Annotated in this window: 37 protein-coding genes and 1 riboswitch; of the genes, 19 read left to right on the top strand and 18 right to left on the bottom strand. The window is 53.2% G+C overall.

All coding sequences use genetic code 11. From position 1 onward, the window contains the following. Nucleotides 1–38 precede the first annotated feature (38 nt). Nucleotides 39–668, bottom strand: a complete 630-nt coding sequence (plsY, locus tag ACLBVC_RS22730; RefSeq protein ID WP_410151515.1) for a glycerol-3-phosphate 1-O-acyltransferase PlsY — start codon at nucleotides 666–668, stop codon at nucleotides 39–41. A gap of 107 nt (nucleotides 669–775) precedes the next feature. Here plsY and folB point away from each other — a divergent pair, with 107 nt between their 5' ends. Together folB and bacA are read left to right on the top strand one after the other, a co-directional pair. After that, nucleotides 776–1,132 (top strand): bifunctional dihydroneopterin aldolase/7,8-dihydroneopterin epimerase, encoded by a 357-nt coding sequence (gene folB / locus ACLBVC_RS22735; RefSeq protein WP_410151516.1) that lies wholly within the window; start codon nucleotides 776–778, stop codon nucleotides 1,130–1,132. Nucleotides 1,133–1,319: 187 nt separating this feature from the next. Continuing rightward, nucleotides 1,320–2,144: an undecaprenyl-diphosphate phosphatase gene (gene bacA, locus ACLBVC_RS22740; protein ID WP_410151542.1), complete on the top strand. Its 825-nt coding sequence runs from the start codon at nucleotides 1,320–1,322 to the stop codon at nucleotides 2,142–2,144. A 94-nt stretch (nucleotides 2,145–2,238) separates the two neighbouring features. On the opposite strand, the gene ACLBVC_RS22745 is transcribed toward bacA, so the two are convergent. Both ACLBVC_RS22745 and ACLBVC_RS22750 read right to left on the bottom strand, forming a co-directional pair. Then, nucleotides 2,239–3,474 carry a multifunctional CCA addition/repair protein gene (locus ACLBVC_RS22745; RefSeq protein WP_410151517.1) on the bottom strand — a complete coding sequence of 412 codons (1,236 nt, stop codon included), beginning with the start codon at nucleotides 3,472–3,474 and terminating at the stop codon, nucleotides 2,239–2,241. Between the two features lie 171 nt (nucleotides 3,475–3,645). Next, nucleotides 3,646–4,266 carry a TIGR04211 family SH3 domain-containing protein gene (locus ACLBVC_RS22750; RefSeq protein WP_410151518.1) on the bottom strand — a complete coding sequence of 207 codons (621 nt, stop codon included), beginning with the start codon at nucleotides 4,264–4,266 and terminating at the stop codon, nucleotides 3,646–3,648. 307 nt (nucleotides 4,267–4,573) lie between these two features. Between ACLBVC_RS22750 and ACLBVC_RS22755 the strand changes: the two genes are divergently transcribed. The 4 genes from ACLBVC_RS22755 (at nucleotide 4,574) to yjeH (ending at nucleotide 11,642) form a co-directional block, all read left to right on the top strand. Continuing rightward, a complete protein-coding gene (locus tag ACLBVC_RS22755; protein WP_410151519.1) occupies nucleotides 4,574–5,881 on the top strand; it encodes a CYTH domain-containing protein in 1,308 nt (435 codons plus the stop codon). A gap of 57 nt (nucleotides 5,882–5,938) precedes the next feature. Beyond that, the gene (gene glnE, locus ACLBVC_RS22760; protein WP_410151520.1) at nucleotides 5,939–8,776 is read left to right on the top strand and encodes a bifunctional [glutamate--ammonia ligase]-adenylyl-L-tyrosine phosphorylase/[glutamate--ammonia-ligase] adenylyltransferase; all 2,838 of its coding nucleotides are present in this window, start codon (nucleotides 5,939–5,941) and stop codon (nucleotides 8,774–8,776) included. 85 nt (nucleotides 8,777–8,861) lie between these two features. After that, nucleotides 8,862–10,289, top strand: a complete 1,428-nt coding sequence (gene hldE, locus ACLBVC_RS22765; RefSeq protein ID WP_410151521.1) for a bifunctional D-glycero-beta-D-manno-heptose-7-phosphate kinase/D-glycero-beta-D-manno-heptose 1-phosphate adenylyltransferase HldE — start codon at nucleotides 8,862–8,864, stop codon at nucleotides 10,287–10,289. A gap of 102 nt (nucleotides 10,290–10,391) precedes the next feature. Further along, nucleotides 10,392–11,642 carry an L-methionine/branched-chain amino acid transporter gene (gene yjeH / locus ACLBVC_RS22770; protein ID WP_410151522.1) on the top strand — a complete coding sequence of 417 codons (1,251 nt, stop codon included), beginning with the start codon at nucleotides 10,392–10,394 and terminating at the stop codon, nucleotides 11,640–11,642. A gap of 76 nt (nucleotides 11,643–11,718) precedes the next feature. Here yjeH and ubiK read toward each other — a convergent pair whose 3' ends face one another. After that, nucleotides 11,719–11,991, bottom strand: a complete 273-nt coding sequence (ubiK, locus tag ACLBVC_RS22775; protein ID WP_015695854.1) for a ubiquinone biosynthesis accessory factor UbiK — start codon at nucleotides 11,989–11,991, stop codon at nucleotides 11,719–11,721. A gap of 132 nt (nucleotides 11,992–12,123) precedes the next feature. Next, nucleotides 12,124–12,299, top strand: a riboswitch (FMN riboswitch). 133 nt (nucleotides 12,300–12,432) lie between these two features. Between ubiK and ribB the strand changes: the two genes are divergently transcribed. Both ribB and ygiD read left to right on the top strand, forming a co-directional pair. Then, a complete protein-coding gene (ribB, locus tag ACLBVC_RS22780; protein ID WP_410151523.1) occupies nucleotides 12,433–13,086 on the top strand; it encodes a 3,4-dihydroxy-2-butanone-4-phosphate synthase in 654 nt (217 codons plus the stop codon). 240 nt (nucleotides 13,087–13,326) lie between these two features. Next, nucleotides 13,327–14,115 carry a 4,5-DOPA-extradiol-dioxygenase gene (gene ygiD / locus ACLBVC_RS22785; RefSeq protein ID WP_410151543.1) on the top strand — a complete coding sequence of 263 codons (789 nt, stop codon included), beginning with the start codon at nucleotides 13,327–13,329 and terminating at the stop codon, nucleotides 14,113–14,115. A 52-nt stretch (nucleotides 14,116–14,167) separates the two neighbouring features. Here ygiD and ACLBVC_RS22790 read toward each other — a convergent pair whose 3' ends face one another. The 3 genes from ACLBVC_RS22790 to tolC form a co-directional block, all read right to left on the bottom strand. After that, nucleotides 14,168–15,328: a glutathionylspermidine synthase family protein gene (locus ACLBVC_RS22790; RefSeq protein ID WP_410151524.1), complete on the bottom strand. Its 1,161-nt coding sequence runs from the start codon at nucleotides 15,326–15,328 to the stop codon at nucleotides 14,168–14,170. Nucleotides 15,329–15,336: 8 nt separating this feature from the next. Next, nucleotides 15,337–16,005 carry a DUF1190 family protein gene (locus tag ACLBVC_RS22795; RefSeq protein ID WP_410151525.1) on the bottom strand — a complete coding sequence of 223 codons (669 nt, stop codon included), beginning with the start codon at nucleotides 16,003–16,005 and terminating at the stop codon, nucleotides 15,337–15,339. Between the two features lie 191 nt (nucleotides 16,006–16,196). Next, nucleotides 16,197–17,684, bottom strand: coding sequence for an outer membrane channel protein TolC (tolC, locus tag ACLBVC_RS22800; RefSeq protein WP_410151526.1), 1,488 nt, complete (start codon nucleotides 17,682–17,684; stop codon nucleotides 16,197–16,199). Nucleotides 17,685–17,915: 231 nt separating this feature from the next. On the opposite strand from tolC, the gene nudF reads away from it, so the two are divergent. From nudF to parE, 5 genes are all read left to right on the top strand, one after another. Continuing rightward, nucleotides 17,916–18,551 carry an ADP-ribose diphosphatase gene (nudF, locus tag ACLBVC_RS22805; RefSeq protein WP_410151527.1) on the top strand — a complete coding sequence of 212 codons (636 nt, stop codon included), beginning with the start codon at nucleotides 17,916–17,918 and terminating at the stop codon, nucleotides 18,549–18,551. Continuing rightward, nucleotides 18,548–18,973, top strand: a complete 426-nt coding sequence (locus tag ACLBVC_RS22810; protein WP_095923552.1) for a DUF1249 family protein — start codon at nucleotides 18,548–18,550, stop codon at nucleotides 18,971–18,973. The genes nudF and ACLBVC_RS22810 overlap by 4 nt, the downstream gene beginning before the upstream one ends. Before the next feature lie 27 nt (nucleotides 18,974–19,000). After that, nucleotides 19,001–19,831, top strand: coding sequence for a 3',5'-cyclic-AMP phosphodiesterase (gene cpdA / locus ACLBVC_RS22815; RefSeq protein ID WP_410151528.1), 831 nt, complete (start codon nucleotides 19,001–19,003; stop codon nucleotides 19,829–19,831). Then, on the top strand, nucleotides 19,828–20,409 hold the full coding sequence (gene yqiA / locus ACLBVC_RS22820; protein ID WP_195815643.1) for an esterase YqiA: 582 nt from the start codon (nucleotides 19,828–19,830) through the stop codon (nucleotides 20,407–20,409). The genes cpdA and yqiA overlap by 4 nt, the downstream gene beginning before the upstream one ends. A 115-nt stretch (nucleotides 20,410–20,524) precedes the next feature. Further along, nucleotides 20,525–22,420: a DNA topoisomerase IV subunit B gene (gene parE, locus ACLBVC_RS22825; RefSeq protein WP_195815644.1), complete on the top strand. Its 1,896-nt coding sequence runs from the start codon at nucleotides 20,525–20,527 to the stop codon at nucleotides 22,418–22,420. A gap of 75 nt (nucleotides 22,421–22,495) precedes the next feature. Here the strand turns inward: parE and ACLBVC_RS22830 are convergent, their stop codons facing one another. After that, nucleotides 22,496–22,801: a putative quinol monooxygenase gene (locus ACLBVC_RS22830; protein WP_101078426.1), complete on the bottom strand. Its 306-nt coding sequence runs from the start codon at nucleotides 22,799–22,801 to the stop codon at nucleotides 22,496–22,498. A gap of 30 nt (nucleotides 22,802–22,831) precedes the next feature. Then, nucleotides 22,832–23,419, bottom strand: a complete 588-nt coding sequence (locus tag ACLBVC_RS22835) for an NAD(P)H-dependent oxidoreductase (RefSeq protein ID WP_410151529.1) — start codon at nucleotides 23,417–23,419, stop codon at nucleotides 22,832–22,834. Between the two features lie 324 nt (nucleotides 23,420–23,743). Here ACLBVC_RS22835 and parC point away from each other — a divergent pair, with 324 nt between their 5' ends. The 3 genes from parC (at nucleotide 23,744) to ftsP (ending at nucleotide 28,532) form a co-directional block, all read left to right on the top strand. Further along, nucleotides 23,744–26,017, top strand: a complete 2,274-nt coding sequence (gene parC, locus ACLBVC_RS22840) for a DNA topoisomerase IV subunit A (protein ID WP_410151530.1) — start codon at nucleotides 23,744–23,746, stop codon at nucleotides 26,015–26,017. Between the two features lie 218 nt (nucleotides 26,018–26,235). Further along, on the top strand, nucleotides 26,236–26,973 hold the full coding sequence (locus tag ACLBVC_RS22845; RefSeq protein WP_410151531.1) for a 1-acylglycerol-3-phosphate O-acyltransferase: 738 nt from the start codon (nucleotides 26,236–26,238) through the stop codon (nucleotides 26,971–26,973). 143 nt (nucleotides 26,974–27,116) lie between these two features. Beyond that, nucleotides 27,117–28,532 carry a cell division protein FtsP gene (ftsP, locus tag ACLBVC_RS22850; RefSeq protein ID WP_410151532.1) on the top strand — a complete coding sequence of 472 codons (1,416 nt, stop codon included), beginning with the start codon at nucleotides 27,117–27,119 and terminating at the stop codon, nucleotides 28,530–28,532. A 69-nt stretch (nucleotides 28,533–28,601) separates the two neighbouring features. On the opposite strand, the gene dkgA is transcribed toward ftsP, so the two are convergent. Then, nucleotides 28,602–29,426: a 2,5-didehydrogluconate reductase DkgA gene (dkgA, locus tag ACLBVC_RS22855; protein ID WP_410151533.1), complete on the bottom strand. Its 825-nt coding sequence runs from the start codon at nucleotides 29,424–29,426 to the stop codon at nucleotides 28,602–28,604. Between the two features lie 135 nt (nucleotides 29,427–29,561). Continuing rightward, nucleotides 29,562–30,602, bottom strand: coding sequence for an NADPH-dependent aldehyde reductase Ahr (gene ahr, locus ACLBVC_RS22860; RefSeq protein WP_195815649.1), 1,041 nt, complete (start codon nucleotides 30,600–30,602; stop codon nucleotides 29,562–29,564). 294 nt (nucleotides 30,603–30,896) lie between these two features. On the opposite strand from ahr, the gene ACLBVC_RS22865 reads away from it, so the two are divergent. Beyond that, on the top strand, nucleotides 30,897–31,832 hold the full coding sequence (locus ACLBVC_RS22865) for an AraC family transcriptional regulator (RefSeq protein WP_410151534.1): 936 nt from the start codon (nucleotides 30,897–30,899) through the stop codon (nucleotides 31,830–31,832). A gap of 9 nt (nucleotides 31,833–31,841) precedes the next feature. Here the strand turns inward: ACLBVC_RS22865 and ACLBVC_RS22870 are convergent, their stop codons facing one another. From ACLBVC_RS22870 to ACLBVC_RS22890, 5 genes are all read right to left on the bottom strand, one after another. Then, nucleotides 31,842–32,501, bottom strand: a complete 660-nt coding sequence (locus ACLBVC_RS22870) for a DedA family protein (RefSeq protein WP_410151535.1) — start codon at nucleotides 32,499–32,501, stop codon at nucleotides 31,842–31,844. 179 nt (nucleotides 32,502–32,680) lie between these two features. Further along, nucleotides 32,681–33,910: a cystathionine beta-lyase gene (gene metC / locus ACLBVC_RS22875; RefSeq protein ID WP_410151536.1), complete on the bottom strand. Its 1,230-nt coding sequence runs from the start codon at nucleotides 33,908–33,910 to the stop codon at nucleotides 32,681–32,683. Nucleotides 33,911–34,077: 167 nt separating this feature from the next. Further along, the gene (locus tag ACLBVC_RS22880) at nucleotides 34,078–35,370 is read right to left on the bottom strand and encodes a TRAP transporter large permease (protein ID WP_410151537.1); all 1,293 of its coding nucleotides are present in this window, start codon (nucleotides 35,368–35,370) and stop codon (nucleotides 34,078–34,080) included. Nucleotides 35,371–35,383: 13 nt separating this feature from the next. Next, nucleotides 35,384–35,896 (bottom strand): TRAP transporter small permease, encoded by a 513-nt coding sequence (locus tag ACLBVC_RS22885; protein WP_410151538.1) that lies wholly within the window; start codon nucleotides 35,894–35,896, stop codon nucleotides 35,384–35,386. Nucleotides 35,897–35,953: 57 nt separating this feature from the next. Further along, the gene (locus ACLBVC_RS22890) at nucleotides 35,954–36,931 is read right to left on the bottom strand and encodes a TRAP transporter substrate-binding protein (protein WP_410151539.1); all 978 of its coding nucleotides are present in this window, start codon (nucleotides 36,929–36,931) and stop codon (nucleotides 35,954–35,956) included. Between the two features lie 524 nt (nucleotides 36,932–37,455). On the opposite strand from ACLBVC_RS22890, the gene exbB reads away from it, so the two are divergent. After that, nucleotides 37,456–38,361 carry a tol-pal system-associated acyl-CoA thioesterase gene (gene exbB, locus ACLBVC_RS22895; protein ID WP_410151544.1) on the top strand — a complete coding sequence of 302 codons (906 nt, stop codon included), beginning with the start codon at nucleotides 37,456–37,458 and terminating at the stop codon, nucleotides 38,359–38,361. Nucleotides 38,362–38,370: 9 nt separating this feature from the next. Continuing rightward, nucleotides 38,371–38,802 carry a TonB system transport protein ExbD gene (exbD, locus tag ACLBVC_RS22900; protein ID WP_104924428.1) on the top strand — a complete coding sequence of 144 codons (432 nt, stop codon included), beginning with the start codon at nucleotides 38,371–38,373 and terminating at the stop codon, nucleotides 38,800–38,802. A gap of 281 nt (nucleotides 38,803–39,083) precedes the next feature. Here exbD and ACLBVC_RS22905 read toward each other — a convergent pair whose 3' ends face one another. Together ACLBVC_RS22905 and ACLBVC_RS22910 are read right to left on the bottom strand one after the other, a co-directional pair. Next, nucleotides 39,084–39,350 (bottom strand): hypothetical protein, encoded by a 267-nt coding sequence (locus ACLBVC_RS22905; protein WP_410151540.1) that lies wholly within the window; start codon nucleotides 39,348–39,350, stop codon nucleotides 39,084–39,086. A 386-nt stretch (nucleotides 39,351–39,736) separates the two neighbouring features. Continuing rightward, a partial coding sequence (locus ACLBVC_RS22910) for an RHS repeat-associated core domain-containing protein (protein WP_410151541.1) occupies nucleotides 39,737–40,423 on the bottom strand: 687 nt, incomplete at its 5' end.

The raw sequence follows: 40,423 nt of genomic DNA on the forward strand, positions 1-40,423 counted from the left end.
CTTCAATGAGGTCGTTTTTTTATGTCTGAAATCTGACGTTATTCCGATTTTTCGTCTTTCGCTGCTTTACGCTTTTTTTTCAGCTTATCCCAGATTTTCCCTTCCTGACCGCGCCAGAGACGCTGAATATTATCGTGATGACGCAATAAAATCAGGCAGGAAAGCATGGCGACCGGGAATGTGAATTCAGGTTTGAACCACCAGACATAGAAAGGCGCAATGAGCGCACTGACAATCGCGCCAAGCGAAGAGTATCCGCTGAGCAGCACGGTCAGAAGCCACGTGCCGGTCATCAGGCCAGTTAAGTCCCAACCGATAGGGGCAATGGCACCGAAAGCGGTAGCCACGCCTTTGCCGCCTTTAAAGCGGAAGAAAACCGGGTAGATATGGCCGACGCACGCCGCAATGGCGGTCAGACCAAGATACATCGGAGGAATGTTCAGACGGTACGCCAGCCAGACGGGCAGCATGCCTTTAAGAACATCGAAAATCAGAACGGCCGCTGCGGCCGCGCGTCCACCCAGGCGCAAAACATTCGTGGCACCGGGATTGCCAGAGCCAGCAGTGCGCGGATCCGGTAAGCGGGCGACCCGGCAGACCAGAATCGCACTCGAAATCGAGCCGCAAAGGTAGGCGAAAATAATCATTCCAAGCGCGGTAGCACTCATAAAGCCGTTCCGTCTAATAAGGGTCGTTTTAATCGCAACATCCATGGATAATACGCATTTTCTGCTGGAAGTGGTATCCGGCTGGGCCAAAAACAGAGAATCGCGTGATGGATATCGTATTTATTGAGCAACTAAATGTAATCACCACTATCGGCGCTTACGACTGGGAACAGACCATTAAACAGAAACTGGTGTTCGATATCGAAATGGCCTGGGACAATCGAAAATCAGCCGCCAGTGACGATGTGAATGACTGTTTAAGCTACGCCGATGTCAGTGATGCGGTCATTGAACATGTCTCCTCACAGAATTTTGCGCTAGTTGAACGCGTTGCCGAAGAAGTGGCGGCGCTGCTGCTGGCGCGGTTTAACTCGCCGTGGGTACGCATTAAGCTCAGCAAACCCGGTGCGGTCGCGCAGGCGACGAACGTTGGCGTGCTGATTGAGCGCGGAAAACGCAGTTAAAATCTGCCCTGAACAAAATTCAGAACCCGGTCGTATTTTAATTGTCATAAAAAAGCGTTAAAAGAGCACTCGGGGTAACGGGTCTCCCTTTGCAGAAGCGGCGTAAATGATGCCGCTTTTTTATTGTTTGTTGCTTTAGCTGTTTTTTTCCGATAAGCGGATACTTAATAGGGTTGGGTCGATAATGATTGCTGAAAGTCATTCATTGCTTGTTGCGGCTATTTTGGGTGTTGTTGAAGGGCTGACGGAATTCCTGCCAGTCTCCTCGACCGGTCACCTGATTATTGTGGGTAATCTCCTTGGTTTTACGGGAGATACGTCGAAGTCCTTTGAGGTGGTCATTCAGCTGGGGTCGATTCTGGCTGTAGTTGTGATGTTCTGGCGTCGTTTGTTTGGCATGATTGGCCTGCATTTTGGCAAACCACCGGTTCATGAAGGCACCGGCACGCGCCGTCTCAATCTCGGGCATATTATTCTGGGGATGATCCCGGCGACTGTATTGGGCCTGCTTCTGCATTCACAGATTAAATCCCTTTTTGAGCCGAAATACGTCATGTACGCGCTGGTTATCGGCGGTGTTTTACTGATTGCTGCGGAATTGCTGAAGCCCAAAAAACCGCGCGCGGAAGGGCTGGATGACATTACCTACGTGCAGGCGTTTATGATTGGCGTCTTCCAGTGTCTGGCGCTTTGGCCGGGATTTTCCCGCTCCGGGGCGACCATCAGCGGGGGGATGTTAATGGGGATCAGCCGTTTTGCGGCGTCTGAATTCTCGTTCCTGCTGGCAGTCCCGATGATGATGGGCGCGACGGCTCTGGATTTGTACAAGAGTTACAGCTTCCTGACCCTGGCCGATTTGCCGATGTTTGCGACCGGTTTCATTGCCGCTTTCGTTGTGGCGCTGATTGCGATTAAAACCTTTCTGGCCGTGATTAAACGCATTTCGTTTATCCCGTTTGCGATTTATCGCTTCTTCGTCGCTCTGGCGGTGTACTTCGTCTTTATTGCCTGATTTTTCATTCAATCATGCAAGAAAAAGCCCCACCGGTCATTTTGCCGTGCGGGGCTTTATTTTTGTGCTTTTCAACGCGATCAGGCGCAGAAATTTAAACCGCGGTTTCCTGAGTTTGCTTCCAGTCAGCCAGTGCCTGCGTGCGCCGTTTTTTCAATTCATCGCGGATCGCCATTCCCTGAAAACCGGCATCCAGCACTTCTTTATTGGAAATACTGTTCGCCACCCTGAAGGCCTCACGCAAGTAATCGCCCTGCGGATAAGGGTTATTTTCGAACGTCGTACGCCCGCGCGCGTCAGCTTCGCTGGTCATGATCATCTGTTCGAGACGCTGCGGTTTACGCCAGACGTCGATGGTATCGAACAGTTTCAGCAAGGTTTCAGGGCGGAGCTTATTCACGGTGTGGATGAGGTCATGGAACTCGGCGACCAGTTTTGCCAGATCGCGTATATGTGTCGGCACTTTCAGGCGCTGGCAAATATTCTCTACCAGTTTAACGCCCGCCGGGCCGTGACCGTGATGATGTGGCCAGTATTGCGGCGGCGTCAGGCCCTTCCCTAAATCGTGGCACAGTGCAGAAAAACGCACGTCGACGTCAGGCGTCAGCGTGCTGGCGATTTTCAGTGTCATCAGCGTATGAATGCCGGTATCAATTTCCGGATGCCATTTCTCCGGCGCGGGCACGCCAAACAACGCATCGATTTCAGGGAATAACACTTTCAGGGCGTCGCAATCCCGAAGCACCTGAAAATACACCTGCGGATCCTGCGTTTGCAGCGCCTTTTCGGTTTCTTTCCACACGCGTTCTGCCGTCAGGGCTTCCAGCTCACCGCTTTCGGCCATCTGCTGCATCAGCGCCTGTGTTTCAGGAGCAACGGTAAAACCTAAATGGGCAAATCGCGCCGCGAAACGGGCTACGCGCAGAACGCGTAACGGATCTTCCCCGAATGCATCAGAAACGTGGCGCAGCAGGCGCAATTCGATGTCACGCTGGCCGTGATAAGGGTCGAAAAGTTCGCCGCTGTCACTTTTGGCGATTGCGTTAATAGTCAGGTCACGCCGCATCAGATCCTGTTCGAGCGTGACATCCGGCGCGGCATAACAGGTAAAGCCGTTATAGCCTGAACCCGATTTTCTTTCCGTCCGCGCCAGCGCGTATTCATCATGAGTTTTGGGATGCAGGAACACCGGGAAATCTTTGCCGACCTGCTGATAACCGTTTTCCAGCATATATTCAGGCGTTGCGCCGACCACCACCCAATCGTGTTCAGACACAGGCAGGTTTAATAAACTGTCTCGGACTGCGCCGCCGACCAGGTAAATCTCCACGCGATAACTCCTGAAATAAGTCAATTCCAACGCATTATGCTGCTGAAAGCCGAGCAGGGCGCTCTGCTTTTATCATAGCAAAGTTGTGTGATTGATTTGCGGATTGATGCAAACACGAAAAGGCACCGGAGTGCCTTCACGTTGAACGAAAAGTTGGAGCGGGTTAAGCGATCAGCTCATCCAGCGATCTTTTTTCCTGCGACGCGGAACCAAATGAGGCAATACCAGACCCAGCACCAGACCGACACCGGCAACGCCACCGCCGTACATAAACCATTGTAAAATAATGGTACGTTGCTTGTCGTCGAGCTGAACATTCACCGCGTCCACTTTCTTCTGCGCAACAATCAGCTGATTTTTCAGATCCTGATTTTCTTTCTTCAGGTTGTTGATGATGCTGTCGCTGGAGCCGACTTTCGTCTGCATTTCAGCGGTACGCTGGTTCCAGCTGGAATCGATATTCGTCAGCTTATCGGTCAGCGTTTTAACCTGCTGTTCCAGATCCGGAACGCGGGTACGCAGGCTTGGGAGGTTACTTAACTGGTCGAGAGGGATCCACGCGGTTTTCCCTTTTGAGTCAACAATTTCGCCGTATTTAGTGCTGTCGTTGACGCTGCGCAGGGTGACTTCATCACCGGCATTCAGGGTTCCAACGATACGATACTGGTTGCCAGGACCACTGTGGATATAGGTGATCAGGTCATCTGAGATATAGCGCTTCTCGTCGGCGTGGGCAGTCCATGTGATGCTTAAACCAAGCAAAGCGAAACCAATTAGGCGTAATTTCTGCATTATTTCATCGTTTCTTTGTGAATTTAGGGAACGTGAAGTGCGGATCCGTTTGATCGGGATACGTCTTCTGGCAACCGCCATTTTCAGGCCATTGCGGCAAATTATCCGGTCAGTGCAATAAAAGTTTGGTTATTGCGAAACTTTGGAAACCGATAGTAAGGGCAACAGTGTGACGACGCAATGTATAAACCGGAATGAGAACTATCTTACAATCCCGCAACATGCGGCTTGCGCGCTGTGCTTATGGTAGAATTGGAGCGACGCGTTAATCCCTTATTGGCAGCAAAGAATCGGTGTGAAGACTCCTATGACCGTAGAAATAGAATTAAAATTTATCGCCACCCCGGCCGCAATTGCCGAACTTCCTTCGCAGCTCGCGGTTTTCAACGCTGAGCACACCGCGCCATCGAAACTGACCAACATCTATTTTGAGACCGCGGATAACTATTTACGTTCGCATGATATTGGTCTGCGTATCCGTGGCTTTGACGATCAGTATGAAATGACCCTCAAAAGCGGCGGAAAAGTGGTGGGCGGGCTGCATCAGCGCCCGGAATATAATGTTGAACTGAAAAAGCCGATGCTGAAACTCAGCGCGTTCCCGAAAGATATCTGGCCGGAAGGGTGTAAGCCTGCCGCGCTGCAAAAAGAACTGGCACCGCTATTCCGCACAGATTTCACCCGCGAGAAGTGGGTGATCACTTACGGCGAAAGCGAGATAGAGCTGGGTCTGGATCAGGGCGAAGTGATCGCCGGTGAGTTGTCTGAGGCGCTGGCCGAAATTGAGCTTGAGCTGAAAAAAGGCAATACCGCTGATTTACTGAAACTGGCGGCAGAAATAGGTGCGCACGGCGGTTTACGTCAGGGCGGCTTCAGCAAGGCGGCTCGCGGTTATCATTTGGCGAAAGGCAATCCTGCGCGTGAAATTAAACCGCTGCCGGTCTTTAAAGCTAAGCCTAAAGCCACCGTTGAACAGGCGATGTCGGCGATGTTCGAACTGGCGCTGGATCACTGGCAGTATCATGAAGAACTCTGGGTGCGCGGTGATAAAACGGCGCGCCTGACCGTATTACAGGCGGTGGAAACCGTGCGCCAGGTTCTGGTTCTGTTCGGCGGGCTGGTGCCGCGTAAAGCGTCTTCCGAACTGCGCACGCTGCTTACCGATCTGGTGCCGGTGCTGGAACAGAAATCTGCCGATGCGCAGGACATTTGCTATAGCGCGACCTACCTGAAATGTAAATTAGTGCTCACATCCTGGCTTGCAACCTCTGGCTGGACGCCGTTTATCGATGATAAATCGGCTAAAAAACTGGAAGGCTCCTTCAAGCGTTTCGCAGATATTATGCTGGGCCGTACCGCAGCAGATCTGAAAGAGGCGTTCGCGCAGCCGTTGACCGAGGAAGGGTATCGTGACCAACTGGCCCGCCTGAAGCGCCAGATTATTACTTTCCATCTGTTGGCCGGCGCGTACCCGGACAAAGACGTTGCCGCGTATATTGCCGGTTGGGTCGAGTTGCAGCAGGCCATCGTTCAGCAACAACATGCGTGGGAGGATTCAGCCCGTTCTCACGCGGTGATGATGGATGCCTTCTGGTTAAATGGACAACCTCGTTAATTGACTGATAAGCCTGGGCAAAAAGCCCGGGCTTTTTTTTGCAAGGAACCCGATTTCATGCTGCCACTTTCTTCTGTTTTACACGACCACGCCCGGAATGTGCTTGAGCGCTGGCGTGAACATCCCGAAAAGCCCTCTCTTCCCGATGACGCCTCGCTTGCGGTACTGACGAGCAGTGAATTCGTGACGGACAGTTTGCTGGCGTTTCCGCAGTGGTGGCAGGAAATCGAGCAAAACCCGCCTCAGGCGCAGGAGTGGCAACTTTACCGGCAGTGGCTCGACGAATCGCTGGCGGAAGTGGCAGATGAAAACGGTCTAATGAAATCGCTGCGTCTGTTCCGCCGCCGCATTCTGACCCGCATCGCCTGGTCGCAGTCGGCGCAAACCAGCGAAGCCAAAGATACCCTGCAACAGCTGAGTGAACTGGCAGAATTGTTGATTGTCAGCGCCCGTGACTGGCTGTATGACGCCTGCTGTCGCGAATTCGGTACACCGGTGAATGCGGCGGGTGAAGCGCAAAGAATGCTGATCCTCGGGATGGGGAAACTGGGCGGCGGCGAGCTGAACTTCTCTTCCGATATCGACCTGATTTTTGCCTATCCTGAAAACGGCCAGACGCAGGGAGGCCGCCGTCAGCTGGATAATGCGCAGTTCTTCACCCGCCTCGGGCAGCGGCTGATTAAATCGCTGGATCAGCCGACGATTGACGGATTTGTCTATCGTGTGGACATGCGTTTGCGTCCGTTTGGCGACAGCGGTCCGTTGGTGATGAGTTTCCCGGCGCTGGAAGATTATTATCAGGAACAGGGCCGCGACTGGGAGCGTTATGCGATGGTCAAAGCGCGCCTGATGGGCGGCGCGGATGATGCCAGTAGTCAGGAACTGCGCAAGATGCTAATGCCGTTTGTATTCCGCCGGTATATCGATTTCAGCGTGATTCAGTCATTGCGCAATATGAAAGGGATGATTGCCCGTGAAGTAAGGCGCCGGGGCCTGAAAGACAACATCAAACTCGGGGCAGGCGGTATTCGCGAAATTGAATTTATCGTGCAGGTTTTCCAGCTGATCCGCGGCGGCCGCGAACCGGCATTGCAGCAACGGGCACTGTTACCGACCTTGCAGGCGCTGGAAAATCTGGGCTTATTACCGGTTGAACAAGTTCTGCAATTGCGCACCAGCTATCTGTTCCTGCGCCGCCTGGAAAATCTTCTGCAAGCCATCGCCGACGAACAGACGCAGACGCTGCCTTCCGATGAACTCAATCAGTCGCGTCTGGCGTGGGGCATGAATTTTGACGGCTGGCCGTCGCTTCTTGATACGCTGAACGCCCATATGCAGGCCGTGCGTTCGGTCTTTAACGATCTGATTGGCGACGACACGCCGGACGCCGAAGACGATCAGCAGCATTCTCAGTTCAGCAGTTTGTGGATTGATGCGCTTGAGCCTTCCGAACTCGCGCCGCTGGTGCCTCAGCTTGAGGAAAACGCCCAGCGCCATATCCTGCAACAGATTGCGGAATTCCGCCGTGATGTGGATAAACGTACCATCGGGCCGCGCGGTCGCGATCAGCTGGATTTGCTGATGCCGCGTTTGCTGGCACAGGTTTGCACCTATAAAAATGCCGACGTCACGCTGCAACGCCTGATGCAGTTGCTGCTCAACATCGTCACCCGCACAACCTACATCGAGCTGCTGGTTGAATACCCCGGCGCGCTCAAGCAACTGATTCGTCTGTGCGCGGCCTCGCCGATGGTCGCCAACCAGCTTGCGCGCCATCCATTATTACTCGACGAACTGCTCGATCCGCGCACCCTTTATCAGCCGATTGAGCTGGGTGCATACCGCGATGAGCTGCGTCAGTATCTGATGCGCGTGCCGACGGAAGATGAAGAACAGCAACTGGAAGCCGTGCGCCAGTTCAAGCAGGCGCAGCATCTGCGCATTGCCGCCGGAGATATTTCCGGTGCACTGCCGGTCATGAAAGTCAGCGACCATTTAACCTATCTGGCCGAAGCAATTCTTGAAGTTGTAGTGCAGCAGGCGTGGGATCAGATGGTCCTAAAATACGGTCAGCCAGCGCATCTTCAGCACCGTGAAGGGCGCGGTTTTGCGGTTATCGGTTATGGGAAATTAGGCGGCTGGGAGCTGGGTTACAGTTCTGATCTGGATCTGGTTTTCCTGCTTGATTGCGCGCGGGAGGTGATGACTGACGGCGAACGCGTGATTGACGGGCGTCAGTTCTATCTGCGTCTGGCGCAGCGAATTATGCACCTCTTCAGCACGCGCACCTCGTCGGGCATTTTGTATGAAGTGGATCCGCGTCTGCGGCCTTCCGGCGCTTCCGGCATGCTGGTCAGCACCATCGAAGCATTTGCGGATTATCAGGCCAACGAAGCCTGGACGTGGGAACATCAGGCGCTGGTGCGCGCTCGCGTCGTCTACGGCGACCCGATTCTCACGCAGCAGTTTGATGCCACGCGGCGCGACATCCTCTGCCGTCAGCGCGACGATGCGGAGCTGCGCAAAGAAGTCCGGGAAATGCGTGAGAAAATGTACCAGCATCTCGGCAGTAAAAAAGCCGGTGAGTTTGATCTGAAAGCCGATCCCGGTGGCATCACGGATATTGAATTCATTGCACAATATCTGGTCTTACGTTTCGCCCACGATCAGCCAAAGCTGACGCGCTGGTCTGATAACGTCAGGATTTTTGAGCTGATGGCGCAATACGACATCATGCCGGAAGACGAGGCCCGTAATCTGACCCATGCTTACGTGACGCTGCGCGATGAAATTCATCATCTGGCGTTACAGGAGCACAGCGGAAAAGTTGCCGCTGAAAGTTTTGCCAGCGAACGTGCGCAAATCCGCGCCAGCTGGGAAAAATGGTTGAGCTGAGGGTTTTTATTCGAGGGACAGGCGCTTGTGATATTATCCGGCGCACTATTTCTATGTTGAGTTTTGCCTGTTTTGGAGTCTTGGGATGAAAGTGACTTTGCCTGATTTTCACCGCGCGGGTGTGCTGGTGGTCGGTGACGTAATGTTAGACCGCTACTGGTATGGCCCGACCAACCGTATTTCACCGGAAGCTCCGGTACCGGTCGTGAAGGTGAATACCATCGAAGAACGCCCTGGCGGCGCGGCTAACGTGGCGATGAACATTTCGTCCCTCGGTGCCTCTTCCCGTCTGATCGGTCTGACCGGTGTGGACGATGCGGCGCGTGCGCTGAGCGAACGTCTGGCGGAAGTGAAGGTAAACTGCGATTTCGTGGCGCTGGCTTCTCATCCGACCATAACCAAACTGCGTATTCTTTCGCGCAACCAGCAGCTGATCCGCCTCGACTTCGAAGAAGGTTTCGAGGGCGTTGATCTGCAACCGATGCTGACCAAAATTGAACAGGCGTTACCGCAAAGCGGTGCGCTGGTGCTGTCGGATTACGCCAAAGGCGCGCTGACTGAAGTGCAGAAAATGATCCAACTGGCGAGAAAAGCCGGTGTGCCGGTGCTGGTGGATCCTAAAGGTTCTGACTTTGAACGCTACCGTGGCGCGACGCTGCTGACACCGAATCTTTCCGAGTTTGAAGCGGTAGTGGGCCGTTGTAAAAACGAAGACGAAATCGTGGTTCGCGGCATGCAGCTGATTGAAAACTTCGAGCTTTCTGCGCTGCTGGTGACCCGTTCAGAAAACGGTATGACATTGTTGCAGCCGGGCAAAGCCCCTTTCCATATGCCAACGCAGGCGCAGGAAGTGTATGACGTGACCGGTGCCGGTGACACGGTGATCGGTACGCTGGCGGCAGCGCTGGCGGCAGGCAATACGCTGGAAGAAGCCTGTTTCCTGGCAAATGCTGCGGCGGGAGTTGTGGTTGGCAAACTCGGGACATCAACCGTTTCTCCGGTCGAGCTGGAAAATGCCATCGGCGGGCGTTCAGACGTGGGTTTCGGCGTGATGACCGAAGAACAGCTTAAAGCTGCGGTCGCAATGGCGCGTCAGCGCGGCGAGAAAGTCGTCATGACCAACGGCATTTTTGACATCCTGCACGCGGGCCATGTGTCTTATCTGGCGAATGCCCGTAAGCTCGGCGATCGTCTGATTGTCGCGGTGAACAGCGATGCTTCCACCAAACGTCTGAAAGGGGAAACCCGCCCGGTGAATGCGCTGCAAAATCGTATGATTGTGCTGGGGGCGCTCGGCGCGGTGGACTGGGTTGTGTCGTTTGAAGAAGATACGCCACAGCGTCTGATCGCCGGGATCTTGCCAGATCTGCTGGTGAAAGGCGGCGACTACAAACCGGAGCAAATTGCCGGTAGTGTTGAAGTCTGGGCGAACGGTGGCGAAGTGCGCGTGCTGAATTTTGAAGATGGTTTATCTACCACCAAAATCATCAATCAGATCAAAGCGCAGGACTGATTTTCTGCGGTTGAATTTCTGATGTTCGCACCGAAGGGCTTATCTGATAAGCCCTTTTCTTTTTGATTTTCACTCAAAAAAACAAACGGAAGTGACTCTGTTGTGAGCGGATTAAAACAGGAATTAAGTCTGGCGCAGGGCGTCGGACTGCTCTCCACTTCATTATTGGGAACCGGCGTTTTCGCGGTGCCTGCGCTTGCCGCGCAGCTGGCGCAAAACGACAGTCTGTGGGCATGGCCAGTGCTGATCCTGCTGGTGTTCCCGATTGCGATTGGCTTTGCCGCGCTGGGCCGGCATTTCCCGAGTGCAGGCGGTGCCGCGCATTTCGTGGGAAAAGCGTTCGGGCCGCACATGGCGCGAGTGACTGGCTGGCTGTTTTTGTCGGTTATTCCGGTCGGATTGCCCGCAGCGCTGCATATTGCCGCCGGGTTCTGGCAGGCGGCTTTTGGCTGGAGCAGCGAAAATCTGCTGCTGGTTCAGTTGGGAACGCTGTTCGTTATCTGGTTTTTGGGCACGCGCAGCGCGGGATCCAGCGCGAATATCCAGACGCTGATCGCGCTTTTGGTCGTCGCCCTGGTCGTGGCAATCTGGTGGAAAGGAGATATCTCGTTGCCGGAAATCCCGCTGCCTGCGGTGCGTGATGTTTCGCCCTCCAGTCTGTTTGATGCGCTGGCCGTGATGTTCTGGTGCTTTGTCGGGCTGGAGGCGTTTGCGCATCTGGCGACAGAATTTCGTAATCCGGAACGTGATTTTCCGCGCGCGCTGCTGATAGGCATGCTGGTGGCCGGTGCGGTGTACTGGGGCTGTACGGTCGCGGTATTGAAATTTCATGCGTGGGGAGAAGGGCGGGAAGCGGGCGCGTCATTGCCGGGAATTGTGGTGCAGCTTTTCGGGCAAAAAGCGCTGTGGGTGGCCTGCATTATTGGTTACCTGGCCTGCTTTGCCAGCGTGAATATTTATACGCAAAGCTTCGCCCGGCTGGTGTGGTCACAGGCGCAGCTGAAACCCGAAAGCAAACTGGCACAACTTTCTGCTCAGCAGGTGCCAGTCGCGGCGCTTAATCTGGTGGTCGGCTGCTGTATATTGTTCACGTTACTGATTTACTGGCTGCATTTACCGCTCGGCGCACTGATTACCTACGCTAACGGGATCTTCATTCTGATCTATCTGTTGTGCATGATTTCCGGAGCAAAAATCCTCACAGGTCGGTCAAAATGGATGGCAACGCTGGGGGCGGTTCTGTGTTGCGGGCTGCTGGCGATGGTCGGCTGGAAATCACTGTATGCGCTGGTGGTGTTCGCGGCGCTATGGGTATTGCTGCCACGGGTAAAAACAGTGCTTCGCCCGCAATAGTGCCTGAGTTAAACACATAAGAAAGGCCTGCTCAGCAGGCCTTTTCTGTTTCCAGCGGGCTTGTGTCTACGGAAAGTCAGGCAGGATCTTGCGGTTTTTCCGCTTCGGTCAGTTTGCCTTCCAGCGCGGCCAGACGTTGCTCCAGCACGGCCAGTTTTTCGCGGGTACGCAGCAAAACCTGGGTCTGCACGTCAAATTCTTCGCGATTGACTAAATCCATACGGCTGAACTGCGCCTGTAATACCTGACGGATTTTCTTCTCGGCATCTTCACCAAACTCACGGATCCCTTTCGGCATCGATTCGTGAACCTGGCGGGCAATTTGTTCAATTTTTTTCGGGTCAATCATGTTATTTCCTTTTCTCGAAGGAGGTGCTTTTCCTTAGTGTAATCGCTGACGCTGTTTCTATAAACCTTCAGAGGCACTAAATGGCCAAACCACAGGATTGCTCTGCTCATTTATTGGCGTTATAGTTGCTTTGCTTATTCTCAGGGCGGGGTGAAAGTCCCCACCGGCGGTAAACCACAGAATACCGGAAGGATCATAATCCCTTCTATGTGGAAGCCCGCGAGCGCTCAATCCTTCGGGGTTAGAGGTCAGCAGATCCGGTGTAATTCCGGGGCCGACGGTTAAAGTCCGGATGGGAGAGAGTAACGATTCAAGCCGGGCAAAATTTTGCCCGCTGCGTTATTTTTTATAACTGTAGCACGCCCTCGGCTGCCGCAGCTAGCCTCCTCAAGACGCCCTGATTCTGGTAATCCACATACAGAACATGAGGTTATTTTTACCATGAATCAGACCCTACTTTCCGAATTCGGTACATCCACTGAACGTGTTGAACGTGCTCTCGACGCGATGCGTAATGGCGTGGGTGTGTTGGTACTGGATGACGAAGATCGTGAAAACGAAGGCGATTTAATCTTTGCCGCCGAAAACATGACCGTTGAACAAATGGCGCTGACTATTCGCCACGGCAGCGGCATCGTCTGCCTGACCATGAACGAAGACAGTCGTAAAAAGCTCGATTTGCCGATGATGGTTGAGAACAACTCCAGCCCGTTCCAGACACCTTTCACCGTGACAATTGAAGCTGTTGAAGGCGTGACGACCGGTGTTTCTGCGGCTGACCGCATTACTACCATTCGTGCAGCCATCAAAAATGGCGCGAAACCTTCTGACCTGAACCGCCCGGGGCATATCTTCCCGCTGCGTGCACAAGCAGGCGGCGTGCTGACCCGCGGTGGTCATACCGAAGCGTCAGTGGATCTGGCCATATTAGCCGGGCTCAAGCCGTTCGGCGTGCTGTGCGAACTGACCAACGATGACGGCAGCATGGCGCATGCGCCGGAAGTGATCGTCTTTGCCCGCGCACATAATATGCCCGTTGTGACGATTGCCGATCTGGTGGCATACCGCCAGGCGCAGACCCGTCAGGCAAGCTGATCTGCCGGTTATGCGCATTAAGAAAGGCCGCTTATGCGGCCTTTTTGCTATCTATTCCTGCATTTTGTCTGAACCGAAAATTCCCACTCATTGCTTTTGATTTGCCTCTTCAAATTTATTGAACATCTCCTTCACCGTTATCCGGCTGTAACCCTGAATGAAAAAGAGTACCGTATTTTCATTACGCGGCATGTTGCCCGGCAACGCTGCTCTCTTTCATTTTGCGGTAAGGAATTCATGATGACGACTCAACGTATGCCCGCACTCTTCTTAGGCCACGGCAGCCCGATGAATGTGCTGGAAGATAACGTTTATACCCGTGCCTGGCATACGCTGGGCGAATCTTTGCCACGTCCAAAAGCGATTCTGGCCGTATCTGCCCACTGGTTTACCCGCGGGACGGCGGTGACGGCGATGGAAAACCCGCGCACCATCCATGATTTTGGTGGTTTTCCGCAGGCGCTGTTTGATAAACGTTATCCGGCACCGGGTTCACCGGCACTGGCAAAACGCGTGCAGGAATTACTCAGCCCGGTCAGTGTGATTTCTGATACCAGCGAGTGGGGTTTTGACCACGGCACGTGGGGCGTATTGATCAAGATGTATCCGGACGCCGATATTCCGGTGATCCAGCTGAGCATCGACGGCACGCAGCCACCAGAATATCACTATGAACTGGGCAAAAAGCTGGCCACGCTGCGTGACGAAGGCGTGATGATTGTTGCCAGCGGTAACGTGGTGCATAACCTGCGGATGGTGAAGTGGGACGGTAAAGGGGAGCCATATCCGTGGGCGACCTCTTTCGAAACGTTCGTGAAAGATAATCTGGCCTGGAAGGGAGAAGCGAAAGATCACCCGCTGGTCAATTTCATGGAACATGAAGGCGGCGCGTTATCGAATCCGTCTCCGGATCACTATCTGCCGTTACTGTATGTATTGGGCGCGTGGGATGGTGCGGAACCGATCACTAAACCGACCGACGGGATCGTCATGGGATCGCTTTCAATGCTGTCCGTTCAGGTGGGTTGATCAGAAAGATAAAAGGATAATGAATGTCTTCATTATCCTTTTCTATGCATTTTTATCCGACGATGGTATGCGGATAGAAACGTGACAGATCCTGCGTGATCAGCGCCTTATCTTCGCGGATGCCAATCCCGCAAGGCTGATCGTTGACCAGCCAGCTGCCGATCAGCGTGTAGCTGCCTTCGAATACCGGCAACGGATGGAACTGTTGCACGATCATGCCTTCTGCACCATACGGGCCGTCAACGCGGGCCACTTCCTGGCCTTTTTCGATGACTTTGATGTTTGCGCCTTCGCGGGAGAACAGCGGTTTCACCACGTAATGTTCCAGTTCCGGATGTGCATCTTCAGCGAAATACGCCGGTAAGAGATTCGGGTGATCCGGGAACATTTCCCACAGCAACGGCAGCAGGGCTTTGTTCGACAAAATGGCTTTCCAGGCAGGTTCCAGCCAGCGAACACCGGCGTCTTCCAGCTTGGTGGCGAACACTTCGCGGAACATAAATTCCCACGGATACAGTTTGAACAGGTTGGAAATCACCTGATCCTGCGTATCGGTAAACTGCCCGCGTTCGCCCAGACCGATTTCTTCGATAAACAGGAATTCGCTGGCCAGTTCAGCTTCCAGCGCGCAGTCCTGTAAATACTGAACGGTGCCGCGATCTTCTTCGGTGTCCTGACAACAGGCAATGTGTAGCAACGAAAAACCGTGCTCGTTTTTCAGCTCGCTGAAACGTTCGATCAGCTTTTCCTGCAAACTGTTGTACTGATCGGCATCCGGCGGCAAGTTCCCCGCAGCGACTTGATCTTCGAGCCAGAGCCACTGAAAGAAAGCCGCTTCGTAAAGCGAGGTCGGCGTATCCGCGTTATTTTCCAAAAGCTTAGGCGGGTTAATTCCGTCATAGGCCAGATCCAAACGGGAATACAGAGACGGTTGCTGCGTGCGCCATGAACTGCGGACAAATTCCCAGACGTGTTTCGGGATCTGGAATTTCGCCATCAGTTTGTCGTCATTCACCACGCGCTCAACCACTTTTAAGCACATCTGATGGATGTCGGCAGTGGCGTCTTCAATCTCTTCAATCTGCGCCAGCGTGAACTGATAATAAGCATCTTCACACCAGTAGGGTTCGCCATACATGGTGTGAAAATTGAAGCCAAACTCCGTGGCTTTTTCGCGCCAGTCCGGGCGCTCATTAATCGCTAAACGTTTCATTATATCTCTTAGCCACCCATGCTGCGGCCAGGGCTGCGAGGTGCCGCAGAGGAGCTGCGTTGCATTGAGGTTTGTTTGGCAACGCTGTCGCCGAAGCCACCGCGTGTAATGGTATTTGTGACAGCCGGTTTCGGTGCCATGGCGGTTCTTGGGACGTTCATGGTGCGGCCGCCTGCGGTTGCCGGGCCATAGTTTTTGCCGGTGGCATCAACGAATTTGCCATTTGCCGGGCTGGCCGGGTTTTTAGAGCTGAAAAGAGGTTGCTGCGCGTAAGCGCCGCCGCTCATCATCCGGCCCATCATGTAGCCTGCCATCAAAGGCATCCACATGCTGCCACTGCTCTGGCCTTCGGCTGAAGCGACACCAGCCTGCGCGGGAGCCTGAGTACACTGGCCTTCGCCGAACTCAGCAATACAGTCTTCACGGCTGGCGTATTTAGGTGCCGTTTTTGCCGCTTCTGTTTTGGCTGCATTGTAGGCATCGACGCACTGCGTGCTGCCGGACGGATTGGCTTTCGTACAGTCGTCAGCATTCTGATACAAGGAAACCGTTTCGTCGGTTTTCTCACAGGCAGACAACATAAAGACGGCGCTGACCGCCAGTGCGACAGGTGTGATTCGAGAGCTACGCCATGATTTACGGAAGGTAGCCAGGTTTATGTGTTGTGTCCGTTTCATCGTTCTTATCCCATGTGTAGGGCTTTTTTGCCCTTTCCCAGTAGGGCCTAAGAATAGGGGAAAGCGGGTGATTGTTAAAGCAGCGAAGGCAATTGTTACGAGACTTTACAGAGGTGCGTGACGGAGGCAAAAAAAAAGCAGCCTTTTCAGGCTGCCTTGGTCGTTCCGATGAAAATAGAAATCCGCCAGATTTAGTTCTGGAAAGGATTACCGCTTTTCTTCGTGGTATGCGTTTGGGTCGTTGCGCTGGCTTTTTCAGTACGTGGCGCAGCCGCAGTGCTGTTGCCATAACCGTCCGCCGTGGCGTCCTGCTGCGGGGTTTCAGGTGCAACCTGATCCGGTGCCGTTGGCACAGGTTTACCCAAAGCACCGTTCAGTGCCAGCAGATCGCTTTCGTTCAGCGTACCCAGTGCTGACTTGATGTTCAGCTGGTTGATCAGGTACGTGTAACGTGCGCTGGAAAGCTGTTGTTTGGCGTTATACAGCGTGGTGGTCGCATCGAGAACATCAACGATTGTACGGGTACCAACCTGATAACCGGCTTCCATCGCATCCAAAGAACTCTGAGCAGAAACAACGGCTTGTTTATAGGCGTTGATGCTGCTGATAGAGGCAGAAATGTTGTTGAAGGAAGAACGTACGGTCTGAACAACGCTGCGGTGCGCGCTTTCAAGCTGCTCGCTGGCGCCCACAAAGTTGTACTGAGCCTGTTTCACCTGAGAGGTTACAGAACCGCCGCTGTACAGTGGCAGGGAGAAGCTCAGGCCGACTTTGTTCTGGCCCGCATCGGCGTCCTGATAGCTGGACGAACCGCCGGTTTTATCGCCGTGGTATTTGGTGTTGCTGATACCGGTAGACGCGGTCAGATCCACCGTTGGCATGTGGCCGGTTTCCGCATAACGGATTTGCTCACGTGCCAAATCTTGTGACAGACGCGCAGAGAGCAAGCTCAGGTTACGGCTTTCGGCTTCTTTCAACAGCGTGGCGACCGGTTGCGGACGCGTGGTGTTGAAGTTATCGACATTCAGGGACGACAGTTGCGGATAGTAAACGCCGGTAACCTGACGCAGTGCTTCGAGCGCGTTATCCAGATTATTACGTGCGGTCACTTCATTCGCTAATACGGTGTCGTATTGTGAACGGGCGTTTTGTACGTCGGTGATGGCAACCAGGCCGACATTAAAACGCTGCGTGGTTTGATCTAACTGACGGTAAATTGCCTGTTTCTGCGCTTCGGTATAGGAGAGTGAATCAATAGCACTCAATACGTTGAAATAAGCCGTCGCAGAATTCAGGATTAAAGATTGCTGGTCCGTCTGGTAAGACACATCCTGAATACCGGCAGTTTTTTCCTGCAAAGTCAGGGCGCGCCATTTTGACATATCAAAAAGGGTCTGCGTTAATTGCAGGCTGGCACTGCCTACATCGCTATTAACGCCATTCGCATCGCGGTAGCCATTGGTATAACCATAATCCGCACCCAAACCGAGTTGCGGTAATAAAGGACTGCGGCTTTCGTTGATTTTTTCGAATGCGGCATCCCGGTCAGCAGCGGATTTGCGCAGGTCCGGGTTACTCGTCCTGGCTTGCTGATAGACCTGCATCAGGTTTTCGGCCTGGCTTATCGTACTGAAGCCGCCCAGGCTGAGTCCGATGAGAAGGGGGAGCAGTTTCTTCATTTGCATTCCTTGTTGTGCAGCAATGTTGTTATGTATGGTGGCGCAGTCAAATAAACCAATAGACGCGGATTCTAGCAGAGTCAGGCTAGCGGGGAGGTTGGCTTAACGTGCCTTCCCCGCAGGATGTGCCTAAATCTATCACAAACAACCTTGATTATTATTAACGCATTTTCATCAAACTGACCTCAAAGGACGATAAATTGCCTTTATGAGGGAAGAGGAAAACAATCCATGTGTGCATTCAAAAGTTCACCGATTAGTTTCGGTAAAGATGATGTAGAAATTATTGCACGTGAGACGCGATATAAAGGTTTTTTTTCTATTATTGCATATCGGTTTCGTCATCGGCTGTTTAATGGGGAAATGAGCGGCGAAGTTGTGCGTGAAGTTTTCGAAAGGGGCCATGCGGCGGTGTTGCTGCCTTATGATCCGCAGCGCGATGAAGTCGTGCTGATTGAACAGATCCGCATCCCATGTATTGATTCCAGTGATACCCCATGGCTTCTGGAGATGGTCGCCGGTATCATTGAAGAGGGCGAGACAGTCGAAGATGTCGCCCGCCGTGAAGCACTCGAAGAAGCGAACATTGTGGTAAAACGCTGTAAACCGGCTCTGAATTACCTGGCCAGCCCGGGCGGAACCAGCGAGCGTCTTTCTATCATGGTCGGCGAAGTCGATGCGACAACGGCAGAAGGAATTCACGGTCTGAAAGCAGAAAATGAAGACATCCGGGTGCATGTTGTGAGCCGCGAACAGGCTTACCGCTGGGTGGAAGAGGGAGCGATAGATAATGCGGCATCAGTGATTGCCCTGCAATGGCTGCAGCTACACCATGAATCCCTGATAAAAGAGTGGGCCAACGAATGATTAAGCGCTATACCCCTGATTTCCCTGAAATGATGAGATTGTGCGAAACCAATTTCGCACAATTGCGCCGTTTGATGCCGCGTACCGATGAGCCCGGTGAAACAGTGACATATCAGGTGAGTAGCGCCACTTATTGCCTGACGATCCTCGAATCAACGCGCTATACGTCGCTGGTGGAAATCAAACAGACCGCACCGGCCGTCAGTTACTGGAGCCTGCCTTCGCTGACGGTTCGCCTGTATCACGACGCCATGGTGGCCGAAGTGTGTGCGAGTCAGCAGATCTTTCGCTTCAAAGCACGCTATGATTACCCTAATAAAAAGTTGCATCAGCGTGATGAAAAGCATCAAATTAACCAGTTCCTGGCGGACTGGCTGCGTTATTGCCTTGCGCACGGAGCGATGGCAATTCCGGTGTGTTAGACAGACTTCAACAACAAAGGAAACGATTTGGAAAGCCTGTTTAAACTGCCTTTGGTGAATGGGGCCAAAGTCAGAATTCTACAGATTACAGATACCCATCTTTTTGCCGGTGAAGATGAGACACTGCTGGGCGTGAATACGTTTAACAGCTATCGCGCGGTGTTGGACGCTATAAAAGCACAGCAGCGCGAAGTCGATATCATCGCGGCAACAGGTGACCTGGCTCAGGATCAGTCGGTGGAAGCCTACCATCAGTTTGCCCGTGGCATCAGCGAACTGGCGGCACCCTGTGTCTGGTTGCCCGGCAACCACGATTTCCAGCCTGCAATGGTGAATGCTTTGCAGGATGCCGGGATCAGCCCCTCTAAACATGTCCTTCTCGGTGAAGACTGGCAGATAATTCTGCTCGATACGCAGGTTTTCGGCGTGCCGCACGGAGAGCTGAGCGAGTATCAGCTGGAATGGATGGAGCGTTGCCTGAACACCTATCCCGATCGCTTTACCCTGCTGATGCTTCATCACCATCCGCTGCCGTCGGGTTGTACCTGGCTTGATCAGCACAGCCTGCGTAACGCGCACATGCTGGCGAATGTTCTGGTGAATTACCCGAAAGTGAACACGCTTTTGTGCGGCCACATTCACCAGGAGCTGGATCTCGACTGGTACGGACGTCGCCTGTACGCCACGCCGTCTACCTGCGTCCAGTTCAAACCGCATTGCACCAATTTTACGATTGATACCGTCGCACCGGGCTGGCGTTATCTCGATTTGTATCCAGATGGCCGTGTCGAAACCCAGGTTTTCCGTCTGGAAACCAGCGAGTTTCATCCTGACACTGAGTCGGACGGGTACGAATGAATACCTTACTTTACCTGCACGGTTTCAACAGTTCACCGAACTCGGCTAAAGCCACGTCGCTTAAAAACTGGCTGGCGCAGAACCATCCTGAAATCGACATGGTGGTTCCGCAATTACCGCCGTATCCGGTCGATGCGGCTGAGCAGCTTGAAAACTTAGTGATCCGTCATGCGGGTAAAAAGCTGGGCATTGTCGGTTCCTCGCTGGGCGGGTATTACGCCACCTGGTTGTCGCAATGTTTTGCCGTACCCGCGGTGGTGGTTAACCCCGCCGTGAAACCGTATGAACTGCTGATCGACTTCCTCGGGCAAAACGAGAACCCCTACACCGGCCAGCAATATGTGTTAGAGTCACGCCACGTTTACGATCTGAAAGTCATGCAGATTGAACCGCTGGAGTCGCCGGATTTACTCTGGTTACTGCAACAAACGGGCGATGAAATCCTCGATTACCGTCAGGCTGTGGCGTATTACACTGCCTGTCGCCAAACGGTCGAACCTGAAGGAAATCATGCATTTGTCGGCTTTGAACGCTATTTTTCGCCGATTGTAGATTTTCTTGAGCTCGCGGCAGACTAACATCGTCAGGGTGACGTTTTCCCCGCATGTTTCGCGTCTGCTTGCTGCCAGTGCTTCCGCCCGCCCAAATACTGTATCGTTAGCCCACAAACCTATGAGCCACGAATAATCAACGATGAGCCAATCAACTTATAACGCGGATTCCATAGAGGTCCTCAGCGGACTCGAACCGGTGCGCCGCCGTCCGGGCATGTATACCGATACCACCCGGCCAAATCACCTCGGCCAGGAAGTCATAGATAACAGCGTCGATGAGGCATTAGCCGGTCACGCAAAGCGTATCGAAGTGATCCTCCATGAAGATCAGTCTCTCGAAGTCATTGACGATGGCCGCGGCATGCCGGTGGATATCCACCCGGAAGAAGGCGTGCCAGCTGTTGAACTGATCTTCTGCCGTTTGCACGCTGGCGGTAAATTCTCCAATAAAAACTATCAATTCTCCGGCGGCCTGCACGGCGTGGGGATTTCGGTGGTGAATGCCTTATCCAAACGTGTCGAAGTGGCGGTAAAACGCGGCGGAGAAGTGTATGAAATGGCGTTTGAAAACGGCGACAAAGTTGAAGATTTGCACGTCACCGGCACCTGCGGTAAACGCACTACCGGTACCAGCGTACATTTCTGGCCTGACGGCAGTTTCTTCGACAGCCCGCGTTTTTCGGTCAGCCGCCTCAGCCATTTGCTCAAAGCAAAAGCCGTACTGTGCCCTGGCGCTGAAATCATTTTCAAAGACAAAGTGAATAACACCGAGCAACGCTGGTGTTATGAAGACGGTCTGACCGACTACCTGATGGAAGCGGTGAACGGCCTGATTACGCTGCCTGAAAAAGCATTCGTCGGTACGTTTGCCGGTGACACCGAAGCGGTTGACTGGGCGTTGCTGTGGCTGCCGGAAGGCGGTGAACTCCTGACGGAAAGCTACGTCAACCTGATCCCGACCATGCAGGGCGGTACGCACGTCAATGGTCTGCGTCAGGGTCTGCTGGATGCCATGCGCGAATTCTGTGAATTCCGTAACATCCTGCCGCGCGGCGTAAAATTGTCAGCGGAAGATATCTGGGAGCGCTGCGCGTATGTGCTTTCGGTGAAAATGCAGGATCCGCAATTCGCCGGCCAGACCAAAGAACGCCTGTCTTCACGTCAGTGCGCCGCTTTTGTTTCCGGCGTGGTGAAAGATGCGTTTAGCCTGTGGCTGAATCAGAACGTACAGGCTGCAGAACAGCTGGCCGAGCTGTGTATTTCCAGCGCTCAGCGACGTCTGCGTGCCGCCAAAAAAGTGGTGCGTAAGAAACTGACCAGCGGCCCGGCGCTGCCGGGCAAACTGGCGGACTGTACGTCGCAAGATCTGAACATGACCGAACTGTTCCTGGTGGAAGGGGATTCCGCAGGCGGTTCTGCCAAACAAGCGCGTGACCGTGAATATCAGGCGATCATGCCGCTGAAAGGGAAGATCCTTAACACGTGGGAAGTCTCTTCCGATGAAGTGCTGGCCTCGCAGGAAGTTCACGATATTTCCGTGGCGATCGGTATTGATCCGGACAGTGAAGATCTTAGCCAGCTGCGTTACGGCAAGATTTGCATCCTTGCGGATGCGGACTCCGACGGTTTGCACATCGCCACCTTGCTGTGTGCGCTGTTTGTCCGTCACTTCCGTTCGCTAGTTCGTGGTGGTCACGTGTATGTGGCGATGCCGCCTTTATACCGTATCGATCTGGGCAAGGAAGTGTTCTATGCGCTGGACGAGCAGGAAAAAGAAGGCGTGCTGGATCAGCTGAAACGCAAGAAAGGCAAGCCGAACGTTCAGCGCTTTAAAGGTCTGGGTGAAATGAACCCTCTGCAACTGCGCGAAACCACGCTCGATCCTAATACCCGTCGTCTGGTGCAGCTGACCATCGACGAAGACGATATCGATCAGACGCTGCGCATGATGGATATGTTGCTGGCGAAGAAACGTTCTGAAGATCGCCGTAACTGGTTGCAGGAAAAAGGCGACACCGCCGAACTGGACGTTTGATCTTTCAGATTGCCGCATAAAAAATGCCGGATGCTTTGCAGCTCCGGCATTTTTTTAGTCAAGCCCGTCAGACGTTCAGGCTTTCTCAATAATATGGATCACCACATCCTGCACATCGGCTTTGATGTTTTCGCGATGTTTGTCCATATGATCGGCCTGTTGATGCGCTTCGAGATGCGCCAGGCTTTCCCAGTCTTCCAGCATGAAAATAGAATCCGGAGCGGTTTTACGCCACGGAACCTGACCGTTGAAATCAACGTAAGGTTCATAGCGATGGCAGCCTTTCTCGGCGAGAACGCTTGGCAGCAGCGCTGTGATTTTTTCCATAACCGAATCGCGACGGCCTGGTTTTACTTTGATTTCAGCAATAACGGTAATCATAAATACCTCTTTCCCGGGTGACTTTTTACCTTAGGCCTGACCGAACACATTTTCAAGGTGAGCGCGGTAGTTGGCGAAATCACGTTCAACATCAGGTTGTTTGATCACGTCATTGCACATGAAGGTTGGCAGGGTATCCAGGCCGATGAACTGGTTGGCTTTGTGCTGCGCCAGATAAACGCCATCGACGCCAACGCCGTGGAAGAACTGCTCTTTATCTTCGAAGGCTTCCAGCGGGGCATTCCAGGTGACAGAAAGCATGTAGCTTTTACCCTGCAACAAGCCACCAGAGCCGTATTTTTTGGACTCATCAGAACGGGTACGGCCATCGCTGGCGTACAGTTTACCGTGGCCTTCGGTGAAGACTTCATCGACGTATTTTTTCAGCGTCCACGGCATGCCCATCCACCAGCCTGGCTGCTGATAAATGATGGCGTCAGCCCACAGATAACTTTCGATTTCGGTCTGTACGTCGTAACCCTCTTCGAGAACGGTGACGCGCACGTCGTGGCCCGCGTCACGCAGGAAGCTGCTGGCGACGTCAGTCAGGCTGTTGTTCAGGGCGCCTTTTGAATGGGCAAAAGTCTTGCCGGCATTGATAATCAGGATATTGCTCATGGTCTTTTCCTTAAATTGAATTCTGGCTCTCAGGCTGTTATCACATAGTGTACCCAACTCCGCAGGGCGGAAAAATGTGATATTGCGCACAAGACTATTGACTCAGATGCAATAATGACAAGAAAAGACGTTGGATTTCGCCATCTGGCGTTCTCAAAACCGCTTAAAAATCCCGCACAAACACAGCAACTGTGACAGCCATGCGGCAGATGATGTACTATCGCGAACATCATTGCCCTGCGGCAGCCGTCTTTGCGCGCCCGCGGGTGCAAGCTTCCTTAATTTCCAAAACGATAACGCCACGGGTCTGAGGATTAAACATCAATGAGCGAAATGACTCATGACGGAACAGAGCGTTTAGCACTGCACACGTTTACCGAGAACGCCTATCTCAACTATTCCATGTACGTCATCATGGACCGCGCGCTGCCGTTTATCGGCGACGGGCTGAAGCCGGTACAGCGCCGTATTATTTATGCGATGTCCGAGCTGGGCCTGAGCAATAACGCCAAATTCAAAAAATCAGCACGTACCGTCGGTGACGTGCTGGGTAAATACCATCCGCACGGCGACAGCGCCTGCTACGAAGCGATGGTGCTGATGGCGCAGCCGTTCTCTTACCGTTATCCGCTGGTTGACGGACAGGGGAACTGGGGTGCACCGGATGACCCGAAATCCTTCGCCGCAATGCGTTATACCGAATCGCGCCTGTCGAAATATGCGGAAGTTCTGTTACGCGAATTAGGTCAGGGAACGGTCGACTACGTCCCGAACTTTGACGGCACCATGCAGGAGCCGAAAATGCTGCCTGCACGTCTGCCGAACATTCTGCTTAACGGCACCACCGGTATTGCCGTGGGTATGGCGACAGATATTCCGCCGCACAACATCCGCGAAGTCGCCGCTGCTGCGGTCGCACTGCTGGAAAAACCGGGCAGTTCTCTCGAAGATTTGCTCGAATTTGTTCAGGGGCCGGACTTCCCGACCGAAGCTGAAATCATCACGCCGCGCAACGAAATCCGCAAAATGTACGAATCGGGCAAAGGCTCGGTGCGCATGCGTGCGGTCTGGCACAAAGAAGACGGCAGCGCGGTCATCACCGCATTGCCGCATCAGGTTTCCGGCGCAAAAGTGCTCGAGCAAATCGCCAGCCAGATGCGTGCCAAGAAACTGCCGATGGTTGAAGATCTGCGCGACGAATCGGATCACGAAAACCCGACGCGTCTGGTCGTGGTGCCGCGTTCCAACCGTATCGATCTTGATCAGGTCATGAACCATCTGTTCGCGACCACGGATCTGGAACGCAGCTACCGTATCAACATGAACATGATTGGCCTGGATCACCGTCCGCAGGTGAAAGGGCTGGTGGAAATCCTGACCGAATGGCTGGCCTATCGTCGTGATACCGTGCGTCGTCGTCTGAATTTCCGTCTCGATAAAGTGCTGAAACGCCTGCACATCCTCGAAGGTTTGCTGGTTGCGTTCCTCAATATCGACGAAGTCATTCATATCATCCGTACCGAAGATGAGCCGAAACCAGTGCTCATGCAGCGTTTCGAATTATCGGATACGCAGGCGGAAGCCATCCTTGAGTTGAAATTACGCCATTTGGCAAAACTCGAAGAAACCAAAATTCGCGGCGAACAGGACGAACTGGCGAAAGAGCGCGATCAGCTTCAGGCGCTTTTGGCGTCAGAACGCAAACTCAGCACGCTGATCCGCAAAGAAATTCAGGCCGATGCCGAAGCCTTTGGTGACGAGCGTCGTTCGCCAATCACCGAGCGCGAAGAAGCTAAAGCCATGAGCGAGCACGACATTGTGCCGTCCGAGCCGGTGACCATTGTGCTTTCCGAATCTGGCTGGGTGCGCAGTGCTAAAGGCCACGATATTGATGCTTCCGGCCTGAGCTACAAAGCGGGTGATAGTTTCCGCGCCGCCGCGAAAGGTAAGAGCAATCAGCCGGTGGTGTTTATGGATTCCACCGGACGCAGTTACGCGCTTGATCCGACGACGCTGCCTTCGGCACGCGGGCAGGGCGAGCCGCTGACCGGTAAACTCACGCCGCCGCCGGGTGCAACTATCGAACACGTTCTGATGGCGTCCGACGATCAGAAATTGCTGATGGCTTCCGATGCCGGTTACGGTTTCGTGTGTACCTTCAGCGACTTAGTGGCGCGTAACCGTGCCGGTAAGGCCATGATTACCCTGCCGGACAACGCCAAAGCGTTCGCCCCGATTGAAATCAGCGGCAACGATGACATGCTGCTGTCGCTCACTGCCGCAGGCCGTATGCTGCTGTTCCCGGTGGCTGATTTGCCGCAATTGTCGAAAGGTAAAGGTAACAAAATTGTTTCCATTCCTTCGGCGCAGGCAGCGAGTGGCGAAGACAAATTGGCCTGGCTACTGGTTCTGCCGCCGCAAACGTCCATTACGCTGCACGTCGGCAAGCGCAAACTGGTGATCCGTCCGGAAGAGTTACAGAAATTCCGTGCAGAACGCGGTCGCAAAGGAACGCTTCTGCCACGCGGCCTGCAACGGGTTGATCGCGTTGAAGTGGACGCGCCTGTCCGTGCTGCCGGTGGTGACAGCGAAGAATAAAACGGCTGTTGACCTTATCCAGTCAGGGCACATTTGTGCCCTGAACTCTTTTTAAGGGAATGCAGTGGCCTGAGACTGTTGTGCAGTGCAAAGATTTTACATTTGTATTAATAAAACCGTTGTGCGGTGTTGAATGAGGCTTGAGAATAGTTCTCCGCACAGGGAGCGAAACTGCACAGGTTTCTTACCGGCTTCGGCTGTAGTTTTAAGAGGATGTTATGTTATTTATTTTGCGTCTGATTATCGTGGTGGTTTACTCGATTCTGGTCTGTGTTTTTGGCTCCATATATTGTCTTTTCAGCCCGCGTAACCCGAAACATGTGGCGACGTTTGGTAAGCTGTTTGGCCGTCTGGCACCTGTTTTTGGTCTGACCGTAGAAAAGCGCATTCCGGCTGATGCGGCGACGAACGGTAAATGTATCTACATTGCTAATCATCAGAACAACTACGATATGGTGACTGCGTCTTCTGTTGTGATGCCAGGCACGGTGACCGTCGGCAAAAAAAGTCTGGCGTGGATCCCGTTCTTTGGTCAGTTGTACTGGCTGACCGGTAACCTGCTGATTGACCGTGATAACCGCGCCAAAGCGCATGGGACTATTGCTCAGGTCGTGGCGCAGATTAAGAAAAAGAACCTGTCGATCTGGATGTTCCCGGAAGGTACCCGCAGCCGGGGGCGTGGCCTGATGCCGTTTAAAACTGGGGCATTCCACGCCGCTATCGCCGCCGGTGTGCCGATCGTGCCGATTTGCGTGTCGAACACCAGTAACAAGGTGAAGCTCAACCGCTGGTCTAACGGACTGGTGATTGTGGAAATGCTGCCACCTATCGATACCACCGGTTATACCAAAGATCGTCTGCGCGAACTGTCCGAACACTGCCGTCAGGTCATGGCGGATAAAATCGCTGAGCTGGACGCCGAAGTCGCACAGCGCGAAGCCGCGGCAAAAAAATAATAGCGTTTTTTATTTACGCCCTGATGACACGTGTTGCAGGTTTTGATATTCCTGCGGCCCGGCGGCGTCAGAGCAGAAATTCTGTTGCCATTGATGGCGATGGTAATTAACACAGCTCTTGATTTTGTTTTCATGGAGAAGATATGTCACTCAGTCGTCGCTCGTTCCTGCAAGCCTCCGGCGTGGCTCTTGCCGCAGGTGCTCTGCCATTCAAAGCAGAAGCGAGTGGTTCGCAACCGGCATTACCCGTTCCCCCGCTGCTGGAATCCCGCCGTGGACAACCGCTGTTTCTGACGTTACAGGCGGCCCACTGGTCATTCCTTGGTGGTGCTAAAGCGCCGGTGTGGGGCATCAATGGCATGTATCTTGGCCCTACGGTCAAAGTGCATAACGGTGATGACGTTAAACTTATCTACAGCAACCGCCTGGCTGAACCCGTGTCGATGACCATCAGCGGATTAATGGAGCCGGGAACGCTGACCGGTGGCGCGGCGCGCATGATGCAGCCTGGCGTTGACTGGTCGCCGGTATTGCCCATCCGTCAGGCAGCTGCCACCTGCTGGTATCACGCCAATACGCCCAACCGCATGGCGCCGCACGTCTATAACGGGTTGGCGGGAATGTGGATTGTTGAGGATGAAGTCAGTAAAAATCTGCCATTGCCCAATCATTACGGCGTTGATGATTTCCCGCTGATCATTCAGGACAAACGTCTTGATGGTTTTGGCGTGCCGCAATATGACACCCCGGCTTCCGGCGGTTTCTTTGGCGATACCATGCTGGTCAACGGCGTACAAAGCCCGTATGTCGAAGTGTCACGCGGCTGGGTGCGTTTGCGTTTACTGAATGCGTCGAATGCGCGCCGTTATGAACTGAGCATGACTGATAACCGTGCGTTCCACGTCGTCGCCTCTGACCTCGGCTTCCTGCCTGCCCCGATGACGGTGAAACGTCTGTCGCTCGGGCCGGGTGAACGTCGCGAAGTGCTGGTGGATATGTCGCAGGGTGAGGAAGTGTCGATTACCGCGGGCGATGCGGCGGGTGTAATGGACAGACTGCGCGGCCTGTTTGAGCCGTCGAGCATTCTGGTTTCTACCATTGTCCTGACGCTCAAACCGACCGGCCTGTTGCCGCTGGTGACGGATAATCTGCCGATGCGTTTACTGGCTGATCAAATCCTGACGGGCAATGTGGTTCGCAGCCGTGACCTGCGTCTTGGAGACAGCCAGCCGGGCATTAATGGCGCGATGTGGGACATAAACCGTCTTGACCTGACCGCGCAGCAAGGGACGTGGGAACGCTGGACAGTACATGCGGATATGCCGCAGACCTTCCATGTCGAAGGCGTCTCTTTCCTGGTGAAAAGCGTGAACGGCGCGGCACCACTGGTGGAAGATGCTGGATTCAAGGACACCGTCTGGGTAGATGGCGACGTAGAATTGCTGGTGTTTTTCAACCAACCTTCGTATGACCATTTCCCGTTCATCTACCGCAGCGGAACCCTCGAACTCGCCGACCGCGGATCTGCAGGCAATATGCTGGTTCAGCCTTCGATGTAATAGCAGGATAACTTAGCACCAAAAGAAAACCCGCCAGTGGCGGGTTTTTTGTTTACAGCAGTGGGAAAATTACAGGTCTTTCGCCGGATCCGGCCCCAGACGCTGCTCTTTATCCAGCTTGGTGACCTCAGCCAGTTCTTCTTTCTCCAGCCTGAAATCAAACACGTCGAAGTTTTCGCGGATGCGTTTTGGCGTCACGGATTTCGGGATAACAATCAGCCCGTTGTCCAGATGCCAGCGAATGACAATCTGCGCCGGCGTTTTATTGTATTTCTCAGCCAGTTTCTGAATCAGTGGCTGATCAAACACACCTTCGCCACCCTGTGCCAGCGGGCTCCAGGATTCAGTCGCGATAGTGTGTGTGGCGTTCCAGGCGTGCAGCTGGCGCTGTTGCATCAGCGGGTGAAGCTCAATCTGGTTTACCACCGGGAAAATACCGGTTTCATCTTTCAGCTTCTGCAAATGTTCGAGCGGGAAATTACAGACGCCGACGCTTTTCGCCAGCCCTTGTTCTTTCAGTTTCAGCAGCGCTTTCCACGCATCGACATAATGGCCTTGCGCTGGCTGTGGCCAGTGGATCAGATACAAATCAACGTAATCGGTTCTCAGCTTTTTAAGGCTGGTTTCCAGCGCTTTTGGCGCATTCAGCTGATCGTCATTCCATAGCTTGGTGGTAATAAACAGCTCTTCGCGGGGAACGAGATTGGCGGCAATCGCTTCGCCAACGCCTTCCTCGTTTTTGTAGATAGCAGCCGTATCGATGTGACGGTAGCCGGTTTCAATGGCCGTTTTCACCGCGCTGGTGGCTTCCTGATTACTGGCTTTCCATACACCAAGTCCTAACTGAGGCATCAGGTTGCCATCGTGAAGTTTAATGATGGGTTGCGTTGCCATGAGGTTCTCCTATCAGGGCAGAGTGCCCGCCGCAAAGCACGGGCACAGAGTAATGAAGGCTTCAGCCTGACGTTAAGTCTAGTTAACGAAACGTCATCTTGCTGAGCAGGCTACTTATTTTATTGCGAACGCTTGTTACGCGTTCATATCCAGAACGACGCGATAGCGCGCTTTTCCTTCGTGCAGATGTTCCACTGCATCGTTAATTTTGCTCAGCGGAAAGTGCTCAACTTGTGGCGTAATCTGGTGACGGGCGCAGAACGCCAGCATGTCTGCCAGACGGGAAGGCGCGCCGGTCGGTGAGCCGGAAACTTCGGCCTGTTTGCTGATTAACGCCATAACGTGCAGCGGAACGGCTTCCGGTACGACGCCCACAAAGTGCAGGCGGCCTTTCGGTGCCAGCGTGCCGATAAAGGCATCCCAGTCCAGTGAGGCGTTGGCCGTCACCATGATGAAATCCAGTTCACCGGCGATTTTCTTCAGTTCATCGCTGTCGCGGGTGGCGACCACACGATGTGCGCCGAGGGACAGAGCTTCATCACGTTTTGCCAGAGACGAGGTAAACGCCGTGACTTCGCAGCCCCACGCATTCAGGAAGCGCAGCGCCATGTGGCCTAAACCGCCGATACCGACGACACCCACGCGGTGCGTTGGCAAAACGCCAAACTGCAACAGCGGGTTAAACACGGTGATGCCGCCGCAGAACAACGGGCCCGCGCTGGTGACGTCCACACCTTCCGGAAGCGGGATCGCCCACGCCCAGTGACTGCGGATGCGATCCGCGAAGCCGCCGTGATGACCAATAATTGTGGCTTCAACATCGTGGCAAAGATGCTGGTCGCCAGACATACAAGGATGGCAGTGCATACAGCTGCCACGGTTCCAGCCCACGCCCACAATCTGGCCAACTTTCAGCCCTTTGTTGCGCGCATGGTCGCCGATTTTGACAATTTTACCGACCACTTCATGGCCCGGAACGAACGGATATTGGGTGATGCCCCAGTCGTTATTGAGCATCGAGAGATCGGAGTGGCAGACGCCGCAGTAATCAATGGCGACTTCAATTTCTTCGTCACCAATCGGACCGGCGTCGAACTGAAAAGCTTCAAGAGGCTGATTCGGACCGGCGGCGGCCCAGGCGTTAAACGTATTTTCGGCAGCGGTAGGTGCAGACATAATTCTCTCCTGACATTGAGTTTTTGAAAATTAGGGAGTTATTGAGAAATCGGGCCGGTGACAAAACGGTTGTCATGAACAGCGTATGAAAGGTGCGTTCATACAGACTAGCAGTTCACTGCATTTGTGCAGGAAGATGCGCCTGCGGAAAGAGGGATTAACTGTAAGAGAAAATCGCCGCAAGGAAGATGCACATTTCTGCCAGAGTCTTGCCTGATCCTGCAAGTCTCTGTAGAAAATGAAACGCCTGTGGCAAAATTGATGCCAGTTTATCGTCAATCCGGAGCAGGAATAATGGAAAATGTGGACAGCTTGTGCGCCCGTCTGGCGGCAAGGGTGGCGCATCTTAGCGGGAGTAATAAACTCAGTCCGTCGGCTGTGCCGCAGGTTATGTTGATGTATACCACACGTTACCATCCGCGCCAGCCGGTTTTGTACAATCCTGGCGTGGTGATCCTCTTTCAGGGCCGCAAAGTTGGTTATCTGGGCAAGAAAACCTTCTCTTATGATCCGCATAATTACCTGATGCTGACCGTTCCGCTGCCATTTGAATGTGAAACGTTCAGTAGCCCAGAAGAGCCGCTGGCCGGGATCCAGATCAGCATCGATACGCTGATGTTGCAGGATTTGCTGATGGACATGGGCGATGAAACCATGGCGCGGCAGAAAGACTCTTCTACCGGTATCAATTCGGGGGTTCTGGACGATGATATTTTGTGTGCAACCGAACGCCTGCTGAGCGTCCTGGATAAACCGCTTCACGCCCGTATTCTGGGGCCGAAGATTATCCGCGAAATTTTGTTCTTTATCCTGACCAGTGAAAACGGCGGTGCGCTACAGGCGCTGGTTAACCGCCACACACACTTTAGCCAGATAGCCAAATCCCTGCGCCGTATCGAAGCGCAGTATGCGGAGAACCTTAGTGTGGAAGCGCTGGCGAGCGAAGTGAACATGAGTATTTCGGCGTTTCACCACAACTTTAAAGCGGTGACCAGCACGTCACCTTTGCAGTATCTGAAAACCTACCGGCTGCACAAAGCGCGAATGCTGATGATTTATGACGGCGTGAAAGCCAGCGTGGCGGCGTTGCAGGTGGGATATGAAAGCGCATCGCAGTTCAGCCGCGAGTTTAAGCGCTATTTTGGGGTGACGCCGAGCGATGAAATGGCCCGCCTGCGCGAAGGCAGTTCGGGCGTTTTAGCGCTGGCGGATGTGGCGTTTAAAGCGTGATTTGCGTGCTCAGAAACGGCATTTACGTTTTTTCCACACCACCAGCAATCCCCCGGCCAGCCCGATAAACAGCAGCAGAACCGGTAAAATCATCAGCCCCGCCATGACCTGATCCTCATGGCGCTTCACGACCGGAATATGGCTCAGCGCGAAGCCCAGGGAGATCACTACGCCTACCCACAAAATGGCGCTCAGCCAGTTAAAGAACTGAAAGCGGGCATTGTTCAGGCCGGAAATGCCGGCGATTGTCGGTAATAACGTGCGGACGAATGCCAGAAAACGGCCAGCCAGCAGCGCCATCAGCCCGTGACGGGTGAACATCTGGTGCGCGCGCTGATGATAATGTGCGGGAAGCTGTAACAACCAGCCTTTGACCATTTTCGTGTGTCCGAGCCAGCGCCCCTGAATGTAGCTCAGCCAGCAGCCGAGACTGGCGGCGGTCACCAGAATAATCATGGTCGGAATAAAGCTCATCACGCCTTTGGCGATGAGCGCACCGGTCAACAGCAGAAGGCTGTCACCCGGCAGGAAAGAAGCGGGAAGAAGTCCGTTTTCAAGAAACAGCGTCGTGAACAGTACAGCGTAGATAACCCAAAGAAGATTCGGGTCGGCGAGCATACTGAAATCATGCCGCCAGAGTGCATGAAAAATGTCGCAAATAACTGCCATATTCTGTCCTGTTGCTAATCATTAAAAACTGTCACTTGCCAGTGTACCAAGGATCCCTTGTCCGTATGTTGATCTGAGGCGGCTGTAAAAAGACAGAACACTCCGGCGATAGTTCACCGGAGCCATAGGTAGAGTTTACAGATTATTCTCATTTTGCGAATGAAAATCCGACAGATACCTTACCGATCTGCGCGGTGTGTCGCAATCTCTCCCGACCTTTCTGCCGCAATTCTCTCAAATGCGGCAGAAAGGTCGGCGATCAGGTCATCGCTATTTTCCAGCCCGATATGAAGACGCACCAGCGTACCGGCAAAATCAACGGTTTCTGCCGGACGGATCGCCTGAATTTCTTCCGGCTGATTGGCCAGAACCAGCGATTCAAAACCGCCCCAGGAATAGGCCATACTGAAATGTTCGAAGTGATCGAGGTAGTCGGAAAGCTGCTGTTTGCTCAGGCGCTGCTTCAGGATGAACGAGAACAAACCACAGCTCCCGGTGAAATCGCGCTTCCAGAATTCGTGGCCTTTACTGCCCGGTAACGCCGGATGGTTCACGGTTTCCACTTCCGGACGTTCCGCCAGCCATTGCGCGATACGAATGCTGCTTTCTTCATGCTGTTTCAGCCGCACGCCCATCGTCCGCAGCCCGCGGCTGGCGACGTACGCGGTGTCGGCGTCAACCATTTGCCCCATCAGATAAGAGTGCTCGCGCAACTGTTCCCAGCAACGTTCGTTGGATACCGCCGTACCAATCATGGCGTCGGAATGGCCGACGATATATTTGGTTCCGGCCTGAATCGAAATATCGATATCAAATTCCAGCGCTTTGAACAGAATGCCCGCCGCCCAGGTGTTGTCGATCATGATCACCACGTCCGGAGACACGGCGCGCACTGCTTTCACCATCGCCGGAATATCCGGGACTTCCAGGGTGATAGAGCCCGGTGATTCGAGGAACACGACTTTGGTATTGGGCTGCATCAGCGAATCTAACTCTGCGCCAATGTCCGCGCGGAAATAGGTGGTGGAGACGCCGAGTTTTTTCAGCACTTTTTCGCAGAAATCTTGTGTGGGTTCGTAAGCGGAACCGGCCACCAGAATATGATCGCCGGTGCCCACAAACGACAACACCGCATTGCTGACCGCCGCGGCGCCGCACGGATAAAGCGCGCATCCCGCGCCACCTTCAAGCTCAACCATGGCCTGTTGCAGGGAGAAATGCGTCAGGGTGCCGCGGCGTCCGTAAAACAGTTCGCCGTTGGCGCGGTTGGCGGTGGCGTGTTTTTTATCGGCCACGGTTTCAAACACCAGCGATGAAGCGCGCTGGATCACGGCATTCACTGAACCTTGTGTGTACTTTTTGTCCCGCCCGGCGCTGACCAGCGCGGTTTCGATTTTTTTAGACGACATAATCCGCATTTCACCCTGTTTAGCCTTGTAGACCCGCGCTCTGTGGCAGCGGCTGATATGCAATTAACTTAACATGATGAATTTGACGGGTCAGGTTTTTGCCGGTTGGATGAGAAAATTTCAGCCAAAACAAAAGCCCGTCGCGGAAGACGGGCTGAAAGGAGCGGTTATCCGGTGTAAACACCGAACAGTTTGGGCAGGAACAGCGAAATCGACGGAATGTACGTTACGACCATCAGCACCATAAACAGCACGCAGTAAAACGGCAGCATAGCTTTCACGACTTTTTCGATGCTCTGCTTACTCACGGCGCTGGCAACAAACAGCACGGAGCCGACCGGTGGCGTGATCAGGCCGATCCCGAGGTTCACCAGCATGATCATCCCGAAATGTACCGGGTCGATGCCGAGTGACAAAATCACCGGCAGAAGCACCGGCGTGAGGATCAGGATAATCGGCGCCATGTCCATCAGCGTGCCAATCAGCAGAAGCATGATGTTGATCCACATGAGGATCACGTACTTATTATCTGAGATCGAGGTGAAGAACTCAGTGATCCGCATCGGCAACTGCATATACGTCATGACAGCGCCAAAGCTGGCGGCGAAGCCAATCAGGATCATCACGATACTGACGGTTTTCACCGTGCGGTACATCAGTTTTGGCAGTTCGCTCCATTTATAGTCGCGGTAGATGAACATCGTTACGAAGAATGACCACAGGCAGGCGATGGCAGCGGATTCTGTGGCGGTGAAAATCCCGCTGAGGATCCCGCCCATGATGATGACTACTGTCATCAGCCCCCACAGCGTGTCGATAAAAATCTTCAATGCCTGACGGAACGGCACCCGTTCGCCTTTCGGATAACCGCGTTTGTGCGCGAACAGTATGCACATCACCATCAGCGTCAGGCTGAGCAATAAACCGGGCAGAATACCGGCGATAAACAGCGCAGCAATTGAGACCGTGCCGCCGGTGGCCAGCGAGTAAATCACCGAGTTATGGCTCGGCGGCGTCAGAATCGCCTGCACCGAACCGCTGGCGGTGACGGCGGCGGCGAAATCACGGGGATACCCTTTTTTCTCCATCTCCGGGATCATCACAGAACCAATCGATGCGGTATCTGCTACCGAAGAACCGGAAATCGCCCCGAAAAATGTCGATGCCACGATGTTCACCAGCGACAGGCCGCCGCGGATAAACCCGACAAAGATATACGCAAAACTCACCAGCCTGCGGGCAATGCCGCCTTCGGCCATAATCGCGCCCGCCAGAATAAAGAACGGGATCGCCAGCAGCGAAAACTTGTTCACGCCGTTGGTCAGTTGAATCATCAGCGCTTCGAAAGGCAGGTCAATCCACCAGGCACCGGCCAGCGCGCTCAGCCCGACGGCGTACGCTACCGGCACGCCGACAGCCAGCATGACGCCGAGCGTTAACAGTAAAATTAATGCATCCATAAAAGGCTCCGGCTCAGGCTTCAGAATTGCCCAGCATCACCATCGGCCGCTTGTGCTGCGGGCCTGAGATAATCTGCTCAATAATAAATAAGAGGGTCAGCGCCGAACCCACCGGCAGAGGAAGGTAGGTTTGCCCGGCGGTCAGCAGCGGGAATTCCGCCACGGGTTGCTGCCAGAGTTCGCTGCACAGTTGCAGGCTGTACCAGAAAATAAAAATGCTGATAGCCAGCATCATCAGGTCAGAAAGCAAGGCAGAAAACTTTTGCAGGGCAGGCGGCAGACGGTCCGTGACCATCGCCACTACAATATGCGAACCCGCGCGGTAGCTGACGGCGGCACCGATAAAGGTGAATGTCACCATGCACATAATGGCGATGGGTTCAGGCCAGGAGAGGGCGCTGTTCAGGACGTAGCGGGCGAAAATACCGATGGGAATGACCGCCACCATCAGTAATAAAGCCAGCCCCGCCAGCCACATTGCGCCACGATAAAAGATGTCCATCAGAGTGTGATAACCGGAAACCATAAGTTCCTCCGCTGAAGTGTCGGGAAAGAGGCAGCGGACGCTGCCCGGTTCAACGAATTACTGAACGTCAGCGATTTGCTGCATCAGCTCCTGATGGTCTTTACCGAATTCATCGCGCACGGATTGCGTGGCTTTCACGTAGGTGGCCGGATCGATATCCTGGAATTTCACGCCGCCCGCTTTCATCGTCGCCAGCGCTTTCTCGTTATAGGCTTTCCACAGCTCGCGCTGCTCGTCCTGCGCCTCTTTGGCCAGTTTGAGGATCAGCTGCTGATCTTCCGGTTTCAGCTTGTCCCACTTCACTTTTGAATACAGGAACAGCTCCGGAATGATGAAGTGGCGGCTGTAGGTGTAGTTTTTCACCACTGGCAGATAGTTGTGCGCGACAAACGTTGGCGGGTTGTTTTCCGTGCCGTCGATAACCCCGGTTTGCATCCCGCTGAACACCTCACTGACGCCCATCGCCACCGGGTTTGCGCCCATGGCTTTCAGCGTCGCCAGCGCAATCGGGCTGCCCTGAACGCGGATCTTCATGCCGTGCAAATCTTCCGGTTTCACCACCGGTTCTTTGGTGATTAGGTTTCGCGTTCCGCCGTCCATCCAGCCGAGAAATACCAGACGCGAGTGGGAATTGCTGGTGATCTTGTCGCCGATGGATTTCCCAATCTGGCCGTCCAGCACCTTATGCATGTGGTCTTCATCGCGGAAAATATACGGCAGGGTGAAGACGTTAATTTCAGGGAGGATCGAAGCGACCGGTGTCATTGACACGCGGATGATATCCAGCGCGCCCAGCTGGGCCTGCTCGATTTCCTGTTTTTCATCGCCGAGCACGCCGCCGGGGAACGTTTTGATTTCCAGGCGTCCTTCGGTTTGTTGTTGCAGCTTTTCGCCCATGTGCTGAACGGCGACGACATTGGGATAGCCCTGCGGATGCACATCGGCGGCTTTCAGCGTTTGCGCGGCAAGAACAGGGGTAAATAACAAGGTGGCGGAACTCAGGCAAAGGCTGAGAAGTGCTTTCTGCATTTTCATCAGTTTGTCTCCAGGGTACTCGGGTAAGGGAATGGAAAAATGACAGCAAAAGTGAAGCGTTTTGACGCACGAGATCGCGCCTGTTTTTTATTAAAAAAAGGCAAATAGCCTTGTAAATGAAACGGATAATAGCCTGCCCTTTCAGGAGCTTCGTCTGTGGCAGGAACCTTATCCTATTTATAACTGTGCGGTATTTGAGCGCTATCACAATCTCGCAACAGATGTAAAATAGCGTTACTTAATATTTAAAATGTTGTTTTAACTTTAATAATTGCGATTAGCTGATTGATTTAATGCAACATTTTTATGAAAAGTGTGACGGGGATTATACTGTTCACGCAGTGTTCAAACGGGAAAAACCTTGTCATCCATCAAGGACACTTGTGTCGTAAAGCGCGACAATGTAAATAATAATGAGAACGACTATCAATTGGGGCTTTTTCTTTGATATCATTCGGCGTTATTCATTCCTTCTACACACTGATTCTGGCTGGAGGCGACGCGTGAAAACGGCTCGCAATAAGATGAAAGAGGCGACTTCACTCCTGATGTCGTTAATGTTGGTTGCTGGCTTAAGCGGCAACGCGATGGCAGCACCTGCGACGCCTGCGGCACAAGCCGTGACTTCTGCAACAGCTGACACCCCGGCACCGGCTGATGCAACGCCTGCCCCGCTAATGCAACCTGCGCCGACCGAAGCGACGCCTGTCATTCCTACCGATTTGTCTGTATTAGGCATGTATCACCACGCTGACGTGGTGGTGAAAACTGTGATGATTGGTTTGCTGCTGGCTTCCGTCGTCACCTGGGCGCTGTTGTTTAGCAAAGGCGCTGAAGTCTTCAGCGGTAAACGCCGTATGCGTCGCGAATTTGATGCGCTGTCTTCTGTGCGTACGCTGGATGAGGCTGCTGAGCAGGCTGAAAGCTTTGCCGCCAGCAGCATCAGCGCGCAGATGATTCGCGATGCGCAGAACGAACTCGAGCTTTCCGCCGGTTCATCTGACAACAACGGCATCAAAGAACGTACCGGTTTCCGCCTTGAGCGCCGCGTCGGTGCCGCTGGCCGTTATATGGGCCGTGGCAACGGCATACTCGCGACCATCGGGGCCATCTCCCCGTTCGTCGGCCTGTTCGGGACTGTCTGGGGCATCATGAACAGCTTCATCGGCATCGCGCAGACGCAGACCACCAACCTTGCAGTCGTCGCACCGGGTATCGCTGAAGCCTTGCTGGCAACGGCTGTCGGCCTGATTGCTGCGATCCCCGCCGTGGTTATCTACAATATTTTCGCCCGTACCATTACCTCTTACCGTCATCAGGTAGGTGATGTGGCGGCGCAGATTATCCTGTTACAGGGCCGTGATCTGGACCTGGCTGCCAGCGAAGGCGATGCGCCACGCGGTCAGACGGGTCAGTTACGCGTAGGGTAAGAACAGATTATGGCTATTCGGTTAAACGACGATATCGACGAAAGCGGTGAAATGCATGACATCAACGTCACGCCTTTTATCGACGTTATGCTGGTGTTACTGATTATCTTCATGGTGGCAGCGCCGCTGGCTACCGTCGATGTGCGGGTAGACTTACCGGCCTCGACGGCAAAAGCGCAGCCGCGTCCTGAGAAGCCGATCTTCCTGACGGTGAAATCTGACAAGCAGCTGTTCCTCGGCGATAACCCGGTAAACAGCGACAACCTGACGGCGATGCTCGACCAGCGCACGCAGGGCAACAAGCAGAGTACGATTTTCTTCCGTGCAGATAAGACGGTGGATTACGAAACGCTGATGAGCGTGATGGATAACCTGCGTAAAGCCGGTTACCTGAAAGTGGGTCTGGTCGGCGCAGAACAGACCGGCGCTGCGGCGAAATAAATCCTAACGCCTCAGACGCACAAAAACAGAGAAGGCCAGCATTTGCTGGCCTTTTGCTTTCCTGAAGGCGGAAAACTCAGGCCACTGGTGCAGGGTTGAATACGGCGAGGGCAAGAGTCGCTGTAGCTCCAGCATCATCTGAAAATTAGCCTAATTGATGGAGGTTTAGTTATATCCTTTTAGTTTTAATTCACCATCCACTATAATGAACAAAAATGTTTCATTTACGTTTCTCTTCGAAAACTCAGAGGTATAAATCAATAGCACTTCGTTATCAGCTATTAGATGATAAGTTTTCTTTTTAGAGATGAGTGTGTTTTTTTGAAAACACCTAAGTCTTTATCCTTAGCCTCTGTTGATAATTTAATAAATCCTTCTTCTGAAATAGACTTCCTCAGAATTTCTGATGAGTCTACGTATATATTTGAGTATTTGTTTTCTTGATACATCTCATGAAAAGTATCAACATTATTTTGTGCTGCATCTATATTAATCGGACTGCAGGCGCAGAGTATCATTGCAACTATTACAATATAAATATAACGCATGAATTCTCCCGTTATTTAGCGACACGCATTTTCGCAATGCCGCATATTAATGAGTCTGCAAAGAGATGTATTCTAAGTTATCCCATTGTTAAATATATCTTTTTGGGAATGCGCATCCTTTACTTTCAGCCCAGAAGCTAATACCAATAACAACAAGCCCCAACAACGCGCCCCCATATATGCAAAGTAGCATTAAGATGGAAAATGCTTTGTCTTTAAAAGAAAATACATATCCATACATTTCAAACATACCATCTACAGAATTGAAATTTATGTTGTTTTTTTTGCAAAAGCGCCATCCTGAAAAAATGGCTATCGAGATGATTGCCACTGCAAAAAAGAAAAAAGTAATTCGGAGTATCTTTATACCTTCGCACATATAAACCTCAATAATTTATCGGTCCCGATACACTTGGTGTATATGGGAGGTTTATTTCAGGGCCAGCGCCAGCACCAAAGCCAATGTATATTTCTGGCCACGTTGATGTTTGCACTGCTTCAATACTAAAACCCCCCAACCCCAGCGCAAATCCAGCGCCTACTTTTAAGTCCTTAGCGTCAGGGTCTCTAAACTTTAATCCACATGTTGCCGATGCTCTTAGGCCAACAGCTGCTATTGGTACACTCCATAAAGCAGAGGCACCTGATTTTTCATTAAGTGAGGCAGTAGCTGATAAACCTGTACCTACTGCAACAGTTCCAGTAACTCGACATTCTCCCGTTGCAATTGGGCTGGTTGGAGCTGGTGCCATCGCAGTAGTAATACCTTCTGAAGATGCGCCATTTTGTGTCATTGATATACCTAACGAACCCTTTTCGCTAATTCCTGGCATATTTATCATCGAGCCCACACCATTCAGCCCTCGAGGGTCTATGTATTGCCCTGGCTTGCTATAAACATATGCATATAAATTCCATCCCCCGCTCAGCCCAATCGGGTCCTGCGTAATATATCGTCCCAGCGCCGGGTCATAATAACGGTGGCGGTTGTAATGTAGCCCCGATTCTTCGTCGTAATGCTGGCCCTGCATTCTTATCGGCTGCCGCAGTTTGTACGGGTTGAAAATATCTGT

This window comes from Rahnella selenatireducens, assembly GCF_046449555.1.
Taxonomy (GTDB): domain Bacteria; phylum Pseudomonadota; class Gammaproteobacteria; order Enterobacterales; family Enterobacteriaceae; genus Rahnella; species Rahnella selenatireducens.

Bases quoted from the DNA above. Each gene is read 5' to 3' on its own strand.
- ygiD (WP_410151543.1), top strand. From the start codon at position 13,327: ATGACGACTCAACGTATGCCCGCACTCTTCTTAGGCCACGGCAGCCCG.
- ACLBVC_RS22835 (WP_410151529.1), bottom strand. From the start codon at position 23,419: ATGAGCAATATCCTGATTATCAATGCCGGCAAGACTTTTGCCCATTCA.
- ACLBVC_RS22830 (WP_101078426.1), bottom strand. From the start codon at position 22,801: ATGATTACCGTTATTGCTGAAATCAAAGTAAAACCAGGCCGTCGCGAT.
- exbB (WP_410151544.1), top strand. From the start codon at position 37,456: ATGAAAGAGGCGACTTCACTCCTGATGTCGTTAATGTTGGTTGCTGGC.
- ACLBVC_RS22750 (WP_410151518.1), bottom strand. From the start codon at position 4,266: ATGCAGAAATTACGCCTAATTGGTTTCGCTTTGCTTGGTTTAAGCATC.
- ACLBVC_RS22865 (WP_410151534.1), top strand. From the start codon at position 30,897: ATGGAAAATGTGGACAGCTTGTGCGCCCGTCTGGCGGCAAGGGTGGCG.
- ACLBVC_RS22905 (WP_410151540.1), bottom strand. From the start codon at position 39,350: ATGCGTTATATTTATATTGTAATAGTTGCAATGATACTCTGCGCCTGC.
- ACLBVC_RS22890 (WP_410151539.1), bottom strand. From the start codon at position 36,931: ATGAAAATGCAGAAAGCACTTCTCAGCCTTTGCCTGAGTTCCGCCACC.
- plsY (WP_410151515.1), bottom strand. From the start codon at position 668: ATGAGTGCTACCGCGCTTGGAATGATTATTTTCGCCTACCTTTGCGGC.
- ftsP (WP_410151532.1), top strand. From the start codon at position 27,117: ATGTCACTCAGTCGTCGCTCGTTCCTGCAAGCCTCCGGCGTGGCTCTT.
- hldE (WP_410151521.1), top strand. From the start codon at position 8,862: ATGAAAGTGACTTTGCCTGATTTTCACCGCGCGGGTGTGCTGGTGGTC.
- tolC (WP_410151526.1), bottom strand. From the start codon at position 17,684: ATGAAGAAACTGCTCCCCCTTCTCATCGGACTCAGCCTGGGCGGCTTC.
- ACLBVC_RS22790 (WP_410151524.1), bottom strand. From the start codon at position 15,328: ATGAAACGTTTAGCGATTAATGAGCGCCCGGACTGGCGCGAAAAAGCC.
- ahr (WP_195815649.1), bottom strand. From the start codon at position 30,602: ATGTCTGCACCTACCGCTGCCGAAAATACGTTTAACGCCTGGGCCGCC.
- ribB (WP_410151523.1), top strand. From the start codon at position 12,433: ATGAATCAGACCCTACTTTCCGAATTCGGTACATCCACTGAACGTGTT.
- metC (WP_410151536.1), bottom strand. From the start codon at position 33,910: ATGTCGTCTAAAAAAATCGAAACCGCGCTGGTCAGCGCCGGGCGGGAC.
- ACLBVC_RS22810 (WP_095923552.1), top strand. From the start codon at position 18,548: ATGATTAAGCGCTATACCCCTGATTTCCCTGAAATGATGAGATTGTGC.
- ACLBVC_RS22845 (WP_410151531.1), top strand. From the start codon at position 26,236: ATGTTATTTATTTTGCGTCTGATTATCGTGGTGGTTTACTCGATTCTG.
- exbD (WP_104924428.1), top strand. From the start codon at position 38,371: ATGGCTATTCGGTTAAACGACGATATCGACGAAAGCGGTGAAATGCAT.
- parE (WP_195815644.1), top strand. From the start codon at position 20,525: ATGAGCCAATCAACTTATAACGCGGATTCCATAGAGGTCCTCAGCGGA.
- ubiK (WP_015695854.1), bottom strand. From the start codon at position 11,991: ATGATTGACCCGAAAAAAATTGAACAAATTGCCCGCCAGGTTCACGAA.
- folB (WP_410151516.1), top strand. From the start codon at position 776: ATGGATATCGTATTTATTGAGCAACTAAATGTAATCACCACTATCGGC.
- glnE (WP_410151520.1), top strand. From the start codon at position 5,939: ATGCTGCCACTTTCTTCTGTTTTACACGACCACGCCCGGAATGTGCTT.
- nudF (WP_410151527.1), top strand. From the start codon at position 17,916: ATGTGTGCATTCAAAAGTTCACCGATTAGTTTCGGTAAAGATGATGTA.
- dkgA (WP_410151533.1), bottom strand. From the start codon at position 29,426: ATGGCAACGCAACCCATCATTAAACTTCACGATGGCAACCTGATGCCT.
- ACLBVC_RS22795 (WP_410151525.1), bottom strand. From the start codon at position 16,005: ATGAAACGGACACAACACATAAACCTGGCTACCTTCCGTAAATCATGG.
- ACLBVC_RS22885 (WP_410151538.1), bottom strand. From the start codon at position 35,896: ATGGTTTCCGGTTATCACACTCTGATGGACATCTTTTATCGTGGCGCA.
- parC (WP_410151530.1), top strand. From the start codon at position 23,744: ATGAGCGAAATGACTCATGACGGAACAGAGCGTTTAGCACTGCACACG.
- ACLBVC_RS22880 (WP_410151537.1), bottom strand. From the start codon at position 35,370: ATGGATGCATTAATTTTACTGTTAACGCTCGGCGTCATGCTGGCTGTC.
- ACLBVC_RS22755 (WP_410151519.1), top strand. From the start codon at position 4,574: ATGACCGTAGAAATAGAATTAAAATTTATCGCCACCCCGGCCGCAATT.
- ACLBVC_RS22870 (WP_410151535.1), bottom strand. From the start codon at position 32,501: ATGGCAGTTATTTGCGACATTTTTCATGCACTCTGGCGGCATGATTTC.
- yqiA (WP_195815643.1), top strand. From the start codon at position 19,828: ATGAATACCTTACTTTACCTGCACGGTTTCAACAGTTCACCGAACTCG.